This window comes from Acinetobacter sp. Swhac1 (assembly GCF_013390985.1).
Lineage (GTDB): Bacteria > Pseudomonadota > Gammaproteobacteria > Pseudomonadales > Moraxellaceae > Acinetobacter > Acinetobacter towneri.
This window is the reverse complement of the sequence record NZ_JACASN010000022.1, coordinates 1-51971: the sequence shown is the minus strand read 5'-3', so window position 1 is coordinate 51971 and position 51971 is coordinate 1. Positions and strand designations below refer to the sequence as shown.

54 protein-coding genes and 2 pseudogenes are annotated in these 51971 nt (G+C 41.7%); 21 read left to right on the top strand and 35 right to left on the bottom strand.

The window, feature by feature from the left end:
- The 4 genes and pseudogenes from HX743_RS11540 to HX743_RS16585 all read left to right on the top strand — a co-directional run.
- The coding region (locus HX743_RS11540) for an integrase core domain-containing protein (protein ID WP_151711510.1) at positions 1–165 on the top strand (165 nt) is incomplete at its 5' end.
- 219 nt (positions 166–384) lie between these two features.
- The gene (locus HX743_RS11535) at positions 385–876 is read left to right on the top strand and encodes a pyridoxamine 5'-phosphate oxidase family protein (RefSeq protein WP_178319281.1); all 492 of its coding nucleotides are present in this window, start codon (positions 385–387) and stop codon (positions 874–876) included.
- A 102-nt stretch (positions 877–978) separates the two neighbouring features.
- Positions 979–1104 (top strand): hypothetical protein, encoded by a 126-nt coding sequence (locus HX743_RS16410; protein ID WP_256732315.1) that lies wholly within the window; start codon positions 979–981, stop codon positions 1102–1104.
- 68 nt (positions 1105–1172) lie between these two features.
- A pseudogene (locus HX743_RS16585) lies at positions 1173–1307 on the top strand (hypothetical protein); the annotation flags it as partial.
- 127 nt (positions 1308–1434) lie between these two features.
- On the opposite strand, the gene lysM reads toward HX743_RS16585, so the two are convergent.
- The 6 genes from lysM to HX743_RS11500 all read right to left on the bottom strand — a co-directional run bounded on the left by lysM (position 1435) and on the right by HX743_RS11500 (position 5216).
- The gene (gene lysM / locus HX743_RS11525) at positions 1435–1908 is read right to left on the bottom strand and encodes a peptidoglycan-binding protein LysM (protein ID WP_004972325.1); all 474 of its coding nucleotides are present in this window, start codon (positions 1906–1908) and stop codon (positions 1435–1437) included.
- 250 nt (positions 1909–2158) lie between these two features.
- The gene (gene acpP / locus HX743_RS11520; protein WP_001279871.1) at positions 2159–2395 is read right to left on the bottom strand and encodes an acyl carrier protein; all 237 of its coding nucleotides are present in this window, start codon (positions 2393–2395) and stop codon (positions 2159–2161) included.
- A gap of 83 nt (positions 2396–2478) precedes the next feature.
- Positions 2479–3213, bottom strand: coding sequence for a 3-oxoacyl-ACP reductase FabG (fabG, locus tag HX743_RS11515; protein WP_178319280.1), 735 nt, complete (start codon positions 3211–3213; stop codon positions 2479–2481).
- Positions 3210–4196: an ACP S-malonyltransferase gene (gene fabD / locus HX743_RS11510; protein ID WP_178319279.1), complete on the bottom strand. Its 987-nt coding sequence runs from the start codon at positions 4194–4196 to the stop codon at positions 3210–3212. Before fabD ends, fabG begins: the two co-directional genes overlap by 4 nt.
- Positions 4197–4400: 204 nt before the next feature.
- Positions 4401–4583, bottom strand: coding sequence for a 50S ribosomal protein L32 (gene rpmF / locus HX743_RS11505; protein ID WP_004972331.1), 183 nt, complete (start codon positions 4581–4583; stop codon positions 4401–4403).
- Positions 4584–4658: 75 nt separating this feature from the next.
- Positions 4659–5216 (bottom strand): DUF177 domain-containing protein, encoded by a 558-nt coding sequence (locus HX743_RS11500; protein WP_131260705.1) that lies wholly within the window; start codon positions 5214–5216, stop codon positions 4659–4661.
- Between the two features lie 98 nt (positions 5217–5314).
- On the opposite strand from HX743_RS11500, the gene HX743_RS11495 reads away from it, so the two are divergent.
- From HX743_RS11495 to rluB, 5 genes and pseudogenes are all read left to right on the top strand, one after another.
- Positions 5315–5977, top strand: a complete 663-nt coding sequence (locus tag HX743_RS11495; RefSeq protein WP_178319278.1) for an elongation factor P hydroxylase — start codon at positions 5315–5317, stop codon at positions 5975–5977.
- Between the two features lie 91 nt (positions 5978–6068).
- Positions 6069–6686, top strand: coding sequence for an L-threonylcarbamoyladenylate synthase (locus HX743_RS11490; RefSeq protein ID WP_168525101.1), 618 nt, complete (start codon positions 6069–6071; stop codon positions 6684–6686).
- A gap of 233 nt (positions 6687–6919) precedes the next feature.
- Entirely contained in the window at positions 6920–7714 is a 795-nt protein-coding gene (locus tag HX743_RS11485) for a ScpA family protein (RefSeq protein WP_178319277.1), read from the top strand.
- Positions 7711–8304, top strand: a complete 594-nt coding sequence (gene scpB / locus HX743_RS11480; RefSeq protein ID WP_178319276.1) for an SMC-Scp complex subunit ScpB — start codon at positions 7711–7713, stop codon at positions 8302–8304. The genes HX743_RS11485 and scpB overlap by 4 nt, the downstream gene beginning before the upstream one ends.
- Positions 8305–8345: 41 nt before the next feature.
- A pseudogene (gene rluB / locus HX743_RS11475) lies at positions 8346–9266 on the top strand (23S rRNA pseudouridine(2605) synthase RluB); the annotation flags it as partial.
- Positions 9267–9633: 367 nt separating this feature from the next.
- Here rluB and bioD read toward each other — a convergent pair.
- The 6 genes from bioD to bfr form a co-directional block, all read right to left on the bottom strand.
- Positions 9634–10284 carry a dethiobiotin synthase gene (gene bioD, locus HX743_RS11470; RefSeq protein ID WP_178319274.1) on the bottom strand — a complete coding sequence of 217 codons (651 nt, stop codon included), beginning with the start codon at positions 10282–10284 and terminating at the stop codon, positions 9634–9636.
- On the bottom strand, positions 10281–11090 hold the full coding sequence (gene bioC, locus HX743_RS11465; protein WP_026438193.1) for a malonyl-ACP O-methyltransferase BioC: 810 nt from the start codon (positions 11088–11090) through the stop codon (positions 10281–10283). The genes bioD and bioC overlap by 4 nt, the downstream gene beginning before the upstream one ends.
- An 8-nt stretch (positions 11091–11098) precedes the next feature.
- Positions 11099–12256 (bottom strand): 8-amino-7-oxononanoate synthase, encoded by a 1158-nt coding sequence (locus tag HX743_RS11460; RefSeq protein ID WP_178319273.1) that lies wholly within the window; start codon positions 12254–12256, stop codon positions 11099–11101.
- Positions 12253–13536: an adenosylmethionine--8-amino-7-oxononanoate transaminase gene (bioA, locus tag HX743_RS11455; RefSeq protein WP_178319283.1), complete on the bottom strand. Its 1284-nt coding sequence runs from the start codon at positions 13534–13536 to the stop codon at positions 12253–12255. The genes HX743_RS11460 and bioA overlap by 4 nt, the downstream gene beginning before the upstream one ends.
- A 99-nt stretch (positions 13537–13635) precedes the next feature.
- Complete coding sequence (locus HX743_RS11450) at positions 13636–14367, bottom strand: hydrolase (protein WP_178319272.1); 732 nt, start codon at positions 14365–14367, stop codon at positions 13636–13638.
- A 188-nt stretch (positions 14368–14555) separates the two neighbouring features.
- A complete protein-coding gene (bfr, locus tag HX743_RS11445) occupies positions 14556–15020 on the bottom strand; it encodes a bacterioferritin (RefSeq protein WP_004972356.1) in 465 nt (154 codons plus the stop codon).
- 324 nt (positions 15021–15344) lie between these two features.
- Between bfr and HX743_RS11440 the strand changes: the two genes are divergently transcribed.
- The gene (locus HX743_RS11440; RefSeq protein WP_004972358.1) at positions 15345–16406 is read left to right on the top strand and encodes an aldehyde reductase; all 1062 of its coding nucleotides are present in this window, start codon (positions 15345–15347) and stop codon (positions 16404–16406) included.
- A gap of 86 nt (positions 16407–16492) precedes the next feature.
- On the opposite strand, the gene ligA is transcribed toward HX743_RS11440, so the two are convergent.
- The 5 genes from ligA to HX743_RS11415 form a co-directional block, all read right to left on the bottom strand.
- Positions 16493–18529 (bottom strand): NAD-dependent DNA ligase LigA, encoded by a 2037-nt coding sequence (ligA, locus tag HX743_RS11435; RefSeq protein WP_178319271.1) that lies wholly within the window; start codon positions 18527–18529, stop codon positions 16493–16495.
- Positions 18530–18713: 184 nt separating this feature from the next.
- On the bottom strand, positions 18714–19763 hold the full coding sequence (locus HX743_RS11430) for a cell division protein ZipA C-terminal FtsZ-binding domain-containing protein (RefSeq protein WP_178319270.1): 1050 nt from the start codon (positions 19761–19763) through the stop codon (positions 18714–18716).
- A gap of 1 nt (position 19764) precedes the next feature.
- A complete protein-coding gene (smc, locus tag HX743_RS11425) occupies positions 19765–23229 on the bottom strand; it encodes a chromosome segregation protein SMC (RefSeq protein WP_178319269.1) in 3465 nt (1154 codons plus the stop codon).
- Positions 23230–23239: 10 nt separating this feature from the next.
- A complete protein-coding gene (locus HX743_RS11420) occupies positions 23240–23935 on the bottom strand; it encodes a GntR family transcriptional regulator (protein WP_178319268.1) in 696 nt (231 codons plus the stop codon).
- A 219-nt stretch (positions 23936–24154) separates the two neighbouring features.
- Complete coding sequence (locus HX743_RS11415) at positions 24155–24964, bottom strand: sulfite exporter TauE/SafE family protein (RefSeq protein WP_004972366.1); 810 nt, start codon at positions 24962–24964, stop codon at positions 24155–24157.
- 28 nt (positions 24965–24992) lie between these two features.
- Here HX743_RS11415 and HX743_RS11410 point away from each other — a divergent pair, with 28 nt between their 5' ends.
- Both HX743_RS11410 and HX743_RS11405 read left to right on the top strand, forming a co-directional pair.
- Positions 24993–25760, top strand: coding sequence for a biotin--[acetyl-CoA-carboxylase] ligase (locus HX743_RS11410; protein ID WP_178319267.1), 768 nt, complete (start codon positions 24993–24995; stop codon positions 25758–25760).
- Positions 25757–26497, top strand: a complete 741-nt coding sequence (locus HX743_RS11405) for a type III pantothenate kinase (protein WP_178319266.1) — start codon at positions 25757–25759, stop codon at positions 26495–26497. Before HX743_RS11410 ends, HX743_RS11405 begins: the two co-directional genes overlap by 4 nt.
- Positions 26498–26636: 139 nt before the next feature.
- Here HX743_RS11405 and ffh read toward each other — a convergent pair whose 3' ends face one another.
- On the bottom strand, positions 26637–28046 hold the full coding sequence (ffh, locus tag HX743_RS11400) for a signal recognition particle protein (RefSeq protein WP_096902093.1): 1410 nt from the start codon (positions 28044–28046) through the stop codon (positions 26637–26639).
- Positions 28047–28185: 139 nt separating this feature from the next.
- Between ffh and HX743_RS11395 the strand changes: the two genes are divergently transcribed.
- From HX743_RS11395 to HX743_RS11385, 3 genes are all read left to right on the top strand, one after another.
- Positions 28186–28995 (top strand): inner membrane protein YpjD, encoded by an 810-nt coding sequence (locus HX743_RS11395; RefSeq protein ID WP_178319265.1) that lies wholly within the window; start codon positions 28186–28188, stop codon positions 28993–28995.
- Between the two features lie 164 nt (positions 28996–29159).
- Complete coding sequence (locus HX743_RS11390; RefSeq protein ID WP_178319264.1) at positions 29160–30017, top strand: urea transporter; 858 nt, start codon at positions 29160–29162, stop codon at positions 30015–30017.
- A gap of 255 nt (positions 30018–30272) precedes the next feature.
- Positions 30273–31208, top strand: a complete 936-nt coding sequence (locus HX743_RS11385; RefSeq protein WP_178319263.1) for a tRNA-dihydrouridine synthase — start codon at positions 30273–30275, stop codon at positions 31206–31208.
- Between the two features lie 61 nt (positions 31209–31269).
- Here HX743_RS11385 and HX743_RS11380 read toward each other — a convergent pair whose 3' ends face one another.
- The 14 genes from HX743_RS11380 to acnD form a co-directional block, all read right to left on the bottom strand.
- The gene (locus HX743_RS11380) at positions 31270–32337 is read right to left on the bottom strand and encodes a DUF1176 domain-containing protein (protein WP_178319262.1); all 1068 of its coding nucleotides are present in this window, start codon (positions 32335–32337) and stop codon (positions 31270–31272) included.
- A gap of 146 nt (positions 32338–32483) precedes the next feature.
- Positions 32484–32825: a YegP family protein gene (locus HX743_RS11375; protein WP_004972386.1), complete on the bottom strand. Its 342-nt coding sequence runs from the start codon at positions 32823–32825 to the stop codon at positions 32484–32486.
- 240 nt (positions 32826–33065) lie between these two features.
- Positions 33066–33407, bottom strand: a complete 342-nt coding sequence (locus HX743_RS11370) for a zinc ribbon domain-containing protein YjdM (protein ID WP_004972388.1) — start codon at positions 33405–33407, stop codon at positions 33066–33068.
- 93 nt (positions 33408–33500) lie between these two features.
- Complete coding sequence (locus HX743_RS11365) at positions 33501–33866, bottom strand: DUF488 domain-containing protein (protein ID WP_131260718.1); 366 nt, start codon at positions 33864–33866, stop codon at positions 33501–33503.
- A 115-nt stretch (positions 33867–33981) separates the two neighbouring features.
- Complete coding sequence (locus HX743_RS11360) at positions 33982–34359, bottom strand: ribonuclease E inhibitor RraB (RefSeq protein ID WP_004972392.1); 378 nt, start codon at positions 34357–34359, stop codon at positions 33982–33984.
- A 185-nt stretch (positions 34360–34544) separates the two neighbouring features.
- Positions 34545–35477 (bottom strand): DUF5660 family protein, encoded by a 933-nt coding sequence (locus HX743_RS11355; RefSeq protein ID WP_178319261.1) that lies wholly within the window; start codon positions 35475–35477, stop codon positions 34545–34547.
- A gap of 281 nt (positions 35478–35758) precedes the next feature.
- A complete protein-coding gene (locus HX743_RS11350; protein ID WP_104853295.1) occupies positions 35759–36424 on the bottom strand; it encodes an RluA family pseudouridine synthase in 666 nt (221 codons plus the stop codon).
- Between the two features lie 151 nt (positions 36425–36575).
- Positions 36576–37289 (bottom strand): SIMPL domain-containing protein, encoded by a 714-nt coding sequence (locus HX743_RS11345; RefSeq protein ID WP_178319260.1) that lies wholly within the window; start codon positions 37287–37289, stop codon positions 36576–36578.
- Between the two features lie 119 nt (positions 37290–37408).
- Positions 37409–37660 (bottom strand): DUF6868 family protein, encoded by a 252-nt coding sequence (locus tag HX743_RS11340; protein WP_004972400.1) that lies wholly within the window; start codon positions 37658–37660, stop codon positions 37409–37411.
- Between the two features lie 563 nt (positions 37661–38223).
- On the bottom strand, positions 38224–38796 hold the full coding sequence (locus HX743_RS11335) for a DUF4126 domain-containing protein (protein WP_136144743.1): 573 nt from the start codon (positions 38794–38796) through the stop codon (positions 38224–38226).
- Between the two features lie 106 nt (positions 38797–38902).
- Positions 38903–39046, bottom strand: a complete 144-nt coding sequence (locus HX743_RS11330; RefSeq protein WP_096901556.1) for a hypothetical protein — start codon at positions 39044–39046, stop codon at positions 38903–38905.
- Between the two features lie 339 nt (positions 39047–39385).
- The gene (locus HX743_RS11325) at positions 39386–39529 is read right to left on the bottom strand and encodes a zinc ribbon-containing protein (protein ID WP_178319259.1); all 144 of its coding nucleotides are present in this window, start codon (positions 39527–39529) and stop codon (positions 39386–39388) included.
- A gap of 159 nt (positions 39530–39688) precedes the next feature.
- Positions 39689–40942: a hypothetical protein gene (locus HX743_RS11320; protein ID WP_178319258.1), complete on the bottom strand. Its 1254-nt coding sequence runs from the start codon at positions 40940–40942 to the stop codon at positions 39689–39691.
- Positions 40943–41112: 170 nt separating this feature from the next.
- Complete coding sequence (gene acnD / locus HX743_RS11315; RefSeq protein ID WP_178319257.1) at positions 41113–43719, bottom strand: Fe/S-dependent 2-methylisocitrate dehydratase AcnD; 2607 nt, start codon at positions 43717–43719, stop codon at positions 41113–41115.
- A 256-nt stretch (positions 43720–43975) separates the two neighbouring features.
- Here acnD and HX743_RS11310 point away from each other — a divergent pair, with 256 nt between their 5' ends.
- A complete protein-coding gene (locus tag HX743_RS11310; protein WP_178319256.1) occupies positions 43976–44698 on the top strand; it encodes a folate-binding protein YgfZ in 723 nt (240 codons plus the stop codon).
- 189 nt (positions 44699–44887) lie between these two features.
- A complete protein-coding gene (locus HX743_RS11305; protein ID WP_178319282.1) occupies positions 44888–45694 on the top strand; it encodes a tetratricopeptide repeat protein in 807 nt (268 codons plus the stop codon).
- Between the two features lie 103 nt (positions 45695–45797).
- On the opposite strand, the gene HX743_RS11300 is transcribed toward HX743_RS11305, so the two are convergent.
- Together HX743_RS11300 and HX743_RS11295 are read right to left on the bottom strand one after the other, a co-directional pair.
- Complete coding sequence (locus tag HX743_RS11300) at positions 45798–46730, bottom strand: AEC family transporter (RefSeq protein ID WP_096901559.1); 933 nt, start codon at positions 46728–46730, stop codon at positions 45798–45800.
- Between the two features lie 124 nt (positions 46731–46854).
- Positions 46855–47991, bottom strand: coding sequence for an NADH:flavin oxidoreductase/NADH oxidase (locus tag HX743_RS11295; protein ID WP_178319255.1), 1137 nt, complete (start codon positions 47989–47991; stop codon positions 46855–46857).
- 287 nt (positions 47992–48278) lie between these two features.
- Between HX743_RS11295 and mutM the strand changes: the two genes are divergently transcribed.
- The 4 genes from mutM (at position 48279) to HX743_RS11275 (ending at position 51128) form a co-directional block, all read left to right on the top strand.
- Positions 48279–49139 carry a bifunctional DNA-formamidopyrimidine glycosylase/DNA-(apurinic or apyrimidinic site) lyase gene (mutM, locus tag HX743_RS11290; protein ID WP_178319254.1) on the top strand — a complete coding sequence of 287 codons (861 nt, stop codon included), beginning with the start codon at positions 48279–48281 and terminating at the stop codon, positions 49137–49139.
- A complete protein-coding gene (locus HX743_RS11285; protein ID WP_004972420.1) occupies positions 49136–49414 on the top strand; it encodes a peptidylprolyl isomerase in 279 nt (92 codons plus the stop codon). The genes mutM and HX743_RS11285 overlap by 4 nt, the downstream gene beginning before the upstream one ends.
- A gap of 150 nt (positions 49415–49564) precedes the next feature.
- Positions 49565–50697, top strand: a protein-coding gene (locus tag HX743_RS11280) for an IS3-like element ISAba14 family transposase (protein ID WP_250316232.1) whose coding sequence is annotated in 2 segments (ribosomal slippage) — positions 49565–49817 and positions 49817–50697 — 1134 coding nt in all. Because the reading frame shifts where the segments join, the coding sequence is not laid out codon by codon here.
- Positions 50698–50744: 47 nt separating this feature from the next.
- Positions 50745–51128: a hypothetical protein gene (locus HX743_RS11275; protein WP_348637028.1), complete on the top strand. Its 384-nt coding sequence runs from the start codon at positions 50745–50747 to the stop codon at positions 51126–51128.
- Positions 51129–51207: 79 nt separating this feature from the next.
- On the opposite strand, the gene mscL is transcribed toward HX743_RS11275, so the two are convergent.
- Positions 51208–51642, bottom strand: a complete 435-nt coding sequence (gene mscL / locus HX743_RS11270; RefSeq protein WP_004972423.1) for a large conductance mechanosensitive channel protein MscL — start codon at positions 51640–51642, stop codon at positions 51208–51210.
- Positions 51643–51971 lie beyond the last annotated feature (329 nt).

The window sequence follows — 51971 nt, the reverse complement described above, 5'->3', positions numbered from 1 at the left end:
TATATTGAACGCTATAATCGGACCATACGTTATAGTTGGCTGAGCAAGCATTTATTTGATACTTTGGATGAAGTACAAGATTATGCAACAAACTGGTTGTGGCATTACAACCATGAAAGACCACATCAAGCTAACAAAGGAAAGCCACCTCTAATGGCTGCTTAACCTCTACTTTTAACTTCGGTTATTTATGGGAGGATTACCTAATGGCTCTATTTTTTTATTTACTTTAAAAAATCAAAAAGGATAATATCCAACAGCTTTTGGAGTTAAAGCTGTATTATGTTAAATTTAAAAACTCTATAAAATATAAAATTAGTTCTATTGATCAATGAACTAAAATTAGATGTAAGTTAAAAATAAATAGAATAAGGGGTTATAAAAATGAATCTTGACTTAAGTAAATGGAGTCTAGTTAAAAATGTTTTTTCTAAAGCACAAAAAGCAAATATGCATGTAAATATTGCGAGTGTTTCTATAGAGGGCATACCTAACATCACCCCAATAGGAACAGTTTTCTTAAATGATGATGGAACAGGCTTTCTATTCGATTCATTCTCTAAACTACTCGCAGAAAATCTCCAAACAAATAACAATATTTGCATCAGTGCTGTAAATTCAAGCAAGCTATTTTGGTTATCCTCATTTATTCAAGGTCAATTTAGTTCTTATCCTGGTGTAAGGCTCTATGGGGAACTTGGGGACTTGAGACCTGCAACACAAGAAGAAAAATTAAAAGTTAATCGACGTATCCAATCGCTAAAATGGACTAAGGGCAGTAAATTAATTTGGTCTGATTTTACAAATGTCAGAGAGTTTAAAATTAAGAGCTACAGATGGATTAGCTACCCTAATATGATGGATCATTTAACATAATAGTGGTCACAATATAGCCACATATTGGCATAAAAACAGCAACTTAAAAAGCCACTTAACGCCCTAAAACCCAATTTTAATCTATAAAAAGCACCACTCAATATGACCACCCTCACCCAAAATTTACTGGCCTTATTACAGTTAGAACAAAAAAGTGAACAATACTTTATTGGACAAAGCCAAACGCACTTTGGCACGCGTGTATATGGCGGGCAATTACTGGCGTAAAGTATTATGGCTGCAGCAAACTTGACAGCTAAGTCTCTGTATAACCTGCATGCTTATTTCTCTATACTGGCGATGCCACCGCACCTGTTCTGTATCACACAGAACTTTTACGTGACAGCCCAAGTTTTAGCACCATACAAGTCACCGCTTTACAGTTTGGACGTCAAATTTATAAAGCCATGTTGTCATATATGCAGCCTTAAGATGGATTGAAGTACCAGACCACTGCGCCTGAATATCTCGCAGCAGAACAACTACAGACAGAACAGTGCTATAAACAAAATAAAGAAAGGCGCATCGCGCGCCTTTTTTTATTCAAAACACTTAAATTTAAGCAGGAATACGTAACACTTGTCCTGGGAAAATGTCATCGGCATTTTTTAGTAATGGACGGTTGGCTTCAAAGATTTTGTTGTATTGGTTGGCATCCCCATAAAATTCTTTAGAAATTTTAGATAAGGTATCGCCTGATTTTACTGTATAGAACTTGCTTTCTGGTTCTGGGGTTGCAACTGTGAGTTGATCATCTACTTGTGCAACATGGTCAATATTACCCACTGCAAGAATAATTTTTTCACGGTCTGCCTGACTGTTGACCTGTCCACGCACTGTCGCTAAGTCAGTAGTTGCGTTATAACTCACCGATAAACCTGTCACAGGTAAGCCTAAACTTTTCACATGCCCCAAAAGTTTATTGGCAATTTCTTGTGCTGATGGTTCTGCAGGTGTGCTTGGTGCAGCTTGTGGCTCTGCAGGTGCTGTATTTTTCTTACCAATCCCTTTTACAAAATCAAAAAGACCCATGAGGTACTCCTATTTTTTTCTGCTGTTATAAAGCGTCGCTCACTTACATAAGCACGTTTCTGTTCTCATTCATTTATAACTAAAAAAATAAGCGACTTCGGTTGTGATTAGACACTAGCCTGGTAACAAAATGTAAGCTACATCACACATTTAACAAAATGCGCCTTTTTCATATTCGATTGTAAAAACGACAGCGCATAAAAAAGCCACCTTGCGGTGGCTTTCATTTCAGCAGAGCTGAAATCAACAATTAACCAAGTTTTTTAGTTACGTAGTCGATTGCTGATTGAACTGTTGTGATTTCGTTAGAATCTTCGTCTGGGATTGTGATGTCAAAATCATTTTCGAAAGACATTACAAGCTCTACTAAGTCTAAAGAGTCAGCACCTAAGTCATCCATAAAAGATGCTTCGTTTTTGATTTCTTCAGCTTTAAGACCAAGTTGTTCTGCAACCGCTTGTTTAACGCGTTGTTCGATATCGCTCACAGGAATTCTCCTCATTGCTTGTGGCGTTTTTAATGCCGTTAGTTTAATTGAATCTATAAAATTTTGAAAGTTTATACTTGAGCTTAGCTCATGTATAAACCACCATTTACGTGTAACACTGTACCAGTGATGTAACCAGCTTTGTCAGAAGCCAAGAAACTCACTGCATTTGCGATATCTTGTGGATCACCTAAACGGTTTAATGCCACTTGCTCACTCATTTTTTTGCGAATTTCTTCACTTAGCTGATCTGTCATTTCAGTTGCAATAAAGCCCGGAGCAACCGAGTTTACTGTAATTTGACGACTGCCCATTTCTTTGGCAAGGCTACGGCTGAATGCTTCAATACCGGCTTTTGCCGCAGAATAGTTCGCTTGTCCTGGGTTCGCAAAATGTGCTACCACAGAACTAATATTAATAATGCGTCCAAAACGTGCTTTGGTCATGCCCTTCAAGACACGTTTAGATAAACGGTAAACTGCCTTTAAGTGAATGTTGAGAATGTCATCCCAATCATCTTCTGACATACGCAGTAACAAATTATCTTTGGTAATGCCCGCATTGTTAACTAAAACCAAAACTGAACCATAGCTTTGTTCAATTTCAGAAACCAATGCATCAATGGCTGCACCATCACGGACATCCAATACTTTACCTGCACCGTTTTCTGCAAAACTTACCGATAATTTTTCTGCGCCCGCTTCAGAAGTGGCAGTACCTACCACAAAAAAACCGTCTTGAATGAGTTGCTGAGCGATGGCTGCACCAATCCCTCGGCTTGCACCTGTGACTAATGCAACTTTACGTTCTTGTGTCATGCAATTTTCCCTTCTGCCACTAAAATGGCATTTAGTGCATCTTCCATACGACTTTGTGTGTCGAGTGGGAATGCTTTTTCGATATTCGGTAAACGCTTCGCAAGATTCGCCAATACGTTGCCTGGGCCACATTCCACGATATATTCAATACCCTGATCTTGTAGGTATTGCATGGTTTGTGTCCACTGCACCGATTGGTACAATTGCGCAGTGAGTGCCTGACCTAATTGCGCAACATCTGCCGCGATTCCAGCGTTGACATTTTGTATTACAGGAATACGCGGTAGCTCAATGGCAGTTTGTTCCAAAGCTTGTGCAAACTGTTCGGCAGCAGGTTTCATCAATGAACAGTGTGAAGGTACAGATACAGGCAGGGCAATGGCTTTACCGCCATTTTCTTTGGCCAATGCCATTACTGCTTCGACTAAAGTTGTATCGCCTGCAATAACCACTTGCCCTTGTGCATTGTAGTTGGCTGCTTCTACCGAGCCACGACCTTGCACATTCACTTGTTCACATAGCTCAAGCACTTTGGCATCTTCAAGGCCTAAAATGGCAGCCATTGCGCCCTGACCTTGTGGCACAGCGTTTTGCATTAATTTGCCGCGCAAGTTTACCAGTTTAACGGCATCGCCCAAGCTCAAGCTGCCTGCAGCAACTAACGCGCTGTATTCGCCCAATGAGTGCCCTGCCAAATATTTTGGTGCAACACCACCCAACTCTAACCACACACGCCATAAAGCGATACTTGCAGTGAGTAATACAGGCTGAGTAAATTCTGTTTGGTCTAAACCTTCACCACTTTGTGCAATGTGCCATAAGTCAAAGCCAATCGCTTCAGAGGCTTCTGCAAATGTTTCGCGCACACCGCTAAACTGTTCTGCAAGCTCAGCCAACATACCGGCTTTTTGTGAGCCTTGACCAGGAAAGACAAATGCAGTTTTAGTGGCTTGAGCTGCTTGCTCGAGTCGTTTAGCAGACATAAAAAATCCTTTAATTAAGATGTGCAAATTGTAGTTTTTTGCAGCTACAACCCACACCTTCTCATGTAAGCTCAGTTATGGAGCGGAAATTTAACACTTAATTTTGTTTTTAGTAATTGCCAAATACAACAAAAATCGGGCACAAAAAAAGGGAGCTTACGCTCCCATTTTTTCTACTAAGCTTGACGCTTAATACATCACCAATTATTCAGCATCTGCTTTAGCGAATAATTGACGACCACGGTAGAAACCATCTTTAGTTACGTGGTGACGACGATGAGTTTCACCAGTAGCTTGGTCTACAGTTAATGCATTCTCGGTTAAAGCGTCATGTGAACGGCGCATGTCACGGCGAGAGCGACTTTTACGGTTTTGCTGAACGGCCATGATGGCTCCTTACAAAGATCGAAAAATGGATCAGAACAAATTGAGTTGTCTTAACTAAAAATTATAACATAATTTTCAGTTAAGTTTACCTTTCAAACTTGCCAAAACATCAAACGGATTATCACGTTTTTCTTCGGCAATGTTCTGAATGGCAGGTTGATGCTTATGCTCGCAAGCGTCATGCTTAGGAGATAAAGGCAACAACAATAACAATTCATCTTCTATAAGTGACAGTAAATTAGCCGTCGCAGGCGAATCATAATCGCCTTTGGTGGTGGCTTCACTTTCACCTAATACAATGAAATCAGCATCCTCATCCAAGCGCTCTATCAGTGACTCATCATCCACAAGAGCTAGATGAAAATCTGAAACGAGGTCTATTTCTACAGAACCCAAGCAGCGTTGGCATTCCATTGGAACTCTCGTTTCAATATGACCATCTAGCCATACAATGCGATGATACGCATCCATTGATAGCTTACAGTCTATGTTAACCAATTGATCATCAATTGATCCAACAGCTTCACGGGCGATACGAGCAAAGCGAGACAATGGCAGGTTACCTGACCATGTAAAGCCCTGTTCAGCCCATTTAAACGGCTCAATCTGTGCCGGAAAGGTATTTGCTGACATAATTAAGGCGGCAATTCTACAAATTCATCAGTACTCTGTCAAAGATTAAGATACAATTTTGTACTTATTTAGACAGACCAATTTTGGGTAACACAGTCATGCATCTGTTGCAGCCGCAAACAGAAGTGAATTTTTCATCACTTGTGAGCACACTTCCAACCACCAATTCTGACACTTCGCCCCCCCAAGTGCAACTCTCGGACTGGGCCAAACTGAATACGGAAGCGGAACAGGTGGACTGGCTCATCTTACACTTTAATCACTGGTTTTCCCACCTAAATGTGAACTTGGTCAAAGGTGACTTTGAACCTGAGTACGTTCCTGCAACACCAGACCAACCTGCACGAATTCAATTTGCGCATGGCTTCTTTAATAGTGCACTGCATGAAATTAGCCACTGGACCATTGCAGGTGAACAACGCCGCCTATTGTCCGATTTAGGCTATTGGTATGCCCCCGATGGTCGCACTCAAGAACAACAAGCCTTGTTTGAACAAGTCGAAATAAAGCCGCAGGCAATAGAATGGCTGTTTGCTCAAGCGTTTGGGCGTAAATTCCGCGTGTCTTTAGACAACCTGACGGGTGAAGGTGGAGATGGCAGCACTTTTAAAGACAATGTCTTTGCACAAGTGCAGCGTTATTTTAATGGCGAAGCCAAATTACCACGCGATGCAAAACGCTTGATTGAATGTATTTGTTACTGCACCCGAGGTGGCAAAACATTACAAATTGAAGAATTTGAACGTAAAAATCTAGATTAAATGCAATAAAGCATGGGGCAATGATTGCAAGTGACATCCATCCCCTTTCATAATGAAGCGACGAACACAATTACGCACTGAGGGAATTCATATGTTGCATTTAAGAGTACATCCTGAAAATCCGCAGCCGCGTCTCATCAGCCAAGCGGTTGAACGCATACGCGCGGGCGATGTGGTGGTTTATCCAACCGATGCTGCCTATGCAATTGGTTGCCAGATTGGTAACAAAAATGCGATGGAGCGTATTTCACAAATTCGTGGTTTAGGTGCTAAACACCAATACGCCATTATTTGTGCCGATTTATCTGACATTGCCACCTACGCCAAAGTAGACAATGCCATGTATCGTCTACTAAAAAACAATACCCCAGCGGTGACGACCTTTATTTTACCTGCGACCAGTGAAGTGCCACGTCGCTTAATGCATCCGAATAAAAAAACCATTGGTTTGCGTATTCCAAGCAATCCAATTTGCCGCATGCTGCTGAAAGAGCTGGGTGAACCTTTACTGACCAGCACCCTGATTTTACCAGGTCAGGAAGACCCTTTAGATGATCCTTACGAGATTGATTTACAGCTCAGCAAACGCATAGACGTACTGATTGATGGTGGCTTAGGCACACTCAGCACCACCAGTATTGTGGACTTGTCGGGTGACAGCCCGCAAATTGTACGTCGTGGTGTGGGTGATGTGAGTGCTTTTGAATAAGCACTCCTTTTATTCACGCTGTATTTGTTATCTTTGTAACATCATCACCCAAGAAAATACCCCTATTTATTTTTGGCTTTTTTTGACATTTGGTTGTAGAACAGATTTATTTCAACCACGATATCCTTTAGACTAGCCGCTATTAATTTTGTGCTATTTCTCTACCGCTCCTCCTATCTAAAGCGGAAATAGCGTTTGCATGCTTTTGAAAATTCGCGTGGCCCAATACTGTAATGAATCAATCCCTCCACAATGCGATGGAACCTGCCCAACACATTCGTGTGTTAGATGAATGGCAAGAGTCGATTCCAGAGGATTTATATATTCCTCCTGCAGCATTTGAAATTCTGTTAGAGCATTTCGAAGGACCACTCGACTTTCTAATTTACCTGATTCAAAAAAATGGCTTCGATTTACTCCAGTTAGATATTGCCCCCATTGCATCGCAATATCTGTCGTATATGGATGCCATGAAATCACTGAATATTGAGCTCACTGCTGACTATATGGTGATGGCTGCACTATTGGCCGATTTAAAATCACGGCTGTTATTGCCAAAAGCACCAAGCGCCAGTGCAATTGAGAAAGACCCGAAACAAGAGCTGATTGACCGCCTAGAAACATATTTAAGAGTCAAGCAAGCGGCGGAACGCCTTGGGCAAATGCCAGTTTTAGAACGTGATACCTTTGCCACCAATGTTGGCTTAGGACACACTGCTGTGAATAATGTCGGCTATGCGGCCGATCAATTACGTGATGCGTTGTTCTGCATTTTTAACCGTCCTGAACCTGTGACCCATCAAATTTTGCAAGAACCTGTTTTGCTCGAAGAACGAATTGCGTTTATTGAAGCTAAACTCGCCTCGGGTGAAATTCTCAGTTTTGATGCGCTACTCAAGCCAAGTCAGGGGCGAATGGGTATGGTGGTGACGTTTATGGCTATTTTAGAACTGACTCGCCAGCAGAAGGTATGCATTGTGAGCAGTGGTATTGAAGCACCATTGAGTATTCAAGGGGCGCAGGCATGAACTCAGAACAGATTGTTTCAAACCTGTCTGAAGGTGAGCAACAGCATGAATTGCTAATGCAACTTGAAGCAATTATTTTTGCCAGTGACAGTGCTGTGTCTTTAGCGCGTCTGAAAGAAGCTTTTCAAGATAAATATAGCAAAGCGCAATTACGCCAGTTTTTACAACAATTGGCCATGTTACAACATGGTCGCTCGATTGAACTGATCGAAACCGCACAAGGTTTCCGTTTTCAGGTGCGGGCAAAGTATCGTACAATTATTACACAGGTGTGGCCTGAACGTCCGACCCGACTTTCGCCCTCACTGCTAGAAATACTGGCGGTGATTGCCTACCACCAACCTGTGACCCGAGCAGATATTGAACAAATTCGCGGAGTATCAAACAATAGTCAAATTTTACGCACATTGTTTGATTGGAACTGGATTAAAGAATCAGGTTTCCGAGAACTCCCAGGAAGACCTGCGTTGTTGGTTACAACGCCTCAATTTTTAAATGCGTTTGGCTTGAATTCCTTAAGTCAATTGCCTCCCCTACAGGATGCCAAGGAAGCTTTCATGGCACTCGATGCATCTGCGTCTGTGTCTTGAATAGGTAAACTGTTGATGATCATTTCTAAGGTTATGCTGTCATGAGTGAAAAGTTGCAAAAGGTACTCGCACGAGTAGGCTTGGGTTCTCGCCGTTATATGGAAGAAGTCATTGCCGCTGGTCGTGTGAGTGTCAACGGCCAAGTTGCCCAAGTGGGTGAACGTATCGAACCAGGTGATGAGCTTCGCATCGATGGTCGTAAAGTTCAGTTCCAAATTGAAGATGAAATTCGTCGTCGTGTTCTGATTTACTATAAACCAGAAGGCGAAATTTGCTCACGCAACGACCCTGAACAACGCCCGACTGTATTTGATAACTTACCTGCAATTGCCAATGATCGTTGGGTAATGGTTGGTCGTCTGGACATTAACTCGACAGGTTTATTGCTATTCACCAACGATGGTGAATTAGCCAACCGTTTAATGCACCCATCGAACGAAATTGAACGTGAATATGCAGTTCGTGTGATGGGTGAAGTGACACCACAACTGAAAAACAACATGCTGCGCGGCGTAGTGCTAGATGATGGCCCTGCCAAGTTTGAATCTTTCTCTGAAATTGGCGGTGATGGTATTAACCGCTGGTATCAAGTGGTGGTAAAAGAAGGTCGTAACCGCGAAGTTCGTCGTATTTTTGAATCACAAGGTCTGAAAGTCAGCCGTCTATTGCGTACCCGTTACGGCACGGTAATTTTACCGCGTGAATTACGTACAGGTCGCTGGATGGAATTGGATAAAAATGACATCGATAACCTTGCCAAAGCGGTTGAGTTAAAACCACGTCAAGGCACAGGTTTGTACGGCATGGCAAAACGTCGCAATGAGCGTATGCAGGAAAAACCGTTGGCAGCACGTCGTGGTGGTTTCTTGCGTCAGCAACGTCGTGACACCGAAGAAGCTGCACAAAACACAGGTTTTGCACCGCGTGAACGTCGTCAGGACGGTAACAGTTACGGCAACCGCGAACCACGCCAAGACGGTAACAGTTACGGCAACCGTGAGCGTCGTCAAGATGGTAACAGCTATGGCAACCGCGAACGTCGCCAAGATGGCAACAGCTATGGCAACCGTGAACGTCGCCAAGATGGTAACAGCTATGGCAACCGTGAACGTCATCAAGATGACAATAGCTACGGCAACCGAGAACCACGTCAGGATGGTAACAGCTACGGCAACCGTGAACGCCGTGACGAAAATGCACCACGCAAACCGTTTGGCAATAAAAGCTTTAAAAAATTCTAAAAGCTGAAATATGCCAAATTGATAAAAAGCCACACATGAATGTGTGGCTTTTTTATTGGGCAAATTTGTTGGAAAAAAATAATAAGGATTAGATATTCGGCAATACAGGAATTTCAATCCACTGTGCCTTTGGAAAGCTTTTTGCCAAATAATTTTTTAAATATTTGGCAGTATCCTGCGAAATTAAAGGGTCTTGTGATTCATCGTTCAAATTATATGCCAATGCATGCAAATTCAAACCACGTGTTTTTAAAGCTTCCAAACTGAGCAAAGTGTGGTTAATACTGCCCAAACGCCCAGAACTCACCAAAATAACAGGATACTGTTTTTGCTCAATATAGTCGATGGTGAGCAGGTCTGTGGTCAGCGGCACCATGAGCCCGCCTGCACCTTCCAATAATACCGCATCATACTTTGCCGCCAGTTGCGCAGTCGCAGCCTCAATTTTAGCAAAGTCAATTTCACGACCATCAATTTGTGTAGCCAAATGCGGTGAAGCAGGATAGCTAAAAATTTCAGGCATGGTGAGCTTGTCATCATCTTCAGGCAACCATTCACTGCCCATAATTTTACGATGCTGCTCAATATCTTCTGAAACGTCTTGATTGCCCGTTTGAATCAGCTTTTGGGTAATGGTCTGAATACCCTGTTCATTCATGGTCTTGGCCAAATAACCTGTGGCATAGGTTTTGCCAATCCCTGTATCAATACCACTCACAAAATAAACTTGAGCTGTCATGGCATTCTCCGTGCAAGACAATAAATAGGATGATACGTGAGCGTGTAACTTTTTTTCTGTGAACTATGTTGCTGACTAAATTGTTCATAGCCCCGATAAAATTCGGTTAAAGTCGTTTTGTTCCAACGCTGCCCTTGTGCTGTACCCGTGACACCTGTGGCTTTTAAATGCTGCAAAATCTGTTTGGGATGTTCAAAACTTAATGATTCAAGCTGCTCTGAACAGTGTAATACTTCAAAGCCCTGCTGTTTAAGCTGTTGTTGTAACGCATCCATACTCAAATAATGTAAGCCTTGACCTGTTAATTGCTTAATTTCAGTCAAGTTTTGAGGGCCAAACGTCGAAAAGCACAAATACCCTTGCGGCTTTAACGCTTGATTCGCCTTACGCAATAATGCTCCAAAATCTTCCACCCATTGCAAAGCCGAACTCGAACAAATTAAATCCAAAGACTGCGGAAAATCGAGCTGTTCTATATCGCCAATTAAGCCATGAATTTGCGTACTAGTTGTTTGAGGATGATGCAGATACGCATGCAACACTTCGGCATATAAATCATTTAAAGTCAGCTGTTGAATTTGAAATTCACGCAGTAGCAAGTCGGTTAAATTCCCTGAACCACAGCCAATTTCCAAGACGTTTTCAAAGCAAGGCTGAGGTTGATCTGACAACTTTTGCTGCACAATATATTGCTGCATTTTTGCCATTAACTGCTGACAAATTTGCTGCTGTACCACGGCATGCGTTTTATAACTCTGATGAGCGCGGGCAAAACGCTGTGCCACTTGTGCCTTATCTATACGCATACGCACACTCAAAGCAAATCCAGTAACTGTGTTAAATCTGCCGTTTCAAATTGCGTATTTAAACAAATCCGCAGTCTTGAACTGCCTTGCGGCACAGTCGGTGGACGTACAGGCATCACATAAAAACCTGCAGTCTGTAACTGTTGGGCTTTGCTTACAGTTGCACTAGAGTCGCCAATAATCACAGGTACAATTTGCGAAGTCGATGGGCAGGTAAAACCTTTGGCCTGAATCCCCTGCTGCATATATAAGCTCAAAGCAGCCAAATGCTGACGCTGTGTCTGCATGTGCACAATCTGATTCAGCATAAACTGCGTCCATGCCATACAAATAGGTGGCTGTGCGGTACTAAAAATTAGCGGGCGCATTCGATTAATCAGGTAATCGCGGATAATCGGATCACAGATCAAATATCCCCCAACTGAAGCAACAGCTTTACCAAACGTCCCGACCAGAAAATCAATGGCATCAATCACGTCATATAGTTCGGCACAGCCCAAACCTTGCTGCCCACGCACACCAATCGCATGTGCTTCATCGACATATAACATAACTTTGGCAAACTGCTGTTTCAGCGCGACCAATGCGGCTAAATCAGTTTCATCACCATCCATACTAAAAATGGATTCAGTCACCACAATAATGCGTTCATAATTATCATCGGCATGATATTGCGTCAGCAATTGCTGCAAATGTGGCAAATCATTATGCCGATAACGCAAATATTTGGCAGATGACAAACGAATGCCGTCAATCATGCTGGCATGTACCAGTTTATCGGCCAAAATTAGGGTTTTCGCATCTGCCAATGCAGGTAAAATACCAATATTCATGTGATAGCCGCTATTAAACAGCAAGGCAGCTCGCCCATGAAATAATTGCGTTAATGTGGCTTCAAGCTGTTCATAGGCAGGGAAATTTCCAGTCAGTAAACGTGATGAAGATGCACTCATTAAACGCTGTGCATTCGGTGTTTCATCAAAAAACTGTTCACGTAAGCGCAAATCAGAGGCTAAACCCAAATAATCATTGGAAGATAAATTCAGCATCTGCTGTTGCTGAATTTCAATCGTTTTACCTTGCTGTTGATTGCTGCGAAACTGACGAAAATTACCCTGTTGGCGAAGCTGATCAAGCTGTTCTGCATAGTGATCGAGTAAACTCATGCGCTCGCTCCTTGCATGCCTGCCACCTCCTCAGCCAATTGCTGCAATAAAGTATTTAGTTCTGCTGCTGTAATCACATACGGCGGCATCACATAAACCAATTTACCAAATGGACGCACCCAAATACCGCGTTGCACAAATTCTTGTTGCAAGCTTTGCATATCGACAGCATGTTTAAGTTCTACCACACCAATTGCACCTAAAACCCGCACATCCTGCACCCATGCCAAATTAGCCAATGGTGTTAAATGCTGTTCAAGTTGCTGTTGTATACGTTGAATATTGGCTTGCCAGTCTTGTTCTAATAATAATTGGGTACTTTTTACTGCAACCGCGCAGGCCAGTGGATTTGCCATAAAGGTCGGGCCATGCATAAACACACCTGCCTCACCTTGCGAAATCGTTTCTGCAACATGCTTCGTGGTCAATGTGGCAGACAAGGTCATATAACCGCCTGTCAGCCCTTTGCCGATACACATAATATCGGGTTCGACCTGTGCATGTTCCCATGCAAACAACTTGCCTGTACGCCCAAAACCTGTGGCAATTTCATCAAAAATTAACAACACATCATATTGTTCACAGAGCAATTTGGCTTGACGCAAATATTCAGGATGATAAAAGCGCATGCCGCCTGCACCTTGCACAATCGGCTCAATAATCATGGCGGCAATCTGTTGATGATGCTCGGCCAAACTTTGTGCCAATTCTGCAATATCGGCAGGATTCCACTCTTGGTCAAAACCTGTTTGTGGTGCAGATACAAAATAACGACGCGCCAAACTTGAGCCAAAAACCTGATGCATCCCTGTAACAGGATCACAAACCGACATGGCATTCCATGTATCGCCATGATAGCCAGAACGGGTGGTAATAAAATTGGTTTTTTCAGTTTTGCCTTGTGCAGTCCAGTATTGCACCGCCATTTTCAGCGCCACTTCAACGGCGACGGAGCCTGAATCTGCATAAAAAATTTTATCTAAACTCGGTGGGGTAATTTCGAGCAACAAACGCCCTAACTCAATAGCAGGACGATGGGTCAATCCACCAAACATGATATGCGCCATACTGTCGAGTTGCTCAGTCACAGCACGGTTCAGCTCAGGATGGTTATAGCCATGAATCGCGCACCACCACGATGACATGCCGTCAATCAACTGGCGACCATCTTCAAGTTCAATGGTGCTGCCAAATGCCCGCTTAACCTTAAAGGTTGTTAAGGGCTGAGTCATAGAGGTGTAAGGATGCCAAAGATGTTCACGATCAAAAGCCAAATCCATCTGTTCTGTCATCCCACCATCATCCTTGATCTTGTAAAAAACTTGATGTGCTAAATCTTAAACCTGTCTACAGATAAAATAAATTGCGAGATTTGTCACTTATGGACCTGTTGGCGGGTTTTTCTGTAAATATTGGCAGATTTTGCTAGTCAACTCATCGGCATGGAACAATGGCAGCCCATGCGAGCCTTGCAAAACATCTACGCTTAAAAACTTTGCAGCTAAATTTTGCAGTTTAGCTGCAACTTTGCAATCAACTAAAACATCCTGCTCGGCAAAAAGATGATACTGCAGACCTGTATAATTTTTAAGCTTAGTCACCAAGTTTAAGTTTTCCAATAAATTTAAACCCTGTTGAAGCAAAGATTGCGGCTGTGGCTGAACCAAACTTTGTAATTGTAATAGGTCGGTTTTACTACTAGTGACACCCTGACACACCATAAAACCAAAACGCTTTAGGGTCAGAATTGGGTCTTGTGCAAAAGATTGTTTAAACTGGGCAAACGTGGCTTGTGGCATAGCGGTATCCCAATCGGCTTGTGCAACAAAACACGGATTGGATGCAATGGTAATTAAGGTTTTATATCCTGCATATTGGCTGGCAATCGCATCGACCAGTAGCGTTGCCAATTGCCCACCCAGTGACCAGCCCATAATTACATCAAACTGACGTGCAAATTCAACCTGTTGCTGCATGACTTGAGCATCAGTAGCGTTAAAAATATTGATGAGCTCAACCCGAAAACCTTGTGCAGTTAAGGCTTGCTGTAACGGATTTAAGAGTGCAGTACCACCGCCCCAGCCTGTAATCAATAAAATCTGTTGTTGCACGTGGCTTGCTCTCAAGTTAGAAAATCACCTCAGTATAATACTGAATCGGCTCAATCGACATCTGCAAAGCACCAAGATACATCCTTAAAAAAACCAATTGATATAAAAAAGCCAATCTATAAAAACCGATCTATAAAAAAACCCGACTTATCATAAATCGGGTTTTGGTCTATTTTGCTTTGATCAGATTACATTTGCGATTGAATGTAGTTTTGTAAACCAATCAATTCAATTAAACGTAATTGTTTTTCCAACCAGTACGTATGATCTTCTTCTGTGTCGGTCATTTGCTGACGCAACATATCACGGCTGACATAATCGCCTTTTTCTTCACACAATTTTACGCCTTGCGCCAATTTTTCACGTACTTCGTATTCCAGTTTTAAATCGGCTTTTAAGCAAGACACCACATCTTCACCCACGTCGATGTCATCGCGCTGCATATTTGGAGTGCCTTCAAGGAACAATACACGACGAATTAAAGCATCGGCATGCTGCGCTTCTTCCTGCATTTCATGGTCAATGCGCTCAAAAATTTTGCTTAAACCCCAATCTTCATACATACGCGAATGAATCAGGTATTGATCGCGAGCAGCCAGTTCGCCACCAATCAACATATTTAAATAGTCTACGACTTCTGGATTGCCACGCATTTGCTGTACTCCCTTTCTTAATCCAGTCATTATGGACACATTCAGGCAAAATTGCAAAAGTTAATTATTGTAAACCCATGATTTTTATAAAATTAAAATGAGAAACATACGCATTTGCAATATAACTTAAAAATTCTCATATATAAAACAACTGCTTGGCAAAACTTAGCTTTAAAAATGACAATACAATGATTTTGCATCATTTTGTAAATATTGAAAGAAACCATACTTTGACGCTCAAGTATCGTAAAAAACGCCTAAAAAGCGGATTTTAAAACCCAGCTGCTTTATGATAATCACGAGTTCCATCACTTTCTTAAAATAATGACAAATCTAAATACATCTGCACCCATTTTAGTCACAGGCGCAACAGGCTATATTGCCAGTTGGGTCATTAAAAACCTGCTTGAACAAGGACATACCGTACACGCGACGGTGCGTGATCTGAATAAAACCCACAGTTTTCAACATCTGACTGATATCGCGGCAAAAAGCACAGGCAACTTACAATTATTCCAAGCCAACTTACTTGAAGAAGGTGCTTTTGATGCCGCCATGCAAGGTTGTGAAATCGTGCTGCACATGGCCTCGCCTTTTGTGGTCACCAATTATAAAGATGCAGTTAAAGACATTATTGAACCTGCCGTAATTGGCACTGAAAATGTGTTAAACAGCGTTAATCGTACTGCATCGGTAAAGCGTGTAGTGGTGACTTCAAGTATTGCTGCAACCTATGGCGATGCGATTGATATTTTAAATACGGCCAATAATCGCTTTGATGAAAGTCACTGGAATACCAGCAGCAGCCCTGAGCATCAGCCTTATCCTTATTCAAAAGTGGCAGCTGAACGCAAAGCTTGGGAAATGGCAAAGGCACAAAACCGCTGGGATTTGGTCTGTATCAACCCTGCTTTGGTGCTTGGCCCATCGTTGACCAAAAACACCCAATCGGGCAGCGTGGAAGTGTTATTGCAGTTTGCCAACGGTATGACCTTGGCAGGTGTCCCTGCTATGTGGAATGGCATTGTCGATGTGCGTGATGTTGCCGATGCTCACATTCAGGCCGCATTCAACCCTGCTGCTGAAGGTCGCTATATTATTAGCGGTGGCACACTCAGCTTATTGGAAATGGGCAAAATTTTAGCGCAGCACTTTGGACGTAAATACCCTTTCCCACGCAATCAGTTACCTAAATTTGCCTTTAAAGCCTTTGGCCCTCTACTTGGTTTTTCCCGTAAATTTGTGGAACTGAATATGGGCTACCCAATTTATTTTAATGCGGAAAAAAGTCAGCGTGAATTGGGTATGCACTACCGCAATATTGAAACCAGTCTAGTCGAACATTTTCAGCAACTCATTGATGATGGCATTGTGAAGAAACGTTAAACCTTCGACTTCTCTCAGTAAAAACCAAGGCACTTCATCGTTGAAGTGCCTTTGTACCTATTAGTGGATAAAATGTAGGATGATGCTTATTCAAGCACACCATATTCCTGCATCAGCTGAATAAACTCAGCTTCATTCATGACCTGCACACCCAACTTCTCGGCTTTTTCCAGCTTTGAGCCAGCTTTCTCACCTGCCACGACACATTTGGTTTTACCTGAAACACTGCCACTGACTCGCGCACCCAAGGCCTGCAACAACTGAGTCGCTTCATCGCGTCCCATTTGGCTCAACGTCCCTGTAATCACCCAACTTTCACCATTCAAAGGCTGACGTGTCGGTGCAATCGGAGCATCCCAATGAATGCCTGCCGCTAATAAACGATCCAACACTTCTAAATTATGCGGCGCTTGGAAAAAGTCCAAAATCCATTCTGCCGTAATATCTCCCACATCTGGAGTTTTCTTTAATGCTTCTAAATCAGCTTCACGCAAAGCCTCTAAAGTCTGAAAAGTATTGGCAAGCATCCGCGCGGTGGTTTCGCCCACACCACGAATTCCCAAGGCATAAATAAACGCAGCCAAAGTAGTTTTTTTGCTGTTTTCAATCGAGTCAATCAAGTTTTGAACCGACTTCTCACCCATTTTTTCAATGCCGAGCAAAGTGTCGCGGTGTTCGTGTAAATGATAAATATCAGCCACATTTTGTAGCAAGTTCAGATGCAGTAATGACTCCACCCAACGATCACCCAAACCTTCAATATCCATGGCTTTACGTGAGACAAAATGACGAATCGCTTCAATACGTTGTGCGGCACAATACAAACCGCCTGAACAACGCGCCAAAGCCTCACCTTCAGGCATCACCACAGGCGAATCACACACAGGGCATTGTTCTGGCAAATGGACTTCCTGTGCATCTGTAGGGCGGAATTCTGGCCAGACTTTTTCAACTTTGGGAATCACATCACCACTACGGTAAACACTGACCGTATCGCCTAAACGCACATCCAAACGGTGAATTTCACCAATATTATGCAAAGTAACATTGGATACCGTCACACCACCTACCGCAACGGGGTTTAAACGTGCCACAGGCGTCAACGTACCTGTGCGCCCCACTTGCCAATCAATATTTTCAATGGTGGTTAAAGCGGCAACTGCAGGGAATTTATAGGCAGTCGCCCAGCGCGGCTCACGACTTAAAAAGCCCAATTGCTGTTGCTGTTTCAAGTCATTGACCTTGACCACCATGCCATCAATTTCAACGCTTAAATTCGGACGCTCAAGGTTAATTTGCTCATAGGCCGCCTGAACATCTTGAATGCTCTTGCAGACAAAATGACGTTCGCCAATTTCAAAACCAAACTGCCCCAACCATGCCAAACTGTCGGACATGGTGCTTTGTCCATGAGGCGGCACACATTGCGCAATGCCATAAGCATAGAATGCTAAAGGACGTGAAGCCGCAATATTCGGGTCTAACTGACGCAAACTGCCTGCTGCTGCATTGCGTGGATTGGCAAAGGTTTTTTCACCTTTGGCTGTATTGGCCGCATTGAGTTTTTCAAAACCAAGTTTTGGCATCAACACTTCACCACGCACTTCCAAAAATTCAGGAATAGCCGTTTCTGTCGCACTCAAAACTTTCGGTAAATTGCGGATAGTTTTGACGTTGTGGGTAATGTCTTCCCCTGTTTCCCCATCACCACGGGTCACACCACGCACTAAAACACCATGTTCATACCAAAGTGAAATCGCCAAACCATCAAATTTGAGTTCGACATCGTATTCAATATTTTGGTTGGGCAAACGCTCTTCGACACGTCTTGCAAAGGCAAATAATTCTTCCTGATTAAACACATTGCCTAAAGACAACATTGGCACAGCATGTGTAACCGTGGTGAACTTTGCCAAAGGTGTGCCACCGACTTTATTGGTCGGTGTATCGGGTTGAACTAAATCTGGATACTGTTGTTCCAACGCTTTTAGTTGATGGAAAAGCTGATCATATTCACTGTCTGCAATTGTCGGTTGATCCATCACATAATAGGCATGATTGTGCTTGGCAAGCAGTTGAATCAATTGACGCATTTGCGCCACGACGGTTAAATCTACAGACATATTTTCCACCATAAAAAAGGGCGGTCTTGTTCCGCCCTTCAATTTTTTCTATGTAGCGCATGCTACAGCTTGTATTGCTGCGCACATTATAAAAATGCGGCTGCAAAGTTGCAATTTATCCTACTGCACTCAGTTCAATTGCCAAACACTTGACGTAGCTTATACCCAGTACGAGATCGCAATTCTAGGCATGACTTGCCTGACCAGCACGATAATCTATCGCCTGATGACGCCAGTGTTCACGTAATTGTGGAGTAAACTCTAAATGGTTTTGGTCATAGACCGTTCCATCAATTTCACGTGCAATCAGTCCTGAAATGCTGACCATGGTATCAAAGGCATTTTGCACATCGCTGTGCGGCAAAGCGAGGAAGAACGCTAAACCTTTAACTTGTTCGCTCGATAAAGTTTCTAAATCAAAACCATCTGCGCCTTCATCATTAATTTGTAAAACTGAAAATAATAATTTAGTGCCATCTTCGTTATAGCGATGGAAACATGACATTTCACCGAAACGTAAACCATATTTCATCAAGACTTTTAAGGCTTTATCGCCCGAAAGTATGCGACGTTCAGGGAAGACATTCAGCGCGATAAAAGATTCAGCGGTTGCCAAGGCACTTTCTTCATCCATGATTTTTTGTTCATGCAAATGCGAATCTAAAATGCTGCTTTCTTCATTAAATTCTGAAATTTCGGCAGTTTCAATGTGTTGATTCAGACTGTATTCAGTCGAAGCTTTGTTTTGCTCGACAGTCTGCGCATTCGGTTCAGTTTCTACAATCACTTGCTGAATTTCATCCGATAATGAATATTCTGAAGTTGTCGCTGTCGGGCTTGGCGTGTCTTGTGCAACTTCAGACTTCGATATCGTTGTGGATGGATCAAGCTCAGAATTTTCTGTATTTGCCTGCAAACTCGGTTCAACTTTGTCAGTTTCTGTGCTTGAAGAAGCCACGACATCATCCGTTAAAGCCTGTGGTTCAGACTTGGCAGGCGCATCTTGCGTAACTTCATCTACCGTTAAAGTCGGCTCCACACGCGGTGGCGTAGCGTCGCTTTGCAATTGGTCACGTACATGGCGTGGAATAATCGGTTTTTGGCTTTCTGCATTAAATTGCAGTTCCGAATCTAAGGATGGCGCTGAATCTACAGGTTTTTTTAGAATCATTTTCAAACCAAACGCCATGATCACAATAGCGATGACAATTCCAACGATTGTGGTGATTTCCATATTATGCCTCCGCGACTAGGCCGTATTCTGCGGCTTCTTCTAAATTTACGGTTACTAATTTTGAGGTTCCCGGTTCAGGCATGGTAACACCTAAGAGGTCGGTTGCCATCGTCATAGCAAGTTTATTATGTGTAATGTAAATGAATTGCACTTGTTCAGAAAGTTCTTTTACTAAATTACAAAAGCGCCCCACGTTAGCATCATCTAACGGTGCATCAACTTCATCGAGTACGCAAAATGGCGCTGGGTTTAAACGGAAGATTGCAAAAACCAAAGCCAAAGCTGTCAGTGCTTTTTCACCCCCTGAAAGTAAGGCCAAAGAACTGTTGCGCTTACCCGGTGGGCGCGCCATCAATTTTACCCCAGATTGCCAGTCATCTTCCAAGCTCAGACTCGCTTCACCGCCATTAAAGACTTTAGGAAACAGCTCCTGCAATTCGGTATTCACCTGATCAAAAGTGTTCATAAACAGTTTACGAGTTTCCTGATCAATACTTTTCATTGCCGCCTGCAACTGGGAAACAGTATTTTCCAAGTCTTCAATTTGATGGCTTAATTCTGCAAAACGGGCAGATACTTCTTCATATTCTTCCGAAGCCGCCAAATTGACCGCACCCAATTTATCAAACTGCTGCTGTGCTTTCGCCAGTTTTTGTTGATGCGCAGCGACATCAATCTGCAAACCTGTGATGATCTCGCTGTTTAAATCATTTAACTGTTCAGAATAATGCTGATAGTCCGACTTTGCCGATTGCCATGCCAAGCGCTTTTCTTCGAGTTTGGCACGTAATTGTTCATCTTGCTGCTGTTGCTGCTGCCGTTGCTCGGTCAGTTGCTGCTGTTTGGACTGCACACTGTTCAACTCCACTTGCCATTCCTGCCAAGTTTTTTGCAGCTTTTCAGTCTGTTGCTGCTGCTCTGAAAACTGAGTTTCTAAGGCAGGCAATTCCAACTGAACAGGATCGACAAACTTTTTGGCTTGTTCCATTTGCGCCACAATTTGTTGATATTGTGCTTTTAAAAAAGTGGCATCTTTTTCTAACAGTTCAATTTGCTGCTGAGTTTGTACCGCTTGACGGCGTAACAGCTCCACTTCTTGTTGTTGCTGCTGAAACTGTTGCTGTGAACTATCCAGCTGCTCATTCAGCTGCTCGACCTGAAATTGCAAGGTTTTATACTGCGGTAAGGCTTGCTCAAGTTTAAAAGCCAAAGCATGCAAATCAATTTCCAGATCATCTTTTTGCATGGCATCTTCTTCAAGCTGCTCATCTAATTGTGCCAATTGATGCTGTAATTGCTGTTGCTGTACCTCAAAAGCCTGTGCCGCACTTTCGGCTTTCGCCATTTGCACATCTAGCGTTTGCAGGGCTTGCTGCTGCTGTTTGAACTGTTGCTGTTGTTGCTGCAATTGCTGCTGTAACTGTTTTACCTGTTGCTGCAATTCAGGCAGTTGCTGTTCTGCTTGCTCATATTGTGGCAGTTGCAACGCCAACGCCTGTTCAATTTCATCCAAGCGAATCCGATGGCTTAATGCCCCTTGCCCTGCCTGTGCCGCTTCATCATAAAACAGCCCGATTACCCAGTCTGCTCCCACATGATAACCATCTAAACTAAGGATAGACTGCCCTGCTTGTAATTGCACTTGCAATGCCAAAGCCTGCGATAAACTTTCTGTAATTGCGACACTTTGCCACAAGCTACTTTGCGGTGAAGCAATCCAGTCACTGAGCGACTCACACTCCGAAAGCTGTATTTTTGATGTTTTTGAATCTACAGCCAAATGAATTTTTAGCTGACGTGCGCGGCTGTCCTGAAATTCAATATCTGCTTCTACCACCTGCGCAGATAACCATTTAGCCAAGAACTTTTCAATTAAATTGGCATGTGGTTTCGCCACATCTGCAAGTTGTAATACTTGCATCAACTGCACCACATCGGTTTGGGCTTTTGGACTTTGCTTAATGAGCAATTGATTGAGGTTTTTCTGTTCTGACTGCAAAATCTGAATCTCAGATTTTAAGGTCGCACACTGTGCTTTGTGCTCATTATAGTTGGTCTGCAACGTGGCGAGTTGCTGAGTGCTGTCTTGAATATTCTGTTCTAGTGTTAGCATTTCAGCCTGCAAGCGGGTCTTTTCGTCTTGCAGTTGTTGCATTCCCTCTTGCTGATCTTGCGGCTGAATTTGTGCAAACTGCTGTGTCAGGGTTTGTTTTTGCTGTTCAATACGGCTGATATTTTTGGCTAACTGCTCACTTTGCGCCTGCATGTGCACATGCTTTTGTTGTTGCTGTTCTACTTGCGCTTTGACTTGCGCATATTGTGCAGCTTGGGTTTGTTGCTGTGCTTTTAAATCCTGAAATTGCTGGCTCTGCTGCTGCGCCAAATGATCTTGCTGCTGTAGATTTTCCTGTTGGTTTTCTTGCTGATCGACCAAACTCTCTAGCTGCAATTCAATCAACTGCAAACGCTCTTTGGTTTGTGCTTTTTGTTGTTCAAGCTGCGATAAAGTCGCGGTATTTTGCTGAAACAAACTTTGTTTTTGTTCCAAAGTCATTTTCAGTTCAGCCAGTTTCTTTTCTGCCTGTTGCCATTCTTGCTGTAGCGGTGTCGATTGCTGAATCAAACGCTGAAACAACTCACTGGTCGCAGTTAAGTCATGTTCCAAAGTGGTCAGCTCAGAGCGCACCAATTTAAAACTTTCCCCTAACTCATTCATACTCAGGGTATATTCTTGCTGTAAACGTACACTTTGTTCACACTGAAAAGACAACACTTCGACTTTAATGGTGCGAATTTCGCTCTCAAGCGCTTTGTATTGAATTGCTGTTTCTGACTGACGTTTTAAGGTTTTTAATTGCGATTTTAGTTCTGAAGCAATATCTTCCAAACGCGCCAAGTTCTGCGTGGTGTGATCCAAATGCAGCATGGTTTCACGACGACGCGCCTGATAACGTGACACGCCTGCCGCTTCTTCAATAAACACCCGCATTTCTTCAGGTTTAGCATCAACCAAACGATTAATCATGCCCTGTTCAATAATTGCATAAGAACGCGGGCCTAAACCTGTACCCAGAAAAATATCGGTGATGTCACGACGACGACACTTGGTTCCATTTAAAAAATATTCAGACTTACCATCACGGTTGACCTGCCGACGTACCGACAGTTCATTATAGGCGTTATAAGCACCGCCCAATTTGCCATAGGTATTGTCAAAACGCAGTTCAACACTGGCTACACCTACAGGTTTGCGTTTGGCAGTTCCTGTGAAAATTACATCCTGCATACTGCCGCCACGCAACTGGCGCGCACTAGATTCGCCCATCACCCAACGAATGGCGTCAATCACATTGGATTTACCACAACCATTCGGCCCCACCACAGCGGTACGGTTGGCTTTAAAATGTAAGGTCGTACTGTCGGCAAAAGATTTGAAGCCAGAAAGTTTTAAACTGCTTAAACGCATAATGTCCCAATTAACGGCGTGAACGTCTTGCCCATGCAAGCTCGATCTGTTTCATACGGGTCAGAGATTCCAACACCAAGTTGCGCAAGTGTCGGCAAAAATCTTCCATAAATAAAGTGGCTTGTTGTGATTTTCTGCTTAAAATTGCATCACTCACCAGTTTAAATAATTCAAAAGATTCCTGTAACTCCCGACGCGAAGTATTTAAGGTCAAAAAGTAACTGCGTCTTAACGATGGCAATAACTCTTGATAGAACTTCATTAAGTATAAATTTCCCACCATATCAGGCTGCTGCGCCAGATATTGAAAAATTAGATCATAAAATTTTTCGGTATGGCCCTGCCGGTATTCGGCCTCAATCTGCTCCATCAGCTTTTGCAGCTGTTCAATTTCATGATGGCGCCAGGTTTCTGCAATGCGCTGTACAATCTGCCCCAGCAGCAGGCTGCAGGTATCAAACAGGGCACGCACCTGCTGGGCCGACATTTCCGACACAATCGCGCCGCGCCGCGGAAAAATTTCAATGAGATGGGTACGTTCCAATAACAACAACGCTTCACGCACCGAACCACGACTGACGTCCAATTCTTTGGCAATACGCAATTCCTGAATACGCTCACCTTCAACCAAATCACCGCTAATAATCTGTTCTGCGATGTGTCGGGCAATTTGTTCCGATAAACTTTCTGATTCTTGTTGTTGCATACTGTTCCTATCTTGTTTTTATAAGATGCAGTGATGAAAATTCGGAGCTACTCTCATTTAAGACATCTCAGGATCATCCTTCGACTGCAAGCATAGCTCCGATACAAGCATCTTTCTTTTTACTGCGAAACAGATCACAACGCCATGACATTGTCCGACAATTTCATGGCGCTAGAGCCAATTTTACATGGCTTAAAACAAAGAAAATAGCGACTCAACTTAGAAAAATACTCGCATACCCTGATATACAAAATAACAGCCAACGGTGGTCAGCAAGCAGGCAAAACATTTTTTCAACATCGCTGGCGATAACAAATGTGCCACTTTCGCACCAACTTTGGCAGTAATAAAGCTCATCACACTAATGCCTATAAATGCATAAATGTGGATATAACCAATGGTATTGGGTACTGCAACTTCGGCTTGCTTACCAAACCACATAAAGCCTAATGCGCCCGCCACCGCAATTGGCAAACCACAAGCGGCTGAGGTTGCTACCGCTTTTTGCATGACCACGCCGTAACGGTTTAAGTACGGCACTGTTAAACTGCCACCGCCAATCCCAAAAATTGCAGAGGCAATGCCAATCCCACCGCCCGCCATGACTTGCTTTGCAGTTGAAGGCAAATGATGTGAAGGATCAACCGCAATATTTGCGCCTCTAAACATCTTAAAAGCCACCCACAGTGCAAAACCGCCAATTAATAATTGTAAGCCTTGCCCCGAAAGGAAATCGGCAATACCTGCACCAACAAATGCACCCACAATTAAACCAGGCGCAAGATTACGAAATACAGGCCACATCACCGCACCTTTTTTATGGTGTGCCGTAACTGAGCTGATCGAAGTTACAATAATGGTTGCCAATGATGTCCCCACCGCCATGTGCATTAACACCGATGGGTCATAATTGAGTTGAGTGAACACAATATATAAAATTGGCACAATAATTAAGCCGCCGCCCACGCCAAACAGCCCTGCTGCAAATCCAGCAATTGCACCAATCAATAAATATATGATTAACTCCATAAATATATTCCACTATTTGTAAATTCGTATGGATGTAGAAACCCGACAACTGCAACAACAACTCACAGAAGCAGGACAGCTTCCAGAAGTACTCATCCTGAAGCCGATTACCACTTCCACCAATGATGATGTACGGGAAATTGCACAAAAAGGTGTGCAGAGTGTCTTGGTATGCAGTACCAGACAAACGCATGGTCGAGGACAACGTCAACGGCAATGGGTATCACCCGAAGGGAACATCTATTTAAGCACATTGCTAAATTTACGAACACCTGTAAATGGGTGTTTGGCTTTAGAAATTGCGTTAAATATCTTGCAAATGCCGAGTCTACAGGCGCTGAATCTACAAGTAAAATGGCCAAATGACTTATACAGCCCGCAAGGCAAATGGGGCGGCATCTTAATTGAGCCAATTTCTGCACAGCAAGTCATTGTTGGGGTTGGGCTTAATCTTGCACCTGTCAGCTCAGCAGTTATTGATCAAAAAACCACATCTTTAACCGAACTGGGTTTGGTATCTATTGATCGTGTGCGCCTGATCGCAGAGCTTTATCTTGCCATTCAACAAGCCTGCGACTGGTTTAATCACGATTGCTATAATTTGGCATCTCGCTTCAATCATCATGCCGCATTTATGCAACAACAAGTTGAATTTGAACATTTTAAAGGTACTTGTCAGGGTACTTTTTTAGGCATTCAGGATGATGGCGCAGTGCAAATTGAAACGGCACAAGGGCTTGAAGTTTTTTATCAGGGACGTTTACGCCCTATCGATCATGCCGAGTCATCTTCATGAAAAATTTATGGCTAGATATTGGTAACACCCGCCTGAAATATTGGGTCACAGAACAAGACCGCATCATCGAACATGAAGCAGAATTGCATTTGCAATCTCCTGCCGATTTGTTGCTGGGTTTGATTCAACACTTTAAAAGTCTGAATGTGCATAAAGTAGGCGTGTCATCGGTACAAGATCAGAAGAATAATCAACGCATTCACTTGATTTTAAAAACCCTGAATGTGCCTGTGATTTATGCCACAGTGCATGCAGATTATGCAGGTTTGCATTGTGAATATGATATTCAACAACTGGGGATAGATCGCTGGCTGCAAGTGCTTGCCGTGGCAAATGACCCACAAGAAAATTATTGTGTCATTAGTTGTGGTACGGCGCTGACTATTGATTTGGCGGATGGACTGACGCATTTAGGCGGCTATATTTTACCGAACTTATATTTGCAACGTGATGCACTGATTCAAAACACCAAAGGCATTAAAATTCCCGATGCTGCATTTGATGAACTCACCCCAGGACGCAGCACCATTGATGCTGTTCATCATGGTATTTTACTCGGCTTGCTCAGCACCATTGAGCATGTAATTCGACAGTCACCACGTAAACTGATTTTAACGGGTGGCGATGCACCGCTGTTTGCCAAATTCTTGCAGCAATATCAACCGCAAGTCGAGCAAGATTTATTGCTCAAAGGTTTGCAGCGTTATATTCAGTATGCAACGCATGGAGTGCACTAAAAACCAAACATTGCGTCCATCTACGCTGATCAGTCTTTCGGTGTAGCTGTCATCTGCAAATAAAAAAACAAAAAAAAGCAGGCTCATTTTTATGCGCCTGCTTTTTTAACACTTAGATTCTAAGATGCTTTAAAAACAATTATTTCTTAGTTGGGTCGTTGCCACCAAACAATGGCCCCATACCGCCGCCACTGAATTGCTTTTGTAAACCGCCCAGTGAACGCATCATTTTTGCCATGCCCGATGGATTGGCAAATTTTTTCATCATTTTTGCCATTTGTGCATGTTGCTTGATCAACTTATTCACTTCTGACACATCCATACCACAACCCGCAGCAATACGTTTTTTACGGCTTGGATTCATCAGGTCTGGGTTACGACGCTCTTTGATGGTCATCGACTGGATAATCGCTTCCATCTTTTTCACTTGCTTTTCAGGATTGGCTTGCGCAATTGCATCTTGAATACCTGAGTTGCTCATGCCAGGCAACTTGTCTAAGAAGCCCATCATGCCGCCCATTTTATTCATTTGTTCAAACTGCATCAGCATATCTTCAAAGTTGAAGCTGCCGCCTTTTTGCAGTTTTTTCGCCATTTTTTCGGCTTTTTCTTTGTCGATTTTACGTTCAACTTCTTCGACCAAAGACAGCACGTCACCCATGCCCAAAATACGTTGTGCAACACGTTCTGGGTGGAATGGCTCTAGGGCATCGAGTTTTTCACCCATCCCCAAGAATTTAATTGGTTTACCCGTAATCGCACGAACTGAAAGTGCTGCACCACCGCGCGCATCACCATCAGTTTTAGTAAGGATTACACCTGTTAATGGCAAGGCATCATTAAAGGCTTTGGCTGTATTTGCCGCATCCTGACCCGTCATGGCATCGACCACGAACAAGGTTTCAGTCGGTTTAATCGCTGAATGTAATGCCTTGATTTCATCCATCATGTCATCATCGACGTGCAAACGACCTGCAGTATCGACAATTAACACATCAGCAAACTGAATTTTTGCCTGTTCGATGGCACGGTTGGCAATATCGACAGGGTTTTCATTGGCATTTGAGTCAAAGAAAATTGCGCCAACTTCGCCTGCAACCGTTTGTAGCTGTTTAATTGCCGCAGGACGGTAAACGTCGGCAGACACCATCGCCACTTTTTTCTTTTGACGTTCTTGTAAGAAACGTGCCAATTTTGCTGCAGTGGTGGTTTTACCCGCACCCTGCAAACCTGCCAATAACACCACAACCGGTGGCTTGGCAGCAAGGTCAAGGCTTTCATTGGCCTCGCCCATCATTTTTGTAAGTTCGTCATAGACAATTTTGACGAACGCCTGACCAGGAGATAACTGAGTCATCACTTCCTGACCCAATGCCTCTTCCTTAACTTTCGCGATGAATTCACGAGTTACAGGTAACGCCACATCGGCTTCAAGAAGTGCCATACGTACTTCACGTAACGTATCTTTAATATTGTCTTCGGTTAGCTGCCCTGAGCCAGTAACATTTCTTAAACTCTGCGTGAGTCGTTCTGTTAAGGTATCAAACATTGCAAATTCCGCTTAAAATAGCCATTAGCAAAAAAATGTTTCTTTAAAATAGAAAATTTATGCATAAGATGCTATAGGATACTGTAGTTCGCATCGAATTTATATAAATGAATATTCATCATCCTGAAAAAGGTTTGACATGATCAGTCTCCCCTTGGTTTATACGATTTTAGCACTAATCGCTTATACCAGTTCTTTTTGGTATTTATTTTCCCATTTAATGTCTAAACGTGCGCCAAATCACTGGTTTATTCGTTCTCTGCTCAGTTTGGGCTTATTGCTGCATGCTGCCGTGTTGTATAACGATATGTGGACGCCGATGGGTGTCAATTATAACGTGTTTAACCTGATGTCATTTACTTCAGGTTTAATGTTGTTATTGAGCTTGCTGTTTAGTACTTACCGCCCTGTGATTGCGCTGAATTTGATTGGTATTCCTGTAGCCGCCGTGGGTTTAATTACAGGCTTTTCATTCAGCCAGCATAATTTATTTATTAACCAAAACTCGATTGGTTTAGATATTCATATTATTTTATCGCTATCTGCCTATGCCGTATTGCTCATGGCGACTATTCATGCCGTGTTAATGTGGTTTCAAAACCGCGAACTCAAAAACAAACAAAAGCGTCGAGTTTGGGTAAATTTGCTGCCGTCTTTGCAAGATATGGAATCTTTGCTATTTGACATGTTGATTGCAGGCTTTGCTTTACTCACAGTCGCATTAGGCTTTGGTTTCTTTACGATAGAACATTTCTTTGCACAGCATTTAGCGCATAAGACTGCCTTTAGTATAATTTCTTGGTTTGTCTATGGTGCATTGTTACTTGGACGTTATAAGTTTGGCTGGCGTGGACAAAAAGCGATTCGCTTTACCATTATTGGTTTCTTTTTATTGGCGCTCGGTTTTATTGGTTCTAAATTTGTGTTGGAAATGATTTTGGGACGATAACGCCAGCTTAATGATGCGTGTGTATGCTAAAAAATGAATACAACCTTAGACCTCTTGCATAAACAAACCAAAGCTCAGATTTCTTTTGCGCTGAAAGTGTACTTATTATGTGCCATGTAAAATACACATCTAATAAAAAGTTTTAAAATACAGTGAAGTACATAATGAATACTATCAAATCCTATACTCAAACTGTCTTTCGTGGTTTAGGACAAATCATGTTGCAAGAAAATGCTGCAACTGGACTATTATTTCTTTTAGGTATCGCCGTCCATTCACTTCGTCTAGCGTGCGTCGCAATTTTGGGGGCAGCAATTGGCACACTTTGGGCAAAACTGTGTAAATATCCAATTGCGTCTATTTCAGCAGGACTATATGGGTTTAACAGCGCCTTGGTTGCGATTGGTGTCAGTTACTTCTATCCAGTTTCTATACTGACATTTGGCTTACTCCTGTGCGGCAGTATTTTTGCTACGTTGATCATGCATATGATGCAAAGCTATCAACTCAAGCCTTATACCTTCCCTTTTGTGTTCACATTATGGCTCATCTTTGCCGTTATCCCCCAGCAAATGATTGACTTAGCTGCTGTGAGTTTAGGAATATTTACTCTAGATGGTGTTTTACAAAGTTTTGGACAAGTAATGTTGCAAGCCAATAGTTGGTCGGGTCTTATTTTTATAGTGGCAATTTTGGTGAACAATGCCAAACATGCGCTATGGGCCGTTATTGCTGCAACTTTAGGCATGCTAGTGGCTTTTTTATTGCAGTGGCCAAATACAGAAATTGCTGCAGGCATGTATAGCTATAATGCGGTCTTGGCGGCTCTTGCTGTTTTATTACTCACCCCACACAAATGGCTTTGTTTATTGGCTATTTTTCTCTCCGTGGGCTTTACCAAACTCATGTTTATCCTGTCATTACCGGTCTTAACTTTTCCGTTTATTTTGGCCATCTGGTGCGTCGCCTGGGGAATTGAATTTTCTCAAAACCGCCAAAAAGCAACTGAGCAGGTAGAATAATATTTGTATAAATGAGTTATCTCAAGCTTGTAATTAATCGACTTCTTTCATAACCCCCTAAGTCCCCCTTGAGAAGGGGGATGAGGAGCAATGCTCCGCAAGAGGGGTTTAAAAGACTTATGAAAGAGGCCTAATGAGATGATTTTTTGCCTCTTTATAAGCAATGGCATCGGGTTTTCATCATCAAACGGCTTTTGCTAGACAAGTGGTTGAATAATGGGTATAACCGCTTTTTCCTTATTTAGGTCTAACACATTGAAACTCATTCTTGCACCCATGGAAGGCTTAACCGACCCCATCATGCGTGATGTACTCACGTCTGTAGGCAGTTTTGACTGGTGTGTGACAGAGTTTATTCGGGTCACAGATAGTATTTTACCAGACCATATCTATCATACTTATTGCCCAGAACTACTCACCAACGGTAAAACCGCTGCAGGCACGCCTGTACATGTGCAATTTTTAGGAAATAATCCTGAAATGTTAGCGGCCAATGCAGCCAAAGCTGCGGCGATGGGCGCTCCTGCCATTGATATGAACTTTGGCTGCCCTGCCAAAACCGTCAATCGGCATCGAGGCGGTTCAGTCTTACTCGATGAACCCGAAGTGGTATATGAACTGGTTAAAGCGGTGCGCGATGCCGTTCCTGCTCATATTCCAGTTTCCGCCAAAATGCGTCTAGGCTATATGGATCGGAACTTCATGCTAGAAAATGCGCACGCCATTGAAGATGCAGGCGCAGCATGGGTTACAGTGCATGCACGTACCAAAGCCGATGGCTATACGCCTCCCGCATTTTGGGATCAGCTACGTCCTATACGTGAAGCCTTGAAGATTAACGTCATTGCCAATGGTGAAATTTGGAACAATGCCGATGCCAAACAATGCCAGTTAGAATCGGGCTGTGAAGATTTGATGATTGGTCGTGGTGCGGTCACCACCCCAGATTTGACCCAATGTATTCGTCAAAATTCAGACCTGCCTTTGCTGAGTTGGCAAGATTTGCTGCAACTACAAATTCGCTTTATTCACGGCCCTGCCAAAACAGAAATTGGAATGCTAGGACGTTATAAACAATGGCTCGGCATGATGTCGAAACATTATCCCGAAGCCAAAACTTTATGGGATGAAATCAAACGTCTGAAAAAACTGGATGAAATCATTGAAAAATTAGTCGCACACACGACTTAAACAGTGAATCCATCTAGTTCAAAATTTATCTAAAAATTCAGCTTTTATTGGTGAGTATCATCTATTCAACCTTGCTGACAAAGCTTGGCATTTCCCATGCACTACCTGCAAAACCTTTACATTGTCCTGCATCAAACTGATAGCTTTTGACAAACTGCTGACCATTCCACGCCCATTCAGTTTGACTGAAACAATCACCAATTCCACGTCCTTTTTGATAGGAAAAAATCTGTCCGTTGCTAAATTCTGAAGCAGAATCGGTTACAAATTGCTGTATCTTTTGCAATTTTTTATCCATGACCCAATAAGCCACACCCCAATTATAAGCCCCTCGCCAACAGCTTGCCTCAACCAACACGCTATCTTGATTTAAGGGATAAGTATGAATCTGCTGTTCTGCTTGTTCAGGTTCAAACAGCATATAACAATCTTCACGATCTACGGTTTTTTGTAAAATTGGATATAACTTTTCTGCACTGGCCGCGCTAAGCACCTGTGCTTTGGCGGTTCGGTATTGTGGCTGCATGAGAATGTTAATTTTAGGCATCGCTTGCGCTTTCAAAACCTGCGTGGATGCCTGATTGCCTTTTGCCAATATTGCGGAATCTGTGCCCACACGTTTTTGAAATTCATCCATTTTTAGCAACACTGCACTCATGCCTGCATCAGACAATTTCCAGCGTTGTTGGCCATGTTTCAACTCGATCACGACATGCTGACGCGCCTGTGCCAACAGCTTTTGCACACTGGCAGTAGATAGATTGGCGATACTTTCATGAAAGTTTAATTGCTGCAAAGCACGTCCATTTAAAAATAAAGTCGCTTGAGCAATATCCTCCTGAATTTGCAATTGCCCTTGTACAGCACTCTTTGCACCTGCTTGACGGGTCAATAACATACTGATCGGTTGTTCAAAATCATCATCGCTTTGGTAGCCTGCGGCACGGCAGGTTCCTGTATTATCACAGGCCAACTCCCAATCTTGATGCTGAAAATACAGTCCTTGCAAAGCAGTCGACTGGCTTGAAGCAATCGTTTTTTCAGCAGTGATCGGTGCTGCAAAAATACCAACACTACCGAATAAACCACTGATCGCCAGCAATATTTTTAGATTGCATCTGAAATTCATAATCTTCGCAACTCCTGAAATGGTCATCTATAATTCAACGGCTCAATCAAAGCTAAATTTAGCACCTTGCCTACTCAGCTCAATAAAAAAGCACGCCAGAGCATGCTTTTCTAATGCAATTGAACATCAAGATTTAATGTAAAAAATTACGATTCCTGTGTTAAATCCTTGACCGTGGTGCTTGCGCCATTGGTTTTCACTGACTCAATTCCTTTGTCACGTGATTGTTCAGAAGTATAGAGCTGACTCGTACCAATAATCTGATGGTTGGCAGCTTTTAAATTAAAATACGGCTTATCATTCTTAGATGTCAGTCGATCATAACGCCCATCATCCTGACTGTTCTTTTGTACCGAAGCGATGCCATTTTTTGCCGATGCTTTCGCCTTATACTGTTCACTGGTTAAGATAATTTCGCCATTCCCAGCTTTAAGTACAAAGCGGTACTGACCATTGCTTGCTTGTGAAATCTCAAACCATCCTGACATACTTGCCCCCAGTTTTCTTATGAGTGGTGAAGTGTGTTGTTGAATGATGCTAGGCTTTAAACTGCCTAAAAATTATTCTTTTCACTTAAAATATAAAGGACTTAGGCACAAGAAAACAGTATTAATTTTGTACACTCTTAAAGTTATTGTTGCTCAATTTGAATACTAAAATACTTTTATAAACTCCATAAAAAAGCGCAGGCAACTCAAGTCGCCTGCGCTGTTGAAATCTGCTTAAACTTAAGCTTTTTTCACATATTCAGATTTTAATTTCATAGCCCCCATGCCATCAATCTTACAATCAATGTCATGACCATCTGCTGCATCTGGAATTAAGCGAATATTTTTCACTTTCGTTCCCACTTTTACAGCAGCCGAAGAACCTTTAATCTTCAGGTCTTTAATCACAGTCACCGTGTCGCCATCTGCCAACACGTTGCCGTTTGCATCTTTAATCACAGCAGCAGTTTCTTCTAGCTGTTCCCCTTCTTTCCACTCATGTGAGCATTCAGGACAAATCAGTAGGTCGCCATCTTGGTAAGTGTATTCTGATTGGCATTTTGGGCAATTTGGCAAAGACATAAAAAACCTCAAAAACTATATTATAGCATTTTTTACTGAATTTTCATAAACTTAAAATCCTTATAAAGCACAAGGATAATCAAATAAAACTCTTTAATTGGACTGTGCTAAGCGTTGCAGCATCACGCACTTTAATACCACTACATGATTGTGCTGCTCATCTTTAGCTGCTGTGACCAGAGTGATTTTTTGCTGCTGTGCCAGTTCACACAACGCCTGTAAAGCCTCTTCTTGCTCTGCTAATTCAGCTATATAACGCTGCTGAAACTCATCCCAATGTTGTTCAGGGTTTTGATGATACCATTTACGCAGCCCAGTCGAAGGCGTAATTTCTTTGGGCCATAAGTCAATACGAGCGCGTTCTTTACTCACACCACGCGGCCATAAACGATCAACCAACACCCGTGTTCCATCTGCCTGAGTCGCTTCAAGATAAGCGCGTTTCATTGCAATATCCATATTTGCACCTCTGCATCTTTTATGATGACGTCATCAGCGCCAAAGTTTTAGGCAGCAGATTATGTATCACAAATAAAAAAGCATGTGATCAACACATGCTTTTCAGATACCCGATTTAATCTTCGTAATCGTCTTCGTCTTCATCATCGTAGACGTAAGCCATACAGCCCCAGCCATCGTATTCACCGCCATGTTCTTCAGCAATTTTGCTGAACCATTGCTCTAAATCGACAATGTCTGAATACTCTGGTTCCATGTAAACATAAATGGTAATGATCCATTCAACTGCGTCAGATTCTTCATCTTGGAATAATGAAATTTTTTGTTCTTCGGCCAACAAATACAAAGCACATTTTTCAGCTTGTTCTTGTGTGGTAAAAGCGATGGAGTACTCAATCTCATGTGGCTCTGTCAGGTCATCCCCATCTTCATGCATTTGCCAAAGTACATTGCCATTATCATCATCAGGGAATTGTTCATAGTCACGTGTCATGCGAATATCCTTGTTATCTTTTTAGCCAATATATATTTGGCAAGTGACAAAATAGTGAATTCAACATAGCACAAATTTGCCCGAAGGACTCAATTTTCATCTCGTTTTACACTGACTTTAGTCTGAATTACCCAGAAGCTTGCTTTTACATGACACTACAATTGCTTTAAGCATTTGCAGCCAGTTTAATTTGTGGCATCTGACAAGATGCTTTCCTGTTTAAATGCCAACAGTAAAGCAGCAAACTTTAATTCTTCTTGTCGAAGTGTTAAGTAAGAGTCTAGAATTTTTACGTGTCCAAATGCAGCCGCATAATGATTCAGCAAAGTAAAATCATCCTGCAAAGCTTGAAGCGATTCAGCCAGATTATGTTCAGTCAGCTGCGCCAAATATAAATCTGCTTTACTATTAAATGCTTGAGCCAGCAAAGTCACTGCCGCTAGACGGCGTTGCTCATCGACAAAAGCACAATGCGCAACTTCTTGATTTTTAACCGTATCTTGAATCTTGTGTCGTACTTGCTGCAGGTGTTGTGCTGCATCACTATAGCCATAACCTTCAATCAGATCATCCAATAGATGCTGTGCAGGCAACTGAAAAGCAGGCGTATGATGTTCAATTTTATGATACAGCGCGGTCATAATCTGTTCGAGTTGCTGACGTTCTTCAACCAAGTTATAAAAAGCACCCAATTGATCTTGTGCTGTTTTAAGCGTTTTGGCTTTGGTTTTTTGCTCATACTCGGCTAAAAAATCTCGGACTTTTTCAACTTGTTGCTTGCACTGCTCCCGCGTATTTTCCGCTTCGGATTTAATCATTTCTACAAACATTTCTACTTGTTGACGACGTTCTAATACATATTGCTCAACGTCTAAAATATGTTGATAGTGCTGCAAGGTTTCTAAACGACCTTTTAAACTGCCTATTTCGATGCGTAGCATGGTGAGCTGATGCTCTAATTCATTACTTTCTAACTCATCGGACGCCAAATTGGAGCGAGTGCGGTCTAAATTGCTTTGTAAAGATTGAATGCTTGCAGACAACTCACGGCGGCGCTGAGATTGCCAAAAAATAATCACCACCAAAACAATAATGATTGCACCCAATATATACAGCATATAACTTCTCCCACCCGCATTGGTCTGCCATATTTTGAAAAACCATCTTCAGTTTTTAAAGACGCTTTCTAACCCGCTTTGACAGCCCACCACACTCAAAAACACAAAGTTTTAAAACAGCGAGTTATTCACATCCTTTATTTATGCCAAGGCAAATGAATAACGACAGCTCTAAGGATACGTTAGCGAGTTAGCGGCACGAAGACTATCCCAATTTTTGAGTATTTTCACAAAAAAATTGAAAAATATGCGCCTGTTAGAAAAATTGAATCCAAAAATCTCTAAAAAGGAAGCTGTGCCCGAATTGCAACAGGAATTTGGCTTAAAGGTTGCGTAAAAGCCAAATAACTGGCATGCAGCGCCATCCGACCTAAAGTACTTTTTTTCGGTTCAGGATGATATAACTTATCGCCTGTAATGGGATGTCCAATATATTGCATGTGTACCCGTAACTGATGCGAACGCCCTGTGATTGGGGTGAGCAATACACGGGTAATATCTTCAACCGCACAATATTCCAAAGCCTGATACAGCGTTTGCGCAGGCTTGCCTAAATCGAAATGCACAATTTGGCGTGGACGGTTTTCCCAGTCAGTAATTAAAGGCACATCGACACTGCCCTCACCTTCAAGTTTGCCTTGAATTAAAGCAATGTAGTTTTTTTCTACTGTTCGCGCCTGAAACATTTTACTCAATGCGACTTCTGCATCACGATGCTTGGCAAACATGAGAATACCTGAGGTGGCCATATCTAAACGATGGGCAATTTTTGCCTGAGGATAATCTGCGAGTACTCTTAAATATGCACTGTCCTGATGTTCGGGCAAACGCCCAGGCACCGACAATAAACCTGCGGGCTTATCAATCACCAATAAATCGTCATCTTCATAGACAATTACTAAGGGATCTTGTGGAGGTGCATAAATAAAGTTGTCGTTTAAAGCCATGAACATACAGCATGCAAAGCGGTGCGGGCAAAATATCAAGCACAGCCCGAGCTGTCAATTCAGTCGGGCGATGTACTTTTTAGTGTAAAGATTTAGATTTTAAATTGGCTGAGTCTGCCAAGCTTAATCTGTCAAACTTAGTCTGCGAAACTTAGTCTGCTAAATAGTATTCCACCGTAGACACCACACGTACTTTTTTCAAATATGGCGTGTTGCTGTCACGGTCTTCAATACTAAATACGCCCTGATTGGCTGATTTAATTTTACCTAGACGACTGTCAGAATCTGCAGCAAATTTTTCTGCAACACTGCGGGCATTTTGTGTGGCTTGCTCAATCATGGCAGGTTTGATGTCATTTAGTTGTGTATATAAATATTCGGTACGTTGCCCGTAATCTTCACCACCAAAGGCAATTCCATTTTTACCTAAATCGACCAAGCGGCTTTGTGCGCTGCGCACTTTATCAATATTTTTGGTATAGACCGTAATGGTTTGATGTGCGGTATAACGTAAAGCAACATTACCATCGCCACCATATTGCTGGGCGTATTTATCGGTAATTACAGGTGCCGCAATGGTAATTTCTTCAGAACTAAAACCTTCATTTTTTAAAAAGTTTTGAATTTGGGAGGTTTGGCTTTGCATGGTGTCGTATAGCGCTGCCAAGTCTTGACTGGCAGTACTAAAACGAATTGGCCACACCGCCACATTCGCTTTTACTTCTCGTTCAGACAAACCTTTGACTGAAACCACACGCTCATATTGTTTAATTTTGAGTGCGCTATTGCCCAAAATCCAACCCGCGAGCACCATCCCCAAACAAATTAGACCGCCTAAAATCAGTGCAGGTTTAAATTGATTCATGTTTGCCAACTCCTCAAATTGCGGGCTTTTCGCCTCTATTTCAATGACCGTGTGTTTTTAATGTACTGTCTAAAGCGGTTGTTTCTATGCTTTTCGATGCTTGTTTATAGAGTTTTAAATTAAGGTCGCATCATATACAGCGCAATGAGTGGTGCAATATTCAATAGCAATACCCCAATTTTATAGACTGCCATGCCGCCATAATGAATGGCATCAAAACTTGCATCTGACAATTTGAACCATCTGCCATGTAACTGTCGCAGCCAGTCATGCGCAAAAATCACCACCACAAACCACAGCATTAAAATGGCATAGTTAATCAGTGCGCAGGTCAGTAATAAGCGACACCAAAAATCGTAATCAACACTCATATCACACCTAATTAGATGTAGATGATTATTGCAAATTAACAGATTTGAATGAAAAATTTGATGGGAGTTTTGTAGCTGAAAGATGGTTTAAAATTCATTTAAGTTTTTATTTTGTCTGGATTTTATTTTCTTGATCATATTTTGTTTTTTATATTTTTAACAATATTCTTTAGGGTGTTAGGGAAAACAACTGTGGTTTACTTCAACTATCATGCTGGATAAGCCATGATCTTATAGCCTATAAACTTCTGGTTTATAGCGTCCTAAGCCGAATCGAGACCTTTTGGGTAAATACTACACGCACGTTGTACGCAACTGGTAGCAATCTACTCTTTTCGATCCCCATCACACCCTTGAGATATATAGTAGTGATTTGAGGATGGGATTGTTTCCCCGAAATGATTTTATTTTGATTAATTTTTAAAATTTTTATCACTTTTTAAGTCATATTTTAAAAAATTTTCCAAATAGACATTTTTTATGCACTTAAATCATCAAATAAAGTTTAAATATTGAATTTATTACCACACTTATTTTTGAATATTTACAAACTGACCACAAACCTATGTGGAGGATTCAACAACTTTCTTTTTTCCTCGAATCCAGCGAATTGCCCAAATTAAAGTCAGGAGCACCACAAAAACCACCAATACAGGCACAATGAAGGACAACACTGAAAGTACGGCAGCCCCAATCCACTCTCCTGTAGAAATCACAGGATTTGCAACACCGCCTGTGGTTGCGGTTGATACACCACGTGCCGCAACTGTACTCATTTGCACCACACCTGCTGTTCCACCACCGACAATAATGGCAGAAGCCCAACTGGCAAATTGCGACATTTCGCCACTGCTTACAGCCATTGTGGTGAGTGTACCTGCAATCATGGCGGCAGGCGTTGCAACGGTATCGAGTAAGTTATCAACCCACGGTACATAATACGCAGCAATTTCACTGATTGTTGCCACGGTCAAAGCCAGACAAACAGCAGGCATCGCCAACCATTCAAAACCTTTTAAGGGTTCAAACCAACCCATGAGCGCGGCAACACTCATAACCAATATAGGTACGAAAACCCGAAAACCACTGGCAGCACTTAGCCCAATGCCGACACATAAACCGAGTATTGTTTCCATGTTGTAGCTCATTGCCTTGGGTTTTCTTTAGGTAAAATAGCAAAAAGCCCCATCGGGTGATAGGGCTTTAGATTAAAACAGGATCTGCTGTTTTATGTCGTGTAGCTTAGGCAACCTTGTTGTTATATTCGGTGCCATGGCATTTGGTACACGGTGGTAGACGGTCTGTACCAATTTCTAAGTAAACGCGATGCCCGCATTGGACACAAAAATAGAAGCCTGTTCCTGGTTTATCACCTGCAGTTACCATCTTTGATCTCCGTGTGGTTTAGAAATGGTCTTACTAGTATATGCATTTTATGATGGATGTCTATTGATCATTTTGACAAATGATGGCGTCATAAATGTTAGAAATGATGTATTTCAAAAATAGCTAAGCTAAATAAAATTTAGTCATGAAAGTGCTGTCAGTAGCTTATATTGCTGTCTTTAGGGCATTGAATCATAAATCCATTCGTTTAAGGTGAGATACGTTTGAGTCATGACATCAATTTCTACTTATCCAAAACACTTCTTCCAACAAATAAAAAGCCCTATCTAATGAGAGGGCTTGATTCAAAACAGTGGATAACTGTTTGCAGTGTGCAGCTTAGGCAATCTTGTTGTTAAATTGATTGCCAAGGCATTTGGTACACGGGGGTAAACAATCTGTACCAATTTCTAAGTAAACGCGATGCCCGCATTGGACACAAAAATAGAAGCCTGTTCCAGGTTTTTCGCCAGCAGTTACCATCTTTGTTCTCCATAGATTTTAGAAATGGTTCATATACTTTAGCGTGATAGTTTTGATTATTTATTGACCTTTCTGACGAGTAATGATGGCGGAAAGGTGAAATAACTTTCTATGGCTTACCTTCGCAATAATTTCATACCATATATAAATATAAAATCTTTATAATCCCTCAACATACTCAATAATTTCATCAATTTCATCTTTGCTAGCTTGAATTGTCATTTTGTCTTGGATATCCGATAAAATGCCCAATGCTATAGCTTTAGGTCTATGCTGAAATAACTCTTCCGTAACCCTAGTATTATTTTCAAACATTCTCGCCACAGTCATGAGTTGGGTGCTATTAAGTTTTTCAAATAAAACTTTAAGAATTGTATATGCTTCTGAACGCCCCCAATAATTTCCGCATATTACAGCTAATACTTCTTGATAAACGTCCTCAAAAGCAATTGAAGGAATTGCTGTTCCGAACTGTACTAAAGCTTTTGCTGCTTTAACCTCATCATTCCACCCATAAGCTGTGTTTTTCGCCTGAGCTAACTTTTTTACAGCCCTTCTAAATAATGTTGCTCGAGCTGCATCTGGAATATATTTTATTCCTTCTACTTTAAGTAATGTCTCTAAAACACGAACTTTAGCACCTTTATCTGAACTAGTATCAGCTTCTTGATCTAAAAGATATGTATGATAACGCTGACCCGCTGAACATTTTAGATCTTCATTCGCACGCTGCCAGACGGCTGAGAATAGTGCTTTCGCATTTTCAGAGGCTGGGGCTTCTCCTTTGCAAATCATATCAAGTAAGAAGCCAAAGGTAATACGAATATCACTTAATTTAAACGCATTAATTTGATCTCTTAGTAAAGCTAAATTTTCGTCATCTAAAATTGATTTTTTTATAGGATCAAATAAACCTGAAGGTGAATGTCCTGGATCTGGCATTTCTGCTTCAAATAAATTTTTCTGTAAAATCAAAGCAATTCCAAAAACATCCTCTTGCTCAACTGTACTATCACTTGCATGGGCTGGAGACGCATGATTTCTCATCCAATTAATCATTTCCAAAGCTTTTCCAGCTTTTTTATTCAAAACACCTAGTTTTATTGATCCATTAATAAGCACTAGATCATCAACTCCTGCCCATCTCTCAGTAAGTGTTTCTCCATTATTTTCATATTTCTTCCTTCCAGATTCATCTTTAATCGCCGAGTTAAAAAGTTCAACTCCATATAGCTCAACCCTCCGACGTAAATTATGTACAGAAGCATTCCAAATATTTAATAGTGCATGATCAGGAAAACCAATATCTAATAATCTTCTAGCATCACTTAAAAATTTAATTTCCACCTTAGTAACAGCGGGAAATTGAGAAACGGTTGTATTGGTTAAAATAGCTGGTAACGTTGAAGACATAACTTCCCCTAAATAATTAAAAAAATAATCAGTTTTTAGATTTAAAGTTTAAAATAAAAACATATATAACATTTTCATAATATTATTAGTATTCATCTCTTTTAAATTAAAAACCCCACTTAAAAGTAGGGTGTTTTTACAACAATATCAATAACTTTTAGCTTAGATCATCAAGCCACATTCCCTTCCAAGAAATCCTGCGCAAAGCGTTGCAATACACCGCCCGCCTCATACACAGATACTTCTTCTTCGGTATCTAAACGACAAGTTACTGGCACTTCAATTGTTTGGTTTTTACCATCATCCGTTGAACGCTCAATCACCAAAGTCAAAGTCGAACGTGGCGCAATATTACCAATCACGCTATAAAGTTCCGTACCATCCAAACCTAAAGTTTTACGGTTAACACCCGCTTTAAACTCAAGTGGCAATACGCCCATACCCACCAAGTTGGTACGGTGAATACGCTCAAAACCTTCAGCCACAATTGCTTCCACGCCCGCAAGACGCACACCTTTTGCAGCCCAGTCACGACTTGAACCCTGACCATAATCTGCACCCGCAATAATAATTAACGGCTGTTTACGGTTCATATAGGTTTCAATCGCTTCCCACATACGCATTACTTCGCCTTCTGGCTCAACACGCGCTTTAGAACCTTGCTTAATTGTGCCGTCTGAACGTACCACCATTTCATTAAACAATTTCGGATTCGCCAAAGTTGCACGCTGTGCAGTCAAATGATCACCGCGATGCGTTGCATAAGAGTTGAAATCTTCTTCTGGCAAGCCCATTTTTGCCAAATATTCCCCTGCTGCCGAGTCTAAAATAATCGCATTCGATGGAGATAAATGGTCTGTGGTGATGTTATCGCCCAAAATTGCCAACGGACGCATATTGGCTAAAGTACGTGGCGCAGCCAATGCACCTTCCCAATATGGTGGACGGCGGATATAAGTACTTTGTGGACGCCAGTCGTAGAGTGGACTTTCAGATTTTTCCGACTCTCCCAAATCGAACATTGGAATGTACACTTGGCGGAATTGTTCAGGTTTAACCGATTCTTTCACCAAAGCATCAATTTCAGCATCAGATGGCCAAATATCTTTCAGATAAATCGGGTTACCATTTCGATCTGTGCCCAAAGCATCTTTTTCGATGTCAAAACGAATCGTTCCTGCAATCGCATAAGCCACAACCAACGGTGGCGATGCCAAAAATGCTTGTTTCGCATACGGATGGATACGACCATCAAAGTTACGGTTACCCGACAGCACAGCAGTCGCATACAAGTCACGGTCAATAATTTCTTGTTGAATCGCTGGGTCTAATGCACCAGACATACCGTTACAAGTAGTACATGCATAAGCGACAATACCAAAACCAAGTTTTTCTAAGTCTTTCAGTACGCCTGCTTCTTCCAAATACAATGCAGCCGCTTTAGAACCTGGTGCAAATGATGATTTCACCCAAGGCTTACGCACTAAACCTAACTCATTGGCTTTACGTGCCAACAAACCTGCTGCTACAGTATTACGCGGGTTTGAGGTATTAGTACAAGAGGTAATCGCAGCAATAATGATCGCACCATCTGGCATTAAGCCATCGCTACGCTGCTCAACCACACCTGCAATGCCTTTTTCTTTCAAGTCTGCGGTAGATACACGCGCATGCGGATTCGATGGGCCTGCAATGTTACGAGTTACTGTTGAAAGGTCAAAACGTAATACACGTGGATACTCTGCCTGTGTCATTTCAGATGCCCAAAGACCAATTTCTTTAGCATAAGTTTCAACCAGTTTGACCTGATCTGCTTCACGACCTGTTAAGGTTAAATAGTCGATGGTGTTTTGATCGATGTAGAACATAGCGGCAGTTGCACCATATTCAGGTGTCATGTTGGAAATCGTGGCACGATCCCCCACCGACATGCTATCTGCACCTTCACCAAAGAATTCTAAATATGCACCGACCACACGTTCTTTACGCAAAAACTCGGTTAAAGCCAATACGATGTCGGTTGCCGTAATACCTGCCTGACGCTGACCAACCAACTCAACACCAATAATATCTGGCAGACGCATCCAAGAAGCACGACCCAACATTACGTTTTCAGCTTCAAGACCGCCTACACCTACAGAAATGACACCCAAAGCATCGGTATGTGGTGTGTGTGAGTCTGTACCCACACAAGTATCTGGGAATGCAATGCCTTCACGGTTTTGAATGACTGGTGACATTTTTTCCAGATTAATCTGGTGCATGATGCCGTTGCCTGCAGGAATCACATCAACATTTTCAAATGCAGTTTTCGTCCATTCAATAAAGTGGAAACGGTCTTCATTACGACGATCTTCCACTTCACGGTTTTTACGGAAAGCATCTGGGTCAAAACCGCCATATTCCACAGCTAAAGAGTGATCGACAATTAACTGGGTAGGTACGACAGGATTCACTTTAGAAGGATCGCCACCTTGATCGGCAATTGCATCACGTAAACCTGCTAAGTCAACGAGCGCAGTTTGCCCCAAGATGTCGTGACATACCACACGCGCTGGATACCACGGAAAATCATGCTCTTGTTTACGCTCAATCAATTGTTTTAAAGATTGTTCTAAAATTGCAGGATCACAACGGCGCACTAACTGTTCTGCAAGTACTTTTGAGGTATAAGGAAGTTTGGCATAAGCGCCTGGCTGGATATCTTCAACGGCTTGTCGCACGTCATAAAAATCGAGCTGAGTGCCTTGCAGTGGTTTGCGGTAGTTGTTATTCATCTGGTATTCGCCCTTACTCTATTGTTCTCAACATCTTATGGGATGATTGTTTCCACCCGTCGAAAGCATTGTACGCTGCCAAAAACCCATTTCCCAAATCCTATATATTTCATACACTTAAATATAAAAACAGGGGTTTTTGAAACATTTAATTACATTTTGAGTAAAATTCTTGCCCTAAAAATGCTTTTTTTTGAAAAATAGCGCAAAATTGACCTCATTCTTTAGTCTTAGATTTCAATGTGAAAGGTTATTCATGCGCGATTTAGCTTTCAGTGCTTTAAGTTTAAACGGTGTCGATGCACAAAAATTCCTGCAAGGTCAGGTAACAGTCAATGTCGAAACATTAGCTGAAAATACAACCTGTTATACCGCAATTTGCAGTTTAAAAGGACGCGTTCAGTTTGGCTTCTGGCTTAAAAAAATCTCGTCCGAATGTTTTGAAATCATCAGCACAGCCGACCAAGCCGAAGATTTAGCCAAACACATTAAAAGGTTTGGTGCATTTTCAAAAATGCAGCTTGAAACCATCGGTACGGTTTACCCAACCATTCAGGGCAATCAAACTGAATTTTCAGCTGAAGTGACTGATTTAAACGCATGGCAACTACAAGCGATTGAAACAGGTCAGGCATGGATTCAAGCCTCAACAGCAGAAGTGTTTCAACCGCAGGAATTGCGTTTGCATCAACGAGATGGCGTGCATTATGACAAAGGCTGTTATTTGGGTCAGGAAGTCGTGGCACGTTTATGGTTTAAAGCCAAACCAAAACATTGGTTGCATTTAATTCAGGGTTCAGGCGAAGCACCTGCACCTGCCGCCAAACTGAATAATGATGTGGAAGTGGTGAATAGCATAGCGACTGCAGAAGGTTTTAAAGCGTTGGTGGTTGCCAAACCAAGTGCTTTGGAAGAGTTAGCTGTACAAGTATTGGCTTTGCCTGAACATTTGAATGGCGATGTTGCACGTCCGCAATAAAATAGATTCCACCCGCTCAGGTTAAGGGAGTCGCAAGATTCCCTTCAAATGACAATGAAAAAAAAGCATTCGTACACATTTTTTATATTTACATTCACACTTTTCAACTTATGATGAATGCACCACTGTAAAAACAAAACGCACATCAACGGAATGATGTGTAAAAGAGAACAAGGTACAACTCAAATGATGAAAAAACTACTCATTGCGGGTGCAATCGCCCTATCTAGCAGCATCAGTATGGCAAATAGCAACATTCCAACCGATCCTGCTTTTGCCAAAATTGAACAATTAATGCAAGCCAACAAGGTTAAAGATGCCTATCAGGAATTAGAAAAGCTTGCCAAAACAGGCAATGCGCAAGCCATGTATAACTTAGGCTATTTGACACAAACTGGACAAGGCACAGCAAAAAATGAAAAGAAAGCCATTCAGTTGTATGAGCAATCTGCCCAAAAAGGCTACCCAGTTGCGAGTTATGTTTTAGGCAAAAACTATCTCACTGGCGCACTAGGTTTAAAACAGGATGCTGCCAAAGCCAAACAATATTTACAAACAGCATCCAATCAGGGTTTTAATGATGCCACAGTAGATTTAGCAGTTTTATATTTCTCGGAAAATACGGCAGCATCTGACCAAAAAGGTTTAAAACTATTACAACCTTTAATTGCCAAAGATCATTATCAAGCCATACATGCAAAAGCCTTGTACGAAATTAGCACAGGCTTTAAAAACAAAGATGAAGCACCAATTAAGCAAGGGCTGCAAAGCATTCAAAACTTGGCGCAAAAGGGTTATATTCCTGCACTCATGGCAGTGGGCAATATGTTTGTGAATGGCAATATCGTGCCGCAAAACTTGCCTGAAGCGAAAAAGATTTTTGCCTCACTGGCACAGGAAAATGTAGCGCAAGCCAAAGAATCATTGGCTGTGGTTGAAAAAATGATGGCAGATCAAGCCAAAGCTTCCAACAAGGCAACCTCTAAGAAAAGTTAAGATAGTTTCTTTATAAAGGCTATTAATCAGAGAAATTTTAAAAAAAGTCTGTATCAGCATGGTACAGACTTTTTTTTATGATTTGAGCACTTCGATACCGTTGCTATAAATACTTACCCGATTGTGTCAATAAAATCGCCACCATCACAAAACCAAAAACTGTACTCAACACCAAGGGGGCTAAGGCTTTTTCATGTAAACCATAGTGCTGCCCGAAAATACCAAAGGCAATTGGCATTGGTAAAGCCGCAAGCAAAGTCCCGACAAATAGCATTTCTCGGTTCACATCTAATGCCCATAAAATTCCAAAAATCGTGAGTGGCATCAGCAATACTTTGAATGCAACCAAAACAATACTTTGCAAATTCACCGACTTGATTTGCATGCCGACCAAACTTCCACCAATCACAAATAAAGCCAAAGGTGAAGCAGTTTTGCCCAACATTTCCAGCACTTGTGCAATAGCTTGCGGCAGCTTGAAATTCAACAATACGCACAGCATACCCAATAAAATAGATAAAATTACTGGATTTTTCAGTAAGCGCTGCACAGTTTCGGCATACACCTGCCAACCTGATTTCGCTGAAGATTGTAGCCCTCGTTCTGCCAAAATCAGCATCAATGCCACAATAATTAAATTTTCGACAATTAAAGTTAAAGACAAATAAATTGCCGATTGACTGCCAATCAACAAAGTCAAAATAGCAGTGCCAATAAACCCTGTATTTGACATTGATGCACCCATTGCCAAGACACTGGCATGGGTTAAGTTTGAATTAAAATAATGCCGATACAGTAAAAAGGCAAAGATAAACAGCAGAATAGAACCGCCACCGTAACCTAAAAAATAAGCGGGATGCCAGATTTCTGACAAACTTTTACTGGCCAATGCCTGCAATAGAAATGCAGGCAACGCCACTTTCATGACAAATTGACCTAGAAACTGAATCGCACTGGTCTCAATAAATTGGCTTCTGACGGCAAAATATCCCAACAGTACTACGGTACAAATGGGAAATAAAATACTCAGTAACACCCTGACATCCTTTTTCAGTGTTGCCCATGATCGACATGGTTTTTACTGATTTACCTTACACCGAATCTCCCTATAAAGCACGGCAAAATAGTTTAAGTTTCACTTATTTTAAGCAGATAAAATATTAGGATTCCACTTCCGTATCTGTGGATTTAAACGGCGCAAATAAAGTACGAAACCCATGCGGCTGACAGCGCAAATATTGCGGGGCAATCTCAATTTTTTCACCCAATTCTGCCGCAGCATGCCATGGCCAACGAGGGTCATATAAAATCGCACGTGCGATCGCAATCGCATCGGCCTGTTCATATTGCAAAATACCTTCTGCCTGCATCGCTTCGGTAATCAAACCCACCGCAATTACAGGAATTTTTACAGCTTGCTTAATGGCATGTGCAAATGGTGTTTGATAACCCGCATGTAAATCAATTTTTTGATCGACATGCAAACCACCGCTCGACACGTGAATATAAGCCGCACCTAAATGCTCCAGTGCTTTTGCCAAACCTACTGAAGATTCCACATTCCAACCCTCTGCATCATCCATCCAGTCTGTTGCAGAAATTCGCACCCCAATTGGATAGCCTTTTGGTACAGCATTTTGAATGGCCTGAAATACTTCCAATGTAAGGCGAATCCGATTTTCCAAACTGCCACCATATTCATCTTGGCGGTAATTAGACAGTGGTGACATAAATTGATGCAGCAAATAACCATGTGCAGCATGAATTTCGATTAAATCAAAACCTGCATCCACAGCCCGTACAGCGGCACTGGCAAAGTCTGCAATCACCTGTTGAATTTCATCTTGCGTTAAAGCATGCGGTGGATGTTCGTGCGATTGAAATGGCAACTCACTGGCCGATACCGTCTGCCAGCCATGTTCTTCATTCGGTGCAAACTGTCCTTTGCCTTGCCACGGTTTATCCGTTGAAGCTTTACGACCCGCATGTGCCAACTGCACAGCAAATGGCATAGGAGACAGACTTTTAAGTTTATGCAAGAGCGCTTTGAGCTGCGCACGCTGCATATCGTTCCATAAGCCTAAGTCGGCATAACTAATGCGCCCTTCAGCCTGCACTGCGGTAGCTTCGACGATACACATGCCTGCCCCAGACAACGCATAATTTGCCCATTGTTGTTCGTGCCAATAACTCAACTCGCCCTGTTCATTGGCAGAGTATTGACACATTGGGGCAATCAGAATTTTATTGGCAAGTTGCAGTGAGCCAAATTGAATCGGCTGAAAAAGTAATGTCACGCTGCATGCCCTCATACTGTGCGATTCACCAAAAGTGAATCATAAAATAAAGAAGTAGAAACTCGGAATCTGCCATCTTTTCTAGATGGTTTTTCCCTATAGTAGATGTTCAAAAATGATTTATTTATAACGTGTTGTATGGTTTTTGAAAAGTAAGCTTTTGCTTTTCACAGAATAATTTTGCGATAGCAAGCTATGGCTTGTATTCTATAGGTTATTCCCAATATTAAGCGCATTACTTTATGCCCTTGCCTGCTTAATTTCCACAAGCGGATTGAATTTGTACCATGCCTGAATTACCCGAAGTTGAAACCACTAAAACCAGTTTATTGCCGCTGCTGGATCAAAAAGTCCTGAATGTAGAAGTACGCCAAGCCAGCTTACGCTGGCCCATTCCAGAAAACCTGCATAAACTCACAGGACAAAAACTTCTGCAATTAACCCGCAGATCCAAATACATTCTGGCACAATTTGAGCAAGACAGCATGTTGTGGCATTTAGGCATGTCGGGTAGTTTTCGCCTTTGCGACGCCCATGAAGATTTACGCAAACATGACCATCTGATTATTCAGTTTGAAGATATGCAATTGCGTTACCACGACCCACGTCGTTTTGGCTGTATTTTATGGTTAGATGAAAGCTCACAACATAAATTGATTGATCCTCTTGGCCCTGAGCCACTGAGTGATGCGTTTAATACAGACTATCTTTTTCAAAAGTTAAAAAATAAGAACGTTGGCATTAAAGTTGCAATTATGGATAACCATGTCGTGGTGGGTGTGGGTAATATTTATGCCACAGAAAGCCTGTTTAACTTAGGTATTCATCCTGCACAACCGGCGTCATCTCTGAGTTTGGCACAAGTTGAAAAACTAGTGATTGAAATTAAACGTATTTTAAAACAGGCGATTGATTTAGGCGGTTCGACCTTACGTGATTACAGCAATGCCATGGGTGAAAATGGCTACTTTCAGCAGACTTTACTGGCCTATGGCCGCGCAGGTGAAATGTGTGTGAATTGCGAAACCACATTAGAAAACCTAAAACTAGGACAACGTGCATCTGTATTTTGTCCTGAATGTCAGCCTTTGAAAAAAGTACTCACTTCGACTAAAGCTGCAACAAGCAAACGAGGTAAAAAAGTATGAGAACCGCTATTGTGCGTCATATTTTAGTGAAAGATAAAGAAACCTGTGAACAACTGAAAAAGCGGATTCAATCAGGTGCTGATTTTGCCAAAATTGCCAAACAATTTTCGACCTGCCCTTCAGGAAAAAAAGGTGGGGAATTGGGTGAGGTCAAAAAAGGACAATTGGTACCCGTCATTGATAAATTAGTGTTTACCGCAGCAGAGCGCGTACTACACGGACCTGTAAAAAGTCAGTTTGGTTTTCATTTGGTAGAAGTAAAGTTTCGGATGTGATTTATAATGTTTGTAGAAAACCCTATACGATTTAAAAAAATTGATTATCTAGAACTAAACCCAGAGATGGATCCGGAAATTTGAACAACTCCTATAAGTGATATTCTGCTCCTCAAATGATGTTATAAACATCAATATATGGAGTATTTTATGGCACGTAGACCAAGAAGAAATCATTCAAATGACTTTAAGGCCAAGGTAGCACTTGCTGCGATCAAAGCAGAAAAAACACTTGCTGAATTGAGTTCTGAGTTTGATGTTCATCAAAACCAAATTATTGACTGGAAAAATCAATTGATCTCAGCTTCCTCGCAAGCTTTCGATCAATCAAAAGCTCCATCAGAACCCCCCATTGATCTAAAAAAACTACATGCAAAAATCGGTGAGCAGGCATTAGAAATTGATTTTTTAGAAGGTGTGTTGAAGAAACTGGGCCGCTTCAACCACAAAAGTTAATCGATCACTCACTTCAGATTTCAGTATCTAAACAAGCTAAGTTACTGAAAGTCTCTCGTGGTTGTTATTATTATCGCCCAAAACCTGTTAGCTCATCAGATCTGAAGCTGATGCGATGTATTGATGAATTACATATGCAATATCCTTTTGCAGGCAGTCGTATGATGCGTGATTTGTTGAATCGTCAAGGGCATCATATAGGACGACGTCATACACGTACTTTAATGAAGAAAATGGGTATTCAGGCGTTATATTGCAAACCAAATTTAAGCCAGGCTAATCAAGCTCACCGTAAATATCCATATCTGCTCAAAGGATTGGCTATTCAGCGCAGTAATCAAGTGTGGTCTACGGATATAACGTATATCCCTATGGCAAAAGGCTTTGTTTATTTATGTGCTGTGATTGATTGGCATAGCCGCAAGGTACTTGCGCATAGGGTATCGATTAGTATGGAGGTGGATTTTTGTATTTCGGCTTTAAATGAAGCGATTGAAAAATATGGTCGACCTGAAATATTTAATACAGACCAAGGCAGCCAGTTTACCAGTGATGCATTTATTGATGTATTGAAATCAAATGGCATTCAAATCAGTATGGATGGTAAAGGTCGATGGGTAGATAATGTGATGGTTGAACGATTATGGCGGAGCGTTAAATATGAAGAGGTGTATCTCAAAGCTTATAGCAGTGTCACAGATGCGAAAAAGCAATTGAGTGCATATTTTGAGTTTTATAATCTGAAACGACCTCATTCGAGTCTGGACAAAATGACTCCAGATGAGTTTTACTATGACCAGCTACCACAACAAAATAAGGTGGCTTAACTAGAGCGGAATATCACTTATAAATACGCTTTTAGTTGTTCAAACAAGTGGAACCACCTCTCCCTAAGGCTAAAGAAAATTATAACTTCCATCAAATGGCAGCAATACTTTCTAATTATGGCTATAATTGTATTTGGCTTAATGATGATTGGAACGGTGCAGATTGTATTGCTATGCATATTGATGGTTTTTCTGATATCAAAATTCAACTTAAAGGTAATATATCTTTTGATAAAAAATATTGTGGAAAAAACCTCTATATTGCATTTTTTGAAGATAAACAGCTTTTCATCTATCCACATGACATCGTGTTAAGTCAAGTTGAGGATCTTATATCTGATAAAAAATGGTTACAGCAAGGCTCATACTTTCAAACTAAGATTACTAAAAGATTCAAAGAAATTATCGAACCTTATAAAATCCAGAAATAATCTTAATTCAACTAAAACTCTACCCAAACAAAACGGCGCATAAAGCGCCGTTTTTTGGATTTTAATTGAGTATTGAAAATTATTGACGTTTTTTCAATTCATCACGAATTTCACGTAGCAACGCGATATCTTCTGGCGTTGCTGCTGGTTCTGGCGCTGCTTCTTCTTGTTTACGGCGCATACGATTAATCATTTTCACCATTAAGAACACCACCCATGCCAAAATAATGAAGTTAATTAAAATCGTAAGGAAGTTACCATAGGTCAGGACATTTACACCTGCTTTGGTTAACTCATCTAAAGACTGTAAATTGTTTGGGTTATCGCCCAAAACAAAGAACTTTTGTGTGAAATCCACACCACCGCCAGTGATCACAGTAATCAATGGCATGATGATATCTTTCACTAATGAGTCAACAATTTTACCAAATGCCCCACCAATAATCACACCGACAGCCAAGTCGATCATGTTACCTTTTACCGCAAATTCGCGGAACTCTTGAATAATACTCATTTAAATCTCCAGTTTTTTTTGACTTTAATTTATGTGACGAAGTATACATTAATTTTATAGCTTCATTTCCACGTAACTTACTCGGAAATCATCTGCTTTTATATATTGGTTTGCTAATTTTAAACAAAAAATGCCATCAATAAATTGATGGCATTTTTAAATTTTGCTGCCCCGCATGAGGACAACATCATTTTTAAAACTTATTTCTCTGTACACGACAAAAATAGATAACTCATTGAAATAATGTCATAATAATTGTTTTCTAACGACGAATACTATGACACATCTCAATGAGTTATATCTTATCTTAAACAAATATCTAAAATGGA

Coding starts and splice junctions, on each gene's coding strand:
- HX743_RS11535 (WP_178319281.1), top strand. CDS start 385: ATGAATCTTGACTTAAGTAAATGGAGTCTAGTTAAAAATGTTTTTTCT.
- HX743_RS16410 (WP_256732315.1), top strand. CDS start 979: ATGACCACCCTCACCCAAAATTTACTGGCCTTATTACAGTTAGAACAA.
- lysM (WP_004972325.1), bottom strand. CDS start 1,908: ATGGGTCTTTTTGATTTTGTAAAAGGGATTGGTAAGAAAAATACAGCA.
- fabG (WP_178319280.1), bottom strand. CDS start 3,213: ATGACACAAGAACGTAAAGTTGCATTAGTCACAGGTGCAAGCCGAGGG.
- fabD (WP_178319279.1), bottom strand. CDS start 4,196: ATGTCTGCTAAACGACTCGAGCAAGCAGCTCAAGCCACTAAAACTGCA.
- rpmF (WP_004972331.1), bottom strand. CDS start 4,583: ATGGCCGTTCAGCAAAACCGTAAAAGTCGCTCTCGCCGTGACATGCGC.
- HX743_RS11500 (WP_131260705.1), bottom strand. CDS start 5,216: ATGTCAGCAAATACCTTTCCGGCACAGATTGAGCCGTTTAAATGGGCT.
- HX743_RS11495 (WP_178319278.1), top strand. CDS start 5,315: ATGCATCTGTTGCAGCCGCAAACAGAAGTGAATTTTTCATCACTTGTG.
- HX743_RS11490 (WP_168525101.1), top strand. CDS start 6,069: ATGTTGCATTTAAGAGTACATCCTGAAAATCCGCAGCCGCGTCTCATC.
- HX743_RS11485 (WP_178319277.1), top strand. CDS start 6,920: ATGAATCAATCCCTCCACAATGCGATGGAACCTGCCCAACACATTCGT.
- scpB (WP_178319276.1), top strand. CDS start 7,711: ATGAACTCAGAACAGATTGTTTCAAACCTGTCTGAAGGTGAGCAACAG.
- bioD (WP_178319274.1), bottom strand. CDS start 10,284: ATGACAGCTCAAGTTTATTTTGTGAGTGGTATTGATACAGGGATTGGC.
- bioC (WP_026438193.1), bottom strand. CDS start 11,090: ATGCGTATAGATAAGGCACAAGTGGCACAGCGTTTTGCCCGCGCTCAT.
- HX743_RS11460 (WP_178319273.1), bottom strand. CDS start 12,256: ATGAGTTTACTCGATCACTATGCAGAACAGCTTGATCAGCTTCGCCAA.
- bioA (WP_178319283.1), bottom strand. CDS start 13,536: ATGGATTTGGCTTTTGATCGTGAACATCTTTGGCATCCTTACACCTCT.
- bfr (WP_004972356.1), bottom strand. CDS start 15,020: ATGCGTGGCAATCCAGAAGTCGTAGACTATTTAAATATGTTGATTGGT.
- HX743_RS11440 (WP_004972358.1), top strand. CDS start 15,345: ATGACAAATCTAAATACATCTGCACCCATTTTAGTCACAGGCGCAACA.
- ligA (WP_178319271.1), bottom strand. CDS start 18,529: ATGTCTGTAGATTTAACCGTCGTGGCGCAAATGCGTCAATTGATTCAA.
- HX743_RS11430 (WP_178319270.1), bottom strand. CDS start 19,763: ATGGAAATCACCACAATCGTTGGAATTGTCATCGCTATTGTGATCATG.
- smc (WP_178319269.1), bottom strand. CDS start 23,229: ATGCGTTTAAGCAGTTTAAAACTTTCTGGCTTCAAATCTTTTGCCGAC.
- HX743_RS11420 (WP_178319268.1), bottom strand. CDS start 23,935: ATGCAACAACAAGAATCAGAAAGTTTATCGGAACAAATTGCCCGACAC.
- HX743_RS11415 (WP_004972366.1), bottom strand. CDS start 24,964: ATGGAGTTAATCATATATTTATTGATTGGTGCAATTGCTGGATTTGCA.
- HX743_RS11410 (WP_178319267.1), top strand. CDS start 24,993: ATGGATGTAGAAACCCGACAACTGCAACAACAACTCACAGAAGCAGGA.
- HX743_RS11405 (WP_178319266.1), top strand. CDS start 25,757: ATGAAAAATTTATGGCTAGATATTGGTAACACCCGCCTGAAATATTGG.
- ffh (WP_096902093.1), bottom strand. CDS start 28,046: ATGTTTGATACCTTAACAGAACGACTCACGCAGAGTTTAAGAAATGTT.
- HX743_RS11395 (WP_178319265.1), top strand. CDS start 28,186: ATGATCAGTCTCCCCTTGGTTTATACGATTTTAGCACTAATCGCTTAT.
- HX743_RS11390 (WP_178319264.1), top strand. CDS start 29,160: ATGAATACTATCAAATCCTATACTCAAACTGTCTTTCGTGGTTTAGGA.
- HX743_RS11380 (WP_178319262.1), bottom strand. CDS start 32,337: ATGAATTTCAGATGCAATCTAAAAATATTGCTGGCGATCAGTGGTTTA.
- HX743_RS11375 (WP_004972386.1), bottom strand. CDS start 32,825: ATGTCAGGATGGTTTGAGATTTCACAAGCAAGCAATGGTCAGTACCGC.
- HX743_RS11370 (WP_004972388.1), bottom strand. CDS start 33,407: ATGTCTTTGCCAAATTGCCCAAAATGCCAATCAGAATACACTTACCAA.
- HX743_RS11365 (WP_131260718.1), bottom strand. CDS start 33,866: ATGGATATTGCAATGAAACGCGCTTATCTTGAAGCGACTCAGGCAGAT.
- HX743_RS11360 (WP_004972392.1), bottom strand. CDS start 34,359: ATGACACGTGACTATGAACAATTCCCTGATGATGATAATGGCAATGTA.
- HX743_RS11355 (WP_178319261.1), bottom strand. CDS start 35,477: ATGCTGTATATATTGGGTGCAATCATTATTGTTTTGGTGGTGATTATT.
- HX743_RS11350 (WP_104853295.1), bottom strand. CDS start 36,424: ATGGCTTTAAACGACAACTTTATTTATGCACCTCCACAAGATCCCTTA.
- HX743_RS11345 (WP_178319260.1), bottom strand. CDS start 37,289: ATGAATCAATTTAAACCTGCACTGATTTTAGGCGGTCTAATTTGTTTG.
- HX743_RS11340 (WP_004972400.1), bottom strand. CDS start 37,660: ATGAGTGTTGATTACGATTTTTGGTGTCGCTTATTACTGACCTGCGCA.
- HX743_RS11335 (WP_136144743.1), bottom strand. CDS start 38,796: ATGGAAACAATACTCGGTTTATGTGTCGGCATTGGGCTAAGTGCTGCC.
- HX743_RS11330 (WP_096901556.1), bottom strand. CDS start 39,046: ATGGTAACTGCAGGTGATAAACCAGGAACAGGCTTCTATTTTTGTGTC.
- HX743_RS11325 (WP_178319259.1), bottom strand. CDS start 39,529: ATGGTAACTGCTGGCGAAAAACCTGGAACAGGCTTCTATTTTTGTGTC.
- HX743_RS11320 (WP_178319258.1), bottom strand. CDS start 40,942: ATGTCTTCAACGTTACCAGCTATTTTAACCAATACAACCGTTTCTCAA.
- acnD (WP_178319257.1), bottom strand. CDS start 43,719: ATGAATAACAACTACCGCAAACCACTGCAAGGCACTCAGCTCGATTTT.
- HX743_RS11310 (WP_178319256.1), top strand. CDS start 43,976: ATGCGCGATTTAGCTTTCAGTGCTTTAAGTTTAAACGGTGTCGATGCA.
- HX743_RS11305 (WP_178319282.1), top strand. CDS start 44,888: ATGAAAAAACTACTCATTGCGGGTGCAATCGCCCTATCTAGCAGCATC.
- mutM (WP_178319254.1), top strand. CDS start 48,279: ATGCCTGAATTACCCGAAGTTGAAACCACTAAAACCAGTTTATTGCCG.
- HX743_RS11285 (WP_004972420.1), top strand. CDS start 49,136: ATGAGAACCGCTATTGTGCGTCATATTTTAGTGAAAGATAAAGAAACC.
- mscL (WP_004972423.1), bottom strand. CDS start 51,642: ATGAGTATTATTCAAGAGTTCCGCGAATTTGCGGTAAAAGGTAACATG.